General features: G+C 72.3%; 59 protein-coding genes, 3 tRNA genes and 1 pseudogene (2 of these 63 running past the window's edge). 39 read left to right on the top strand and 24 right to left on the bottom strand.

What is annotated here, in order from left to right:
• Both M8C13_RS26830 and kamB read left to right on the top strand, forming a co-directional pair.
• A protein-coding gene (locus tag M8C13_RS26830; RefSeq protein ID WP_252483471.1) for a DUF371 domain-containing protein crosses the window boundary here: on the top strand, positions 1-494 show its 3' end. 586 nt of this gene lie to the left of the window's left edge; only the last 494 of its 1,080 coding nucleotides appear in the window; the start codon falls outside the window, past its left edge; the stop codon is at positions 492-494.
• A 1-nt stretch (position 495) separates the two neighbouring features.
• A complete protein-coding gene (gene kamB / locus M8C13_RS26825; protein WP_252483470.1) occupies positions 496-1,143 on the top strand; it encodes a 16S rRNA (adenine(1408)-N(1))-methyltransferase KamB in 648 nt (215 codons plus the stop codon).
• Here the strand turns inward: kamB and M8C13_RS26820 are convergent.
• From M8C13_RS26820 to M8C13_RS26810, 3 genes are read right to left on the bottom strand one after another with little or no spacing between them, the layout of a single operon-like run.
• Positions 1,140-1,613, bottom strand: a complete 474-nt coding sequence (locus M8C13_RS26820) for a hypothetical protein (RefSeq protein WP_252483469.1) — start codon at positions 1,611-1,613, stop codon at positions 1,140-1,142. The genes kamB and M8C13_RS26820 overlap by 4 nt on opposite strands.
• Positions 1,610-3,067 (bottom strand): cell wall metabolism sensor histidine kinase WalK, encoded by a 1,458-nt coding sequence (locus tag M8C13_RS26815; RefSeq protein WP_252483468.1) that lies wholly within the window; start codon positions 3,065-3,067, stop codon positions 1,610-1,612. Before M8C13_RS26815 ends, M8C13_RS26820 begins: the two co-directional genes overlap by 4 nt.
• Positions 3,064-3,738, bottom strand: a complete 675-nt coding sequence (locus M8C13_RS26810; RefSeq protein ID WP_252483467.1) for a response regulator transcription factor — start codon at positions 3,736-3,738, stop codon at positions 3,064-3,066. Before M8C13_RS26810 ends, M8C13_RS26815 begins: the two co-directional genes overlap by 4 nt.
• 113 nt (positions 3,739-3,851) lie before the next feature.
• On the opposite strand from M8C13_RS26810, the gene M8C13_RS26805 reads away from it, so the two are divergent.
• On the top strand, positions 3,852-4,499 hold the full coding sequence (locus M8C13_RS26805) for a M15 family metallopeptidase (RefSeq protein WP_252483466.1): 648 nt from the start codon (positions 3,852-3,854) through the stop codon (positions 4,497-4,499).
• On the opposite strand, the gene M8C13_RS26800 is transcribed toward M8C13_RS26805, so the two are convergent.
• Complete coding sequence (locus M8C13_RS26800; protein WP_252483465.1) at positions 4,496-5,260, bottom strand: peptidoglycan recognition family protein; 765 nt, start codon at positions 5,258-5,260, stop codon at positions 4,496-4,498. The genes M8C13_RS26805 and M8C13_RS26800 overlap by 4 nt on opposite strands.
• 308 nt (positions 5,261-5,568) lie before the next feature.
• Here M8C13_RS26800 and M8C13_RS26795 point away from each other — a divergent pair, with 308 nt between their 5' ends.
• On the top strand, positions 5,569-6,282 hold the full coding sequence (locus M8C13_RS26795) for a response regulator transcription factor (RefSeq protein WP_252483464.1): 714 nt from the start codon (positions 5,569-5,571) through the stop codon (positions 6,280-6,282).
• 32 nt (positions 6,283-6,314) lie between these two features.
• On the opposite strand, the gene M8C13_RS26790 is transcribed toward M8C13_RS26795, so the two are convergent.
• The 4 genes from M8C13_RS26790 to M8C13_RS26775 form a co-directional block, all read right to left on the bottom strand.
• Positions 6,315-6,617 (bottom strand): hypothetical protein, encoded by a 303-nt coding sequence (locus tag M8C13_RS26790; protein ID WP_252483463.1) that lies wholly within the window; start codon positions 6,615-6,617, stop codon positions 6,315-6,317.
• Between the two features lie 305 nt (positions 6,618-6,922).
• Positions 6,923-9,121, bottom strand: a complete 2,199-nt coding sequence (locus tag M8C13_RS26785; protein ID WP_252483541.1) for a heavy metal translocating P-type ATPase — start codon at positions 9,119-9,121, stop codon at positions 6,923-6,925.
• Between the two features lie 80 nt (positions 9,122-9,201).
• A complete protein-coding gene (locus M8C13_RS26780) occupies positions 9,202-9,411 on the bottom strand; it encodes a heavy-metal-associated domain-containing protein (protein WP_252483462.1) in 210 nt (69 codons plus the stop codon).
• Positions 9,412-9,466: 55 nt separating this feature from the next.
• Positions 9,467-9,763, bottom strand: coding sequence for a metal-sensitive transcriptional regulator (locus M8C13_RS26775; protein WP_252483461.1), 297 nt, complete (start codon positions 9,761-9,763; stop codon positions 9,467-9,469).
• Between the two features lie 192 nt (positions 9,764-9,955).
• Here M8C13_RS26775 and M8C13_RS26770 point away from each other — a divergent pair, with 192 nt between their 5' ends.
• The 8 genes and pseudogenes from M8C13_RS26770 (at position 9,956) to M8C13_RS26740 (ending at position 14,335) form a co-directional block, all read left to right on the top strand.
• Positions 9,956-10,195 (top strand): hypothetical protein, encoded by a 240-nt coding sequence (locus M8C13_RS26770; RefSeq protein WP_246492451.1) that lies wholly within the window; start codon positions 9,956-9,958, stop codon positions 10,193-10,195.
• 261 nt (positions 10,196-10,456) lie between these two features.
• Positions 10,457-11,086 carry a ScbR family autoregulator-binding transcription factor gene (locus M8C13_RS26765; RefSeq protein ID WP_252483460.1) on the top strand — a complete coding sequence of 210 codons (630 nt, stop codon included), beginning with the start codon at positions 10,457-10,459 and terminating at the stop codon, positions 11,084-11,086.
• Between the two features lie 11 nt (positions 11,087-11,097).
• Positions 11,098-11,856, top strand: a complete 759-nt coding sequence (locus M8C13_RS26760; RefSeq protein ID WP_252483459.1) for a hypothetical protein — start codon at positions 11,098-11,100, stop codon at positions 11,854-11,856.
• Between the two features lie 271 nt (positions 11,857-12,127).
• A tRNA-Glu gene (locus M8C13_RS26755) sits at positions 12,128-12,200 on the top strand.
• 29 nt (positions 12,201-12,229) lie between these two features.
• Positions 12,230-12,303, top strand: a tRNA-Asp gene (locus M8C13_RS26750).
• A 36-nt stretch (positions 12,304-12,339) separates the two neighbouring features.
• A tRNA-Phe gene (locus tag M8C13_RS26745) sits at positions 12,340-12,413 on the top strand.
• Positions 12,414-12,682: 269 nt separating this feature from the next.
• Positions 12,683-12,994, top strand: a pseudogene (locus M8C13_RS45830) (alpha-lytic protease prodomain-containing protein); the annotation flags it as partial.
• Between the two features lie 357 nt (positions 12,995-13,351).
• On the top strand, positions 13,352-14,335 hold the full coding sequence (locus M8C13_RS26740; protein WP_252483458.1) for a proprotein convertase P-domain-containing protein: 984 nt from the start codon (positions 13,352-13,354) through the stop codon (positions 14,333-14,335).
• Between the two features lie 36 nt (positions 14,336-14,371).
• Here M8C13_RS26740 and M8C13_RS26735 read toward each other — a convergent pair whose 3' ends face one another.
• Genes M8C13_RS26735 through M8C13_RS26725 form a run of 3 tightly spaced genes read right to left on the bottom strand, consistent with a single transcriptional unit; the run spans position 14,372 to position 16,816 of the window.
• A complete protein-coding gene (locus M8C13_RS26735) occupies positions 14,372-15,265 on the bottom strand; it encodes a helix-turn-helix domain-containing protein (RefSeq protein ID WP_252483457.1) in 894 nt (297 codons plus the stop codon).
• An 18-nt stretch (positions 15,266-15,283) separates the two neighbouring features.
• Positions 15,284-16,132 (bottom strand): protein phosphatase 2C domain-containing protein, encoded by an 849-nt coding sequence (locus M8C13_RS26730; protein WP_252483456.1) that lies wholly within the window; start codon positions 16,130-16,132, stop codon positions 15,284-15,286.
• A gap of 36 nt (positions 16,133-16,168) precedes the next feature.
• On the bottom strand, positions 16,169-16,816 hold the full coding sequence (locus M8C13_RS26725; RefSeq protein WP_252483455.1) for a YitT family protein: 648 nt from the start codon (positions 16,814-16,816) through the stop codon (positions 16,169-16,171).
• 62 nt (positions 16,817-16,878) lie between these two features.
• On the opposite strand from M8C13_RS26725, the gene M8C13_RS26720 reads away from it, so the two are divergent.
• Positions 16,879-18,324 (top strand): PLP-dependent aminotransferase family protein, encoded by a 1,446-nt coding sequence (locus M8C13_RS26720; protein ID WP_252483454.1) that lies wholly within the window; start codon positions 16,879-16,881, stop codon positions 18,322-18,324.
• 303 nt (positions 18,325-18,627) lie between these two features.
• Here the strand turns inward: M8C13_RS26720 and M8C13_RS26715 are convergent, their stop codons facing one another.
• Positions 18,628-19,500, bottom strand: coding sequence for a hypothetical protein (locus tag M8C13_RS26715; protein ID WP_252483453.1), 873 nt, complete (start codon positions 19,498-19,500; stop codon positions 18,628-18,630).
• Positions 19,501-19,842: 342 nt separating this feature from the next.
• Here M8C13_RS26715 and M8C13_RS26710 point away from each other — a divergent pair, with 342 nt between their 5' ends.
• From M8C13_RS26710 to M8C13_RS45545, 3 genes are read left to right on the top strand one after another with little or no spacing between them, the layout of a single operon-like run.
• Positions 19,843-20,367 carry an RNA polymerase sigma factor gene (locus tag M8C13_RS26710; protein ID WP_252483452.1) on the top strand — a complete coding sequence of 175 codons (525 nt, stop codon included), beginning with the start codon at positions 19,843-19,845 and terminating at the stop codon, positions 20,365-20,367.
• Entirely contained in the window at positions 20,364-20,756 is a 393-nt protein-coding gene (locus M8C13_RS26705) for a hypothetical protein (protein WP_252483451.1), read from the top strand. The genes M8C13_RS26710 and M8C13_RS26705 overlap by 4 nt, the downstream gene beginning before the upstream one ends.
• A complete protein-coding gene (locus tag M8C13_RS45545; RefSeq protein WP_252483450.1) occupies positions 20,741-22,843 on the top strand; it encodes a CHAT domain-containing protein in 2,103 nt (700 codons plus the stop codon). Before M8C13_RS26705 ends, M8C13_RS45545 begins: the two co-directional genes overlap by 16 nt.
• Here the strand turns inward: M8C13_RS45545 and M8C13_RS26695 are convergent.
• On the bottom strand, positions 22,780-23,955 hold the full coding sequence (locus M8C13_RS26695; RefSeq protein ID WP_252483449.1) for a pyridoxal phosphate-dependent aminotransferase: 1,176 nt from the start codon (positions 23,953-23,955) through the stop codon (positions 22,780-22,782). The two genes, M8C13_RS45545 and M8C13_RS26695, sit on opposite strands and share 64 nt — an antisense overlap.
• A gap of 45 nt (positions 23,956-24,000) precedes the next feature.
• On the opposite strand from M8C13_RS26695, the gene M8C13_RS26690 reads away from it, so the two are divergent.
• Positions 24,001-25,260 carry a DUF445 domain-containing protein gene (locus tag M8C13_RS26690; RefSeq protein WP_374213154.1) on the top strand — a complete coding sequence of 420 codons (1,260 nt, stop codon included), beginning with the start codon at positions 24,001-24,003 and terminating at the stop codon, positions 25,258-25,260.
• 16 nt (positions 25,261-25,276) lie between these two features.
• Positions 25,277-25,648, top strand: coding sequence for a VOC family protein (locus M8C13_RS26685; protein WP_252483448.1), 372 nt, complete (start codon positions 25,277-25,279; stop codon positions 25,646-25,648).
• A gap of 81 nt (positions 25,649-25,729) precedes the next feature.
• Here the strand turns inward: M8C13_RS26685 and M8C13_RS26680 are convergent, their stop codons facing one another.
• A complete protein-coding gene (locus M8C13_RS26680; protein ID WP_252483447.1) occupies positions 25,730-26,392 on the bottom strand; it encodes a D-alanyl-D-alanine carboxypeptidase family protein in 663 nt (220 codons plus the stop codon).
• Positions 26,393-26,512: 120 nt separating this feature from the next.
• On the opposite strand from M8C13_RS26680, the gene M8C13_RS26675 reads away from it, so the two are divergent.
• From M8C13_RS26675 to M8C13_RS26650, 6 genes are all read left to right on the top strand, one after another.
• On the top strand, positions 26,513-27,037 hold the full coding sequence (locus M8C13_RS26675) for a PadR family transcriptional regulator (protein ID WP_252483446.1): 525 nt from the start codon (positions 26,513-26,515) through the stop codon (positions 27,035-27,037).
• The gene (locus M8C13_RS26670; protein WP_252483445.1) at positions 27,034-27,723 is read left to right on the top strand and encodes an ABC transporter ATP-binding protein; all 690 of its coding nucleotides are present in this window, start codon (positions 27,034-27,036) and stop codon (positions 27,721-27,723) included. The genes M8C13_RS26675 and M8C13_RS26670 overlap by 4 nt, the downstream gene beginning before the upstream one ends.
• A gap of 52 nt (positions 27,724-27,775) precedes the next feature.
• Positions 27,776-30,142, top strand: a complete 2,367-nt coding sequence (locus M8C13_RS26665; RefSeq protein WP_252483444.1) for an FtsX-like permease family protein — start codon at positions 27,776-27,778, stop codon at positions 30,140-30,142.
• Positions 30,143-30,150: 8 nt separating this feature from the next.
• Entirely contained in the window at positions 30,151-32,475 is a 2,325-nt protein-coding gene (locus M8C13_RS26660; protein WP_252483443.1) for an ABC transporter permease, read from the top strand.
• A complete protein-coding gene (locus M8C13_RS26655; RefSeq protein ID WP_252483442.1) occupies positions 32,472-32,954 on the top strand; it encodes a VTT domain-containing protein in 483 nt (160 codons plus the stop codon). The genes M8C13_RS26660 and M8C13_RS26655 overlap by 4 nt, the downstream gene beginning before the upstream one ends.
• Before the next feature lie 197 nt (positions 32,955-33,151).
• Entirely contained in the window at positions 33,152-34,009 is an 858-nt protein-coding gene (locus M8C13_RS26650) for a helix-turn-helix transcriptional regulator (protein ID WP_252483441.1), read from the top strand.
• 7 nt (positions 34,010-34,016) lie between these two features.
• Here the strand turns inward: M8C13_RS26650 and M8C13_RS26645 are convergent, their stop codons facing one another.
• Genes M8C13_RS26645 through M8C13_RS26635 form a run of 3 tightly spaced genes read right to left on the bottom strand, consistent with a single transcriptional unit; the run spans position 34,017 to position 35,121 of the window.
• The gene (locus M8C13_RS26645) at positions 34,017-34,439 is read right to left on the bottom strand and encodes a zf-TFIIB domain-containing protein (protein ID WP_252483440.1); all 423 of its coding nucleotides are present in this window, start codon (positions 34,437-34,439) and stop codon (positions 34,017-34,019) included.
• Positions 34,436-34,780 carry a CrcB family protein gene (locus M8C13_RS26640; protein ID WP_252483439.1) on the bottom strand — a complete coding sequence of 115 codons (345 nt, stop codon included), beginning with the start codon at positions 34,778-34,780 and terminating at the stop codon, positions 34,436-34,438. Before M8C13_RS26640 ends, M8C13_RS26645 begins: the two co-directional genes overlap by 4 nt.
• On the bottom strand, positions 34,777-35,121 hold the full coding sequence (locus tag M8C13_RS26635) for a CrcB family protein (RefSeq protein ID WP_252483438.1): 345 nt from the start codon (positions 35,119-35,121) through the stop codon (positions 34,777-34,779). Before M8C13_RS26635 ends, M8C13_RS26640 begins: the two co-directional genes overlap by 4 nt.
• 123 nt (positions 35,122-35,244) lie before the next feature.
• Here M8C13_RS26635 and M8C13_RS26630 point away from each other — a divergent pair, with 123 nt between their 5' ends.
• The 6 genes from M8C13_RS26630 (at position 35,245) to M8C13_RS26605 (ending at position 38,626) form a co-directional block, all read left to right on the top strand.
• Positions 35,245-35,652, top strand: coding sequence for a helix-turn-helix domain-containing protein (locus M8C13_RS26630; RefSeq protein WP_252483437.1), 408 nt, complete (start codon positions 35,245-35,247; stop codon positions 35,650-35,652).
• A 7-nt stretch (positions 35,653-35,659) separates the two neighbouring features.
• Positions 35,660-36,319, top strand: coding sequence for a hypothetical protein (locus M8C13_RS26625; protein ID WP_252483436.1), 660 nt, complete (start codon positions 35,660-35,662; stop codon positions 36,317-36,319).
• Between the two features lie 113 nt (positions 36,320-36,432).
• Entirely contained in the window at positions 36,433-36,726 is a 294-nt protein-coding gene (locus M8C13_RS26620; RefSeq protein ID WP_252483435.1) for a DUF2516 family protein, read from the top strand.
• A complete protein-coding gene (locus M8C13_RS26615) occupies positions 36,723-37,502 on the top strand; it encodes an alpha/beta fold hydrolase (protein WP_252483434.1) in 780 nt (259 codons plus the stop codon). The genes M8C13_RS26620 and M8C13_RS26615 overlap by 4 nt, the downstream gene beginning before the upstream one ends.
• 28 nt (positions 37,503-37,530) lie before the next feature.
• The gene (locus tag M8C13_RS26610; protein ID WP_252483433.1) at positions 37,531-38,073 is read left to right on the top strand and encodes a type 1 glutamine amidotransferase domain-containing protein; all 543 of its coding nucleotides are present in this window, start codon (positions 37,531-37,533) and stop codon (positions 38,071-38,073) included.
• Between the two features lie 10 nt (positions 38,074-38,083).
• On the top strand, positions 38,084-38,626 hold the full coding sequence (locus M8C13_RS26605) for a YbaK/EbsC family protein (RefSeq protein WP_252483432.1): 543 nt from the start codon (positions 38,084-38,086) through the stop codon (positions 38,624-38,626).
• Here M8C13_RS26605 and M8C13_RS26600 read toward each other — a convergent pair.
• From M8C13_RS26600 to M8C13_RS26575, 6 genes are all read right to left on the bottom strand, one after another.
• Positions 38,620-39,192 carry a hypothetical protein gene (locus M8C13_RS26600; protein ID WP_252483431.1) on the bottom strand — a complete coding sequence of 191 codons (573 nt, stop codon included), beginning with the start codon at positions 39,190-39,192 and terminating at the stop codon, positions 38,620-38,622. The two genes, M8C13_RS26605 and M8C13_RS26600, sit on opposite strands and share 7 nt — an antisense overlap.
• 92 nt (positions 39,193-39,284) lie before the next feature.
• Entirely contained in the window at positions 39,285-40,460 is a 1,176-nt protein-coding gene (locus M8C13_RS26595) for an LOG family protein (RefSeq protein ID WP_252483430.1), read from the bottom strand.
• Positions 40,461-40,490: 30 nt separating this feature from the next.
• Positions 40,491-41,375: a formyltetrahydrofolate deformylase gene (gene purU / locus M8C13_RS26590; RefSeq protein ID WP_252483429.1), complete on the bottom strand. Its 885-nt coding sequence runs from the start codon at positions 41,373-41,375 to the stop codon at positions 40,491-40,493.
• 38 nt (positions 41,376-41,413) lie between these two features.
• A complete protein-coding gene (locus M8C13_RS26585; protein WP_252483428.1) occupies positions 41,414-42,166 on the bottom strand; it encodes a maleylpyruvate isomerase family mycothiol-dependent enzyme in 753 nt (250 codons plus the stop codon).
• Positions 42,167-42,176: 10 nt separating this feature from the next.
• Positions 42,177-43,007 (bottom strand): class I SAM-dependent methyltransferase, encoded by an 831-nt coding sequence (locus M8C13_RS26580; RefSeq protein ID WP_252483427.1) that lies wholly within the window; start codon positions 43,005-43,007, stop codon positions 42,177-42,179.
• Positions 43,004-43,504 carry a DUF2505 domain-containing protein gene (locus M8C13_RS26575; RefSeq protein ID WP_252483426.1) on the bottom strand — a complete coding sequence of 167 codons (501 nt, stop codon included), beginning with the start codon at positions 43,502-43,504 and terminating at the stop codon, positions 43,004-43,006. Before M8C13_RS26575 ends, M8C13_RS26580 begins: the two co-directional genes overlap by 4 nt.
• 17 nt (positions 43,505-43,521) lie before the next feature.
• On the opposite strand from M8C13_RS26575, the gene M8C13_RS26570 reads away from it, so the two are divergent.
• The 8 genes from M8C13_RS26570 to M8C13_RS26535 all read left to right on the top strand — a co-directional run bounded on the left by M8C13_RS26570 (position 43,522) and on the right by M8C13_RS26535 (position 52,558).
• Entirely contained in the window at positions 43,522-44,595 is a 1,074-nt protein-coding gene (locus M8C13_RS26570; protein ID WP_252483425.1) for a UDP-N-acetylmuramate dehydrogenase, read from the top strand.
• Positions 44,596-44,687: 92 nt separating this feature from the next.
• Positions 44,688-45,680, top strand: coding sequence for a S1 family peptidase (locus tag M8C13_RS26565; RefSeq protein WP_252483424.1), 993 nt, complete (start codon positions 44,688-44,690; stop codon positions 45,678-45,680).
• Between the two features lie 193 nt (positions 45,681-45,873).
• The gene (locus M8C13_RS26560; protein ID WP_252483423.1) at positions 45,874-46,998 is read left to right on the top strand and encodes an Ig-like domain-containing protein; all 1,125 of its coding nucleotides are present in this window, start codon (positions 45,874-45,876) and stop codon (positions 46,996-46,998) included.
• Positions 46,995-47,837: an alpha/beta fold hydrolase gene (locus M8C13_RS26555; protein ID WP_252483422.1), complete on the top strand. Its 843-nt coding sequence runs from the start codon at positions 46,995-46,997 to the stop codon at positions 47,835-47,837. Before M8C13_RS26560 ends, M8C13_RS26555 begins: the two co-directional genes overlap by 4 nt.
• Complete coding sequence (mshA, locus tag M8C13_RS26550; RefSeq protein ID WP_252483421.1) at positions 47,834-49,120, top strand: D-inositol-3-phosphate glycosyltransferase; 1,287 nt, start codon at positions 47,834-47,836, stop codon at positions 49,118-49,120. The genes M8C13_RS26555 and mshA overlap by 4 nt, the downstream gene beginning before the upstream one ends.
• On the top strand, positions 49,117-49,626 hold the full coding sequence (locus tag M8C13_RS26545) for a YbjN domain-containing protein (protein WP_252483420.1): 510 nt from the start codon (positions 49,117-49,119) through the stop codon (positions 49,624-49,626). Before mshA ends, M8C13_RS26545 begins: the two co-directional genes overlap by 4 nt.
• A gap of 82 nt (positions 49,627-49,708) precedes the next feature.
• Complete coding sequence (locus M8C13_RS26540) at positions 49,709-50,602, top strand: DUF4349 domain-containing protein (RefSeq protein WP_252483419.1); 894 nt, start codon at positions 49,709-49,711, stop codon at positions 50,600-50,602.
• A 387-nt stretch (positions 50,603-50,989) separates the two neighbouring features.
• Positions 50,990-52,558, top strand: coding sequence for an AMP-binding protein (locus tag M8C13_RS26535; RefSeq protein WP_252483418.1), 1,569 nt, complete (start codon positions 50,990-50,992; stop codon positions 52,556-52,558).
• Between the two features lie 36 nt (positions 52,559-52,594).
• Here the strand turns inward: M8C13_RS26535 and M8C13_RS26530 are convergent, their stop codons facing one another.
• Positions 52,595-53,806, bottom strand: a complete 1,212-nt coding sequence (locus M8C13_RS26530; RefSeq protein WP_252483417.1) for a hypothetical protein — start codon at positions 53,804-53,806, stop codon at positions 52,595-52,597.
• 145 nt (positions 53,807-53,951) lie between these two features.
• On the opposite strand from M8C13_RS26530, the gene M8C13_RS26525 reads away from it, so the two are divergent.
• Positions 53,952-55,023, top strand: partial view of a DHA2 family efflux MFS transporter permease subunit gene (locus M8C13_RS26525; protein ID WP_252483416.1) — the 5' portion only. The gene runs 455 nt beyond the window's last position; only the first 1,072 of its 1,527 coding nucleotides appear in the window; its start codon is at positions 53,952-53,954; its stop codon lies off the right edge, out of view.

Genomic DNA, 55,023 nt, shown 5'->3' with positions numbered 1-55,023 from the left:
GCCACCTGCTTGGCGGCCCCACCGAGGCCATCGGCCTGCCCCCCGGCCTGGCCGCCGCGGCCGCCTCCCCATCCGCCGCCCCGCTCTTCCTGACCGAGCCGTCCCGCAAACCCGCCGACACCCTGCGCGCCGCCCCCCTGGACGCCAAGGTGGTCATCCGCGTCGCCGCCGACACCGCGGCCAAGGTGCTCGCCGCCGCCCGCGACCGCGGCACCCGCACCCTCGCCGTGGCCACCGAGCCCTACGCGGAGAGCGAGCGCCCGCGCTGGGGCGAGCTGGACACCCTCCCGCTGCCCGCCCGCGGCGAGTTCTGGCTCTGCCTCGACCCGGCCCCCAGCCAGGGCCTGGACCCGTTGCTGCACAAGATGGTCACCGGCCTGCTCGGCCAGGGCGTGCCGGCCAAGAGCCTGGCCCAGACCCTGGCCGAGCTGCCCGGCTTCACCCGCCGCACCGCCTACGACGCGGTGCAACAGCTCAAGGATCTAGGCTCCTGAGGTGCGTCGCGTAACCGGCAAGCAGGTCGTCGACCTGACCGCGGAGCAGTTCGCCGAGCTCCGCGCCCAGTACACCTCGGTCCTGCTCGACGTGGGCACCGGCGACGGCAAGCACCCGCTGCACCTGGCCCGCAAGCATCCCGACCAGCTGGTCATCGGCCTGGACGCGGCCCCGGACAACCTGCGCAAGACCGCGGGCAAGGCCGCGGCCAAACCGGCCAAGGGCGGCCTGCCCAACCTGGTCTACCTCTGGCACGCCGCCGAGTCGCTGCCGCCGGAGCTGCGCGAGATCGACGAGCTGCACGTGCTGATGCCCTGGGGCAGCCTGCTGCGCGGCGTGCTGGACACCGAGGGCGCGCTGCTGCGCGGGCTGGCCGCCTGCTGCCGCCCCGGCGCGGACTTCCTGGTCACGCTGAACCTGCACGCCTGGCGCCCGCCGGTGCCCGAGGTCGGCGACACCGCCGAGCCCACCCCGGAGTCGGCCACCGAGGTGCTGGCCAAGGCCTACGCCACCGCGGGCTGGCAGCTCACCGAGGCCGCCTACCTGAGCCCGGAGGAGATCGCCGAGCTGGCCACCTCCTGGACCCGCAGGCTCAACTCCTCCCGCGACCAGCTGGACGTGCTCGCCCTGCGCGGCACGATCGCCTAGACCCCGATGGGACAGCGCCGCGGCACCTCGTTCACGATCACCGACTCCACGCTGTACACCCGGTCCGCGGCCAGGTGCCGGGCGGAGACGGTGCACGCGATCTGGTCGAGGGCCGGCCCGGACAGCGTCAGCGGCCGCCCGTCGCCCCTGAGCACCCGCACCTCGACGGTGTTGCGCTGGGTCACCCCCGCGGTCAGCTCGCCGAACCCGGCCGTGGGCAGCGCGCTGGTCAAGCCGGGCGGATCGTCCTCGGCGATCCCGTAGAACAGCTCGCGCAGCGCGGTCGGGTAGTCGCCCAGCTTGCCGAGCTTGCGCACCACCGGCACCAGGCTGCCGCCGCGCAGGAAGTACAGCGTCGGCCCCTCGGCCACCCCGCGCGGCGCGTCCCCGCCGCCCACCGGCGGGGTGGGCCGCACCCCGCACCCGGCCAGCAGGGCCACCCCCAGCAGCACCGTCACCAGCCGCCTCACCGCGGACCACCCTCCTCCACGCCCCTGGCCAGCCGGGGCAGCCGCAGGGTGAACCTGGCCCCGCCGTGCGGCGCGTTGGCCGCCTCGATGGTGCCGTAGTGCAGTTGCGCGTTCTCCCAGGCGATGGCCAGCCCGAGCCCACTGCCCTCGGACCGGGACCGGGCCGAGTCGGCCTTGTAGAAGCGGGCGAACACCTGTGGCAGCACCGCCTCCGGCAGCCCGGACCCGTGGTCGGTGACGGTCAGCTCGATCCACTGCGGGCTCGCGGTCAGCGTGGCCACCACCGGCGGCTCCCCGTGCCGCAGCGCGTTGCCGACCAGGTTGGCCACGATCACGTCCAGCCGCCTGGCGTCCAGCTTGACCCGCACGCCCTCGGGCAGCTCGGTGGTCACCTGGTCCGTCCAGCCCCTGGCGCGCAGCGTGTTGCGCACCGCCTCGGCCACGTCCACCTCGGTCAGCACCAGCCTGGCCGCGCCCGCGTCGAACCGGGAGATCTCGATCAGGTCCTCCACCATCCTGGCCAGCTTGCGGGTCTCCTGGCCGACCAGCCTGGCCGCGATCTGCGCGTCCTCGGGCAGGTTCTCCGCTTCCTCGTCCAGCACGTCGGTCACCGCGGTCATCGCGGCCAGCGGGGTGCGCAGCTCGTGCGAGACGTCGGCCACGAACCGCCGCGCGTCCGCCTCCATCCGCTGCAGCCCGGTCACCGTCCGGTCCAACGCGGCCGCGGTGTCGTTGAAGGTGTGCGCCAGGTCGGCCAGCTCGTCCGAGCCCTTGACCTCCAGCCGCGCGCCCAGCTCGCCGCTGGCCAGCCGCCGGGTCGCCCCGCGCAGCTCGCGCACCGGCCGCAGCACCCCGCGCGCGGCCAGCAACGCCAGCAACGCGGCCAGCGGCAGCGCCAGCAGGCTGGTCTGCCACGCGCTCTGGGCCAGGTCGCTGATCTGGCCGGCGGGTCCGCCCAGGTTCCGCGCCAGGTAGACCTCCATACCGGAGGGCTCCAGCTCGCCACCCGCGCGCTTGGTCAGCACCGGCATGCCGACGTAGAACATCGGCGAGCTGCCACCCGGCGACAGGCCCCGCTGGAACACCAGGGTGCCCCTGGTCCGCACCGCGGTCCTCAGCTCGGCCGGGAAGTCCTCCAGCCGGTAGCCCATCGGGCGCGACCGCAGGTCCTGGTAGGTCACCACCGCCGCGCTGTCCGGGAGCTTGCTGACCAGCTGGTCCAGGGTGGCCTGGGTCGGCGGGAAGCTGAGCTCAGGGGCGAACCGGCTCACCGTTTCCTTGGTGGTGACCATGACCTGGTCCTGGGCGTACTTGAGCACCGTGGTGCGCGCCGAGACGTAGCTGGCCCCCGCCGCGGCCGCCGCGCCGAGCGCGGCCACCGCCAGGAAGGCGAACACCAGCCGCGCGCGCAGGCCACGGGCCCAGGTGGGCAGCGAGTCGAGCAGGCGGCTCATACCGGGCCGAACCGGTAGCCGAAACCGCGCACGGTCTGCACGTACACCGGGCTGCCCGGCCGGTCCTCGATCTTGGCCCGCAGCCGCTGCACGCACGCGTCCACCAGCCGGGAGTCACCGAGGTAGTCGTGCTCCCACACCGCCTGCAACAGCTGCTGGCGGCTGAACACCTGGCCGGGCGAGGCGGAGAGCTCCAGCAGCAGCCGCAGCTCGGTCGGGGTCAGCCCGACCTGCCGGTCGTTCTTGGCCACCACCAGCGCCTGCCGGTCGATCTCCAGCGACCCGTGCCGCTCCTTGCTGGTCTGCTCGCTGGCCCCGCGCCGCAGCACCGCCCTGATCCGGGCGTCCAGCACCCTGGGCTGCACCGGCTTGACCACGTAGTCGTCCGCGCCGGCCTCCAGCCCGCCGACGATGTCCATGTCGTCGCTGCGCGCGGTCAGCATGATGATCGGCACCTCGCCGCCTGCCCTGATCCGGCGGCACACCTCGAAGCCGTCGATGCCCGGCAGCATCAGGTCCAGCACCACGATGTCCGGCGCCTGCGCGCGCAGCGCGTCCAGGCCGAGCTCGCCGGTGGCCGCCGCGTCCACGGTGTAGCCCTGCCTGCGCAGGGCCAGTTGCAGGCCCTCGCGCACGGCATGGTCGTCCTCGATCAACAGCACCCTCGGCATGGCACCGATTATTGGCCCCCGGGGACACCACCGCCGACCTGGTCCGACTGCTGTAGCAGAACCATGACAAGGCGCGGACCAGCCAGGGACATCCAGCGCCGACCGTCAGTGGCATGCGCAACCAGACCAACTCCCTGGACGCGCCGACCGCACCCATCCCGGTGCCCGGAACCCAGCCCCGCCGCCGGTTCCGCACCTGGACCGGAGTGGCCGGCCTGAGCGTCGCACTGCTGCTGGCAACCGGTTTTGTGGTCTACGGGCTGCCCTCGCCCGCTCACCCCGGCGGTCAGCTGCTCGGCCTGACCACGGGCAGCAGCACCGGCAAGACCACCGAGAACAACCCGAACTGCGTCTTCGAGCCGCAGCAGGCCGAGCGCCTGGAAGTGCCCAGCGAGCTGGAGCCGGACCGGCTGGCGCCCGCGATGCGGGAGGCCTTCCAGGCCGCCCGCTGCGCGGCCCGGGCCGACGGCGTGGACATCTTCGTGAAGTCGGCCCGGCGCACCGCGGCCGAGCAGCGCAGGCTGTACCGCGCGGAGATCAAGAAGCGCGGCTCGGAGGCCGAGGCGCGCAAGTGGGTGCTGCCGCCGGAGGAGTCCGCGCACGTCAAGGGCACCGCGGTGGACGTGAAGCCGCAGTCCGGCGCGAAGTGGCTGGAGCGCTACGGCAGCCAGTGGGGCCTGTGCCGCACCATCGCCCGCGAGTGGTGGCACTTCGAGCACAGCGCGGACTGGGTCGGCAAGGGCTGCCCGGATCCCCGCTAGCGCCGCCGTGCGCCGCGCAGCCTGGCCACCTCGAGCCGCACCGGCTCGAAGGTCTCCGCGAAGAGGTTGCCGGGGCACTGGGTGGACACCCAGTCCCGGTGCCTGGCCAGCACCGGCCCCTCGTAGCGCTGCCCGTCCTCGGTGTTGACGTAGGTCAGCCTGGCCAGCGGGTCCAGCCCGCAGAGCAGGGTCAGCGCGGCCAGCGTCCTGGTCAGCGTGCTCCACGCCCCCGGTGCGGGCAGGCCGCCGGTGAAGTCGCCGAGCAGGCAGATGCCGATGTTGCCGGGATTGCGCCCGCGCACGTGCCCCGCGGTCACCGTCCCCGTCGCCCGGCCGTTGGCCTGCATCGTGCCGAAGACCGCCGCGCCGCCGGTGTGCCTGCCCTGGTAGAGCACGCCCTCCGGATCGATCAGCAGGTGGTAGCCGATGTCGCCCCAGGCGTTGCCCACGGTGTGCCCGTGGTAGATCGAGCGCACCGCCGCGTCCCGGTCGCCGTCCACCGCGATCGCCGAGTGGTGCACGGTCAGGCACTGCACCGGGCTGAACGTCGGCGGCCACAGCTCGCCCTTGGGCCCGAAGCGCAGCCTCTCGTCCGCGCCCCACTCCGCCCTGGTCCGGATCCGCACCTTCAGGTCGTCCCGGCCCGGCGGGGCCAGTTCGGCCGGGGGCTGCCGGGGCGCGGCCGAGGCCGTGCTCGCGCCGGTGAACGCCGCCCCGGCCAGTCCGGCCAGCCCGGTCAACAGTGCACGCCGCGTAGTCATGGCCACCTCCAGGATCACAGCGTAATTAGTTGAGCACGCAGCGAAACCGGACACAAACTAGGCCGAAGGGTGCAGCGACACTGCGCCGAACGTTCGCGTGTCCGAAGACAGACCAAAAGGTCGGTTTTGTCCTCCAATCGAGTGACAACGAGTGGCTGGAAGTGCTGGTTCCAACGTCAGAACCCCGCGTCGAACCCGACTACCTCCATAGGTGGCGTCACGATCGGGTGTGAGGCGACTCCAAGAAGGCAAGACGTCGAAAGGGGACCGCCGTGGATCCAGTGACACTGCGTGCACGCGCCGCCGGCTTGAGGACTCGGGCCGGCGCGTACCGGGTCGCCCAGATCGACTCCGTGCCGCTGTTCCAGCACGGCGTCGCCGCGGTCCTCGGTCGAGACCCCAGGGTGCAGTGGGTGGGCGCGGCCAGCTCCCCCGGCAGCGCCGTGCAGCTCTGCCGGGCGGCCCAGCCCAACGTGCTGCTCATCGACTCCGAGCTGGACCCCGGCGCGCACCTGTGCCGGATGCTGGCCGGCATGCAGCCGAACCTGACGGTGGTGACCCTGTTCCGTCCCGGCGCGCGGCTGGCCGGTGAGGTGGAGGTGGCCCGGCGCAGCGGCGCCAAGGGCTTCCTGCCGCGCGAGATGGACCCGGCCCGGCTCCCGGAGGCGATCTGCCAGGCGGTGGAGCTGGGGCTGTACGTGGCGCCCTCGCTGGCCCCGCTGCTCGCGCCCGGCCGGGTGGTCGGCGCCCAGCGGGGCAACGGGCCCGCGCTGTCCAAGCGGGAGTTCGAGGTGCTGCGACTGATCGCGGACGGGCTCACCGCGAAGAACATCGCGCACCGGCTCGAGGTCTCCGAGGAGACGGTGAAGACCCACGTCCGGCGGATGCTGCGCAAGCTCGACGCGCGCGACCGGGCGCACGCGGTGGCCCTGGCCTACCAGGCCGGACTGCTCGGGGAGGCAGCCGCTGGCGAGGACGTGGTGCGGTTGGTGCCTGCGACCAGGGCGGTCGCGGCGCGCTGAGGCTCGGGATGCTCAGCGCGCCAAAACAGGTTTCAGTGCCCCTGCTGGCGGAACTCCCAGTCGAGGCGCTGCATGACCCACTCCTGGGCCAGGGCCATCGGGGAGGTCTGGCGCTGCGCGGCGAGCTCACGGAGCTGCTCGTTCGCGATCAGGCTCAGGCGGAGCTGGTGAACCTCGGCGTTGCCGAAGCGGCGGCCGGTGGCCGTGGTCTCCACGTCGGCCTCGGGAGCGAGGGCGGCGAGGTAGTTGTCCAACTCCGCGTCGGGGGCGAGAAGTTCGGTCTCGGCTGCCGGAGCCGGGCGATGACGGCCGTTCTTCGATCGACTGAGAAGCACGGCGAACACGGTAACGAACTGATGAAGGAAGTTCGAGGCTTGTGAGTTACCCGTCAGTGTGTAACGCCGCGAACGGCCTATTGACATGGAGAGGCCCCCGCGCCAGGGGGAGGAGCACGGGGGCCGGAGGGGATCTCCACAGGCGCTGACCGGGGGTGTGTCAGCAAAGTGATTGTTGCATGCTCACTCGTCGGTGCCCAGTGATGTCGTCGAATTTTTTTGTTTATCGCGCGTACTTATTCACCAAAACGGCGTTATGAACACTTGGTGTCCAGGTTTGGACACAGTGTGGAGTAAATCCGATCTCACTCCGCCCAAGACCGGAACTTCCGCAAGCGCAAGCTGTTTGTGACCACGAACACACTGGAGAACGCCATCGCCGCGCCGGCCAGCATGGGGTTGAGTACCCCGGCCGCGGCCAGTGGCAAACCCGCCACGTTGTAGGCGAACGCCCAGAACAGGTTTCCCTTGATGGTGCCCAGGGTGCGCCGGGACAGCCGGATCGCGTCCGCGGCCACCCGCAGGTCCCCTCGGACCAGGGTCAGGTCACCGGCCTCGATGGCCACATCAGTGCCCGTGCCCAGGGACAGACCCAGGTCAGCGGCTGCCAGCGCCGGGGCGTCGTTCACCCCGTCGCCGACCATGGCCACCACCCGGCCCTGCGCCTGCAACCTACGCACCGCGGCCACCTTGTCCGCGGGCAGTACCTCGGCGATCACGTCCTCGGCCGGGATGCCCACCTCGGCCGCCACCGCGGCGGCCACCGTGGCGTTGTCCCCGGTCAGCAGCACCGGCCGCAGGCCGAGCTCGCGCAGCCTGCGCACCGCCTCGGCGCTGGTCGGCTTCACCGTGTCGGAGACCATCAGCAGCCCGGCCGCCGCGCCGTCCACCGCCGCGGCCACCACGGTGCGCCCGGCGGCCTCGGCCTCCCGCACCGCCCCGGCCAGCTCGGCGGGCAGCTCGACCCCGCGCTCGGCGAGCAGCCGCGGCCTGCCGACCAGCACGGCCCGGCCGGCCACCTGTCCCTGCACGCCAAGGCCTTCGTTGTTGCCGAACTCGGTCACCGCGGGCAGCTCGCCGGCCTCGGCGCGCGCGCCCTCGGCGATGGCCCGCGCGATCGGGTGCTCCGAGGCCGCCTCCACCGCCCCGGCCAGCCGCAGCAGCTCGGCCCGGTCGAAGCCCTCGGCCGGCACCGCCCCGGCCAGCGTCATCACGCCGGTGGTCACCGTGCCGGTCTTGTCCAGCACGATGGTGTCGACCCGGCGGGTGGACTCCAGCACCTCCGGCCCCTTCACCAGGATGCCCAGCTGCGCGCCCCGGCCGGTGCCCACCAGCAGCGCGGTCGGCGTGGCCAGCCCGAGCGCGCACGGGCAGGCGATCACCAGCACGGCCACGGAGGCGGTCAGCGCGAAGGACGCGCCCGCGCCCCACAGCAACCAGAAGGCCAGCGTGCCTGCCGCGATCAGCAGCACCACCGGCACGAACACCGCCGAGACCCGGTCGGCCAGCCGCTGCACCTGCGCCTTGCCCGCCTGCGCCTGCTCGACCAACCGGGCCATCTGGGCCAGCTGGGTGTCCGCGCCGACCCTGGTGGCGCGCACCACCAGCCGCCCGCCCGCGTTCACCGTGCCGCCGGCCACCTGGGCGCCCGGCCCGACCTCCGCCGGCACCGACTCCCCGGTCAGCATCGACCGGTCCAGCGCCGAGGTGCCCTCCTCGACCACCCCGTCGGTGGCCACCTTCTCGCCCGGCCGCACCACGAACCGCGTGCCGACCGCCAGCGACTCCACCGGAACCCGGCGCTCGCGCCCGTCCTCCAGCACCGCGACGTCCTTGGCCCCCAAGGCAAGCAGCGCGCGCAGCGCCGCTCCGCTGTGCCGCTTGGACCTGGCCTCCAGCCAGCGCCCCAGCAACAGGAACACGGTCACCCCGGCGGCGACCTCCAGGTAGATGTCCGCGGTGGTCGACTCGCGCGGCAGCAGGCTGAACTCGTGCACCATGCCCGGCATCCCGGCGCCGCCCCAGACCAGCGCGTAGACCGACCACAGGTAGGCCACCGCGACGCCCATGGAGACCAGGGTGTCCATCGTGGTCGCGCCGTGCCGCAGGTTCACCGCGGCGGTGCGGTGGAACGGCCAGCCGCAGACCAGCACCACCGGCGAGGTCAGCGCCAGCGCGGCCCACTGCCAGAACGGGAACTGCAGCGCCGGGACCATCGAGAGCAGCACCACGGGCAGGCCGAGCAGCGCGGCGATCACGAAGCGCGCCTTCAGCTCCTCGACCCGCTCGCCGGGGTCTTCATCGTCCACAGTGGACGGTTTAGCCGGTTGCGGCGGGGTCGCGGTGTACCCGGCGGTCTGCACCGTGGCCACCAGCGTGTCCACGTCCAGGTCGTCCGGATAGGCCACGGTGGCCTTCTCGGTGGCGAAGTTGACCGTGGCGGTCACGCCGTCGAGCTTGTTCAGCTTGCGTTCGATCCGCCCGGCGCAGGCCGCGCAGGTCATCCCGCCGATGGCCAGCTCGATCCGCTGACCGGCCTCCGTGGTCGTCACAACCGCTCCCCTCCGCTGTCCCGCCCTGAAAATCAGCTCGCGAGCTGGTAACCGGCCTCGGTCACCGCGGCCTTGACCTCCGCCTCGGCCAGCTCGCGCTCACTGGTGACGGTCACCGCGCCGGTGGGCAGGTCCACGGTGACCCCGGTGACCCCGGCGACCTCGGACAGCTCCTCGGTCACCGAGCTGACGCAGTGCTGGCAGGTCATGCCGGTGACGGTGTAGGTGGTGCTGACGGACATGCGTGCTCCTTGGGTTCTCTATGTCCTTGTACGGATGGCGGCGGCGGGACGTTCGCTACGACTTGACCAGGCGGGCGATCGCGTCCGCGGCCTCGCGGACCTTGGCCTGGGCGGCCTCGTCGCTGGTGCGCGCGGCCTCGACCACGCAGCCGGCCATGTGCTCCTCGAGCAGCTCGAGGGCGAATGCCTGGAGCGCCCTGGTCGCCGCGGACACCTGGGTCAGCACGTCGATGCAGTAGGTGTCGTCGTCGACCATCCGCTGAAGTCCGCGGACCTGCCCCTCGACTCGACGGAGTCGGCGCAGGTGGGCGTCCTTGCGCTTGCTGTACGGGTGGCTGTGCTCCTCGGCCATGACCGAAGCATACCCCTAGGGGGTAGGGGTAAATGTCGGCGGGGTGGTCCGGCTCACAGAACGCCTGTCCTGTCAAGGGACAGATTGCCAACCGTTGATTACACAGGGTTCTGGATGAATCACTCTGCGGGGGGCTGTGAGGGCGAGAACCAGTAGCTAGCCTGCCTGCGAAGCCAACGTCGGGGAGGCGCCATGCACGGGTCGCTCGAGGTGCGGAAGTACCTGTGGGAGCAGGACGACACGGTTGCCAAGGGCAGCGGGGTGCCGCTGCCGCGGAACGGAGAACCATCCCGGATCTCCGCGGAACAGGTGCACAGGGCGCGCATGGCCGTGGCCCGTGGCGCTTTAGACGCCGAGGACTGCCGCATGCTGCTTGACATGCTGGGACTCGTGCCCAGTGAGGAGGACGGCATCCCGCCGGTGCGCCGGTAGGGCGCTTCGCGACAAACGATTGGGCTGGGCCGGGACGTGGCCGAGAAGCCACGTCCCGGACCCCCGAGACGCACACCCCCCGGCGCCCGCCTCGGGCTGCCTGGCCGGAACATACCGAGCGGTCGGGTTATCCGGCAATGGATCAGTTTCACGGTGTCGCGGACAGCACAGCGTGACCTCGTCTCACCCGGTGGTGTAAGGCTGTGCGCGGGCCGCCTGAGGCGGTAGCTTGCGGTACCGCAAGTGATCACCGGAGCCGTCATGCCCCAGCAGTCCAGGGCCCAGGTCACCCGAGAATCGATCATGGTCGCCGCCGCGTCCGAGTTCGACCGGCTCGGCTATGCCGCCGTCCCGCTCAGCCTCATCCTGGAGCGCAGCGGCGTGTCCAAAGGGGCCTTCTACTTCCACTTCCCGTCCAAGATCGGCCTGGCCGCGGCCATCATGGAGGCCGAGCAGGCGATCTGGCCGGAGCTCACCCGCCGCTGGGACGAACGCGGCCTGGACGCCCTGCGCACGCTGATCGGCTCCACCACCCAGGCCGTCGAGCTGATCTCCAGCGACCCCATTGTCCGCGCGGGTGTGCGTCTGTCCACCGACCCCGAGGTGCACGCCTCCGGCCTGCGCCCGCAGTACCTGAACTGGGAGTCCCTGCTGACCGCGCTGCTGGAGCGGTCGCGGGACGAAGGCCTGCTGCGAGCAGGCGCCGACCCGGTGGAGGTGGCGCGACTGCTCAACGCCGTGTTCGCTGGTAACCGGGAGATCGCCGCGGCCCTCACCGGGTACGCGGACTACGTCACCCGGATGGAGCAGGCGTGGCGAGTGCTGCTGCCTGCCATCGCCACCGAGGAGTGGCTGACCGACTGGCGAACCGCCCCCGGGCTCGGGGGTTGAGGAGGCATCACGTGACCAGTCCGGCCGAGGTCGCAGCGGCGACCCGGAAACCGCTGGTGAAGCTCGGCGGGGTCTTCATGACCTCGCCCCAGATGAACGCGCACACCAAGGCGCTCGAACTACCCAGGGCCGGCCTGTACTTCCGCGGCCGCGCCGCGGTGCTCGGCGACCCCTCGTCCACCGTGGTCGCCGAGCTGTACGGGATCTTCCCGAAGTGGCTGATGCACGCGGTGATCCCGCAGGTCACCCAGTTGCTGCCGGCCAAGGCCGCGGTCGCCGCCTACTCCGCGGCCTGCTGGGAGTGGGGCCGGGAAGCCCTGGCCGAGGTGCCTGCCGCCGAACGCACCGCCGAACTGCTGTTCCAGGTCAGTGACGCCGCCGACGCCGGCAACCTGCCGCTGTTCGCCGGCTGGCGCGAGGCCGCCCGGCCCGAGGACGCCCCGGCCCGGCTCGCGCACGCGCTCAACCTGCTGCGCGAGTACCGCGGCGGCCTGCACTTCTGCGCTCTGCGGGCCTGCGGCGTCGGCATCGACGAGGCGCTCGCGATCAACCCGGAGAGTGGCAAGCAGATCATGACCAGGCTGGCCTGGCAGGAAGAGGAGGCCGACGCGCTGATCGCCGCCACCCAGGCCAAGCCCGACCTGCCGCGCCGCTGGCGCCAGGCCGAGGACCTGACCGACGAGGTGATGGGCCAGACCCTGGCCGCCACGCTGTCCGAGGCCGAGCTGGCCGAGTTCCAGGAACTGATGCTGGCGCTGCCGACCCCGTGACCTGGCGGATGGAGCAGTGGCAGAACTCACAAGGGTTCGGTGGCCGCTGCTCCATCCGGGGCCGACGGCTCGGATGGGTGACTTCGGCTTGTCAGCGGGCTGGACTTGATCGCCGGTTGCCGTTGGCTGGGAGCTGTTGGGGCTGGTAGGAGCGTTTCAGGACCCCCGATTTGGAACTTCCGCCCCCAGCCCCCTAAGCTATCCATGCTCCCAACGGAAAGCCGTTGGAGGTGCGGGAGAAGTTCTGATTCACTGAGTCAGAAGCATCCTGGCCCCCATCGTCTAGTGGCCTAGGACGCCGCCCTTTCAAGGCGGTAGCGCGGGTTCGAATCCCGTTGGGGGTACGCAACACAGCACGACGGCAGTGCAGCAAGGCCCAGTGGCGCAGTTGGTTAGCGCGCCGCCCTGTCACGGCGGAGGTCGCGGGTTCGAGTCCCGTCTGGGTCGCGCGAAGGGGTTCGCTCCGTGGAGCGGACCCCTTTCGGCCAGGTAGCTCAGTTGGTACGAGCGACCGCCTGAAAAGCGGTAGGTCGGCGGTTCGACCCCGCCCCTGGCCACCGAAATGGGAACCCCCTGCTCACCCGCAGGGGGTTCGCTTTTTTCGGTGGTCTTCGACCCGGGGGGCCGAGCCCCCCGGACCCCCACGGTGCGAGCGGTGCCGAACCAGCGTGGTTGCGTTGAGGCGCGCTTGGGTGGGTTATCCACAGGTTGTCCACAGGTGTTAACGGTTAATCCTTGTTGGTTAACTGTTAACGCGGTTTTGGTCTGCCGGTTGTTTGTGGTGGCGTTCTAGCTTTGGGCTCCCTGCTTTGAGAGGAGCCCTGTGATGAGGGCGGTTATCCCTGCGGTTTTGCTTTTGTTGGCACTTCCTGTGCCTGCTTCGGCTGCGTCTGAGGGGGGTGGTGTTATTGGGAAGTGGATTGATCCGGTCAGTGGTGAGGTTGTTGTTTCTGTTGGTGATGAATCCACTGCTTCTCGGGTTCGGCAGGCCGGGGTTCGTGCTCAGGTGATGCCGCGTGGGCGGGCTGAGCTTGATGGGGTGGTTCGGCGGGTTGGTGAGGTTGCCGCTGGGCCTACTGGCGTCACCTCCTGGGGTATCGATCCCGTGAGTGCGCAGGTGGTGGTGCGCGCCGTCGCGTCCGCGGATGCCTCCGTCGTCGAACGCGTGCGGGCGTTTGGTGATGCTGTGCGGGTTGTGGTGGATGCTTCGGCGCCGGTGCAGCAGGGTGGGGAGGTGCGGACGGGGAATCCGTGGTGGCCCGGTAGTGAGACCTACTGTTCTGTTGGGTTTGGGGCTACGGATTCTGCTGGGGGGAAGCATTTTCTTACCGCTGGGCATTGCACTAATGATGTCAGTCAGGCTGCTTATGGGGAGGCTGGGCAGCAGAATCGGGTCGGGACTTCCAACTCCGGCGGGTCGCGCAGTGTCAATGCCCGTGAGGGGGATATGGGGGTTGTTGCGGTTACCGAGTCGGGCTGGGGTTTGTCGCCGGCGGTGAACACCTGGGGTGGGACCGGTGTCACTGTGGCGGGGGTTGTGGAGCCGGTGGTCAACCAGACCGTGTGTCACTCGGGGAACACGTCGAAGTGGCAGTGCGGGCGGGTGACGGCGGTCAATCAGACGATCAACTACGGGAGCGTGGTCATCGAGGGGTTGGCCACGACCACTGCTTGTTCCAAGGGTGGGGACTCTGGTGGGGGGTGGCTGGTTGGGGACAAGGCTGTGGGGCTGCACTCGGGTGGGCAGTCCTCGTGTGAGCCGGGTGGGGCGGACAACCAGTCGATCTTTCAGCCGGTGGGGGAAGCCCTGAAGAAGTGGGGGCTGACGTTGGTGACCGGTGGGAGTAGCGGGGACACCGAGGCGCCTTCGGTGCCGGGGAACCTGCGGGCTACCGGGAGCACGGCTTCTTCTGTTGCGCTGGCTTGGGATGCGGCTACTGACAACGTTGGGGTGAGTGGGTACGACGTGTACCGGGGGGAGACGGTGGTCGCCAGTGCGGAGGGGACTTCGGCGACGGTTGCGGGGCTGGAGGCCGATACCGAGTACTCGTTTGTGGTGCGGGCTCGGGATGCGGCGGGGAACCGGTCCGGTGCGAGCGCACCGGTGACCGCCCGGACGGCCAAGGGGGATGCGGGGGCTCGGACCTTCAGCAATGCCAACGCTTATCCGATTCGGGACTTCGCGGTGGCGGTCAGTCCGGTGCGGTCTACTGCCGGTGGGGCGGCCGCGGTGCCGGTGACCGTGGTGGTGAATGCCTCGCACACTTGTCAGGAGGACCTGAACATCAACCTGGTGGGGCCTTCTGGGCGGTACTACTCGTTGCACCGGGCCGGCGGGTTTGAGTGCCATGCGTTTCCGGGGTCTCGGACCTTTACCGTGCGGACCTCGGAGCAGGCTGGGGGGAACTGGGTGTTGCGGATCGGCGACAACGGGCCTGGGGATACCGGGACCTTGAGCAGTTGGTCCATCTCGGTGTGATGGGACGGGGCGCTCCTGGTGGGGCGCCCCGTTTTTTTACGGCCAGGTCCAGTGGAAGCCGTAGGTTCCTGGGCCGAAATCCGTTGCCACGCCGTGGACTGAGGTGAGTTCGTCCAGGTGGACTTGCTCTTGGTGGGTGGTGGTTTGGGTTGTGGTTCTGCGGGTGATGGTTGCCGGCGGGCAGGTGGGGTCGAAGCGGACTTCGAGGACGTACTCGCGGACGGGGAGGCGGAACTTGCGTTCGTAGTTGGTGGCGGTGGGGTGCGGGGCGTGGTTGCGGAGCTCGTGTTCGGTGATGATGGTTTCGTTGCGGCGCAAGGGTTTGGGGAAGAGGAGCTCGGCGGTCAGCAGGCCGGTCCGGGGGTGCGCGGAGGTGCGGCCCAGGGTGCAGTGGCGCAGGGGGCGGACCTCGGGGAGGGGGTGGTCGTGCTCGTCCAGGTGCAGGATGACCACCCAGCGGTCGGGGCCGTCGGCGTTGGCCCTGAGGACCTGGCGGGAGACCGAGGTCAGTTCCTCGCGGTGCGGGCCGATGTGGATGGTGTCGTGCTGGCTGAGGCGGGTCAGGCGGGTGTCCCAGCTGGTATTGATCTCGGAAAGGGCTTCGGCCACCTCGGTGGGGACCGGCCAGAAGGCGTCGATGTCCGGCGGGTCGGTGATCCGGTGCGGGCCGCGGGGGCGGGGTGGGCCCAGCAGGGTGGTCAGGGCGCCCTGGGGGACTTCCAGGACCTCTTCCAGGTGGTGCAGGGCGGTCAGCGACTCGTGGCGTTCCGGGCGGCTGCGGCCGGACTGCCAGTAGCTCAGGGTGGCCGCGGAGATGGTGACGCCCCTGGTGCGCAGGCGTTCGCGGATGCGGTGCAGGCCGAGGCCGCGGCTGGCGATCGCCGCGCGCAGGGCGGTGGCGAACGGGTCCGGCTGGTGCTCCGGCGGCATGCTCGCCAGCGTAGGTGCTCAGAAGCGGGGGAACCAGTCGTCGTCGAAGTGCACCACGACCAGGCTCTGGTCGTCGTGCCGCTTCGGGCGCGGCCACTTGCGGCCGTCCGGGTCGGACTCCTCGGCCTTGCGCACCGCGTCCAGCACCGTGTGCAGGCCGTCCTGCACCGCCTGGTCGTAGAGCGCGGTCCAGTCGGCGAACACGCCGTAGTCGTCCACGCCGCAGGAGACGCCGTCGCTGGCCATCACGATCGCCTGCACCTGGTCCCGCATCCAGCTCGCCCGCATGGCCTGCTTGGCCGCGTCCGGGTCGGCCTCGGCCACCCAGAAACCGCCCTGACGGTTGCGCCACTGGCCCACCTCGGCCGCCGAGGCGCGCAGCGCGTCCGCGTGGCCGGTGGAGAAACCAACGCCCTCGCGGAGCTGGTCGCGGTAGCCGGTGCGGCGCGGGACGGCCAGGCTCGCCAGCCGGGTGTCGGAGAGCACGTGCACGTCGCCGACGGTGAAGGCCACCACCGGGCTGTCCGCCAGCACCAGGGCGTCCACCCGCTCGTCGTCCCAGCGCAGCAGCGCCACCGTGCTGGACGGGGCCTTGCCCGGCTCCAGGCCGTGGTCGGCGGCCACCTGGCTGATGCAGGCGGCCAGCAGCTCGGCCAGGTCGATGTCGGGCTGCGCGGTCAGCTCCCGGCGCAGCTGGTCGCCGAGGCGCTCGGCGTACCAGCCGCCGGTGTGGCGCCCAGGTTCCAGCTGGGTCGCGCCGTCCAGCAGCACCACCGCGTTCGGCAGGACCACGATGCGGTCCTCGCTCTCGGCGGACCCGCCGGTCAGCTGGACCCCTGCTCGTTCAGCCATTTCGATCGCCGGCACGTCCGGGACCCTAATGCGAAAACCCGGAAAAGCCTGCTACCGCTCGGTTTTCCACTCAGCCGGAGTACGCAGCGCCACGAACGGCACAAAGAACTGGGCAAGTGGACCAATGGTGATCGCGTACAGCAGGGTGCCGATGCCGATCGTGCCGCCGAGCAGGAAACCCACCGCCAGCACGGTGATCTCGATCCCGGTGCGCACCAGGCGGATCGACCAACCGGTGCGCGCGCACAGCCCGGTCATCAGCCCGTCCCTCGGCCCCGGCCCGAGCCGGGCGCCGATGTAGGCGGCGGTGGCCAGGCCGTTCAGCACGATCGCCGAGACCAGGAACACCGCGCGCAGCCACCAGGCCGACGGCGCGGGCAGCAGGTACAGCGAGGCGTCCACCGCGACCGCGATCAGCACCACGTTGGCCACCGTGCCGATGCCCGGCCGCTGCCGCAGCGGGATCCAGCCCAGCAGCACGATCACCCCGGTGATCGCCGTGACGGTGCCGAAGCTGACCGGGATGTGCCTGGTCAGGCCCTCGTGCAGGACGTCCCACGGGTCGAGGCCGAGCCCGGCCCTGATCATCAGCGCCATGCTCGCGCCGTAGAGCAGCAGCCCGGCCAGCAGCTGGCTGAGCCTGCGCAGCGGCCGGTCCGCCACGGGCAGCGGGTGCAGGGGGATCGTCGGGGAGGCCATGCGGCCATCCTCTGCCGGGATTGGCCTTTACTTCGAGGGCCAAAGTGGAAAAATTGGCCCACATGAGCCAGGCACTGCCCACCGGTGGCCGGATCTCCGCGCCGCACCTCGCCGACCTGCTCGGCTGCTGGCGCGACGGGCCGAACCGGGCCCAGTCCGCCGACCTGGCCGCCGCGCTGCGGCTGCTGGTGCTGGAGGGCCGGTTGCCCGCGGGCACCCGGCTGCCCGCGGAACGGGAGCTGGCCCAAGCGCTCAACCTCAGCCGCACCACGGTCACCGCGATGCTGGACCGGCTGCGCGAACAGGACCTGATCGCCAGCCGCCGCGGCGCGGGTTCCTGGATCACCCTGCCCGGCAAGGAGTTCGGCCCGCAGGGGTTCACCTCGCTGCCGGAGGACGAGACGATCAACCTGGCCCAGGCCACCCCGGCCGCGCCTGCCGAGCTGGCCGCCGCGGTGGACGCGGCCCGGCTGCGCCTGCCCGGGTACCTGAGCGGCCCCGGCTACGCCCCGATGGGGTTGCCGGTGCTGCGGGAACGCATCGCCGAGCGCTACACCAGGCGCGGCCTGCCCACCGGCCCGGACCAGGTCATGATCACCTCGGGCGCGCAGCACGCGCTGGCGCTGGCGCTGCGGCTGCTGGTCATGCCCGGCCAGCGGGTGCTGCTGGAGAACCCGACCTACCCGAACGCGGTGGACGGCATCCGGGCCGCGCACGCCCAGCCGGTGCCGGTGGCGATGGCCCCGGACGGCTGGGACCTGCCCGGCATCGAGGCCACCCTGCGCCAGGTCGCGCCCCGGCTGGCCTACCTGATCCCGGACTTCCAGAACCCGACCGGCCTGCGGCTGTCCACGCAGGGCCGGGAGCAGCTGGCCGCCGCGCTGCGCCGGACCAGGACGCTGGCGCTGGTGGACGAGACCCTGGCCGAGCTGGACCTGGACGGCGACCCGGTGGACGGTCCGCCGCCGCTGGCCGCCTTCGCCGAAGGGCTGGTGCTCACCGCGGGCTCGGCGTCCAAGATGCTCTGGGGCGGGCTGCGCCTGGGCTGGCTGCGCGGACCGGTGGAGCTGATCCGGCAGCTGGCCGGGGTGCGCGCCTCCATCGACCTGGGCTCCTCGGTGCTGGACCAGCTGGTGCTCACCGAACTGCTCACCGACCCCGAGCCGCTGCTGGCCCGCAGACGGGCCCACTTCGCCACCGCGCGGGACGTCCTGGTGGACGCGCTGCGTGCCCGGCTGCCCGCCTGGACGGTGCGCCGCCCGGCCGGTGGACTGAGCCTGTGGTGCGAGCTGGACGGGCCGATCAGCACCCGGCTGGCCGCCGCCGCGATCAACCACGGCCTGCACCTGGTGCCGGGTCCCCGCTTCGGGGTCAACGGCGGGCTGGAGCGGTGGCTGCGGCTGTCCTTCGCCCAGGAACCCGCGGTGCTCACCGAGGCGGCGAACCGCCTGGCCCGCGCCGCCGCGACCCTCACCGGCGCGACGGACGACCTACTCGCAGTGACCTGACCTGGGCAAATAAGGAGCCCCGGTACCGCGGGGGCAACGCGGTACCGGGGCTGCGCACCCAACACGGCCGGGCGCGGTCGGCCGGTTGGGAGATCGGGGGCGTGTCCACAGGACGCTGGCTTCCTTCGTCGGCGTTGCTCGGAAAGTCCGGCAACCGCGGCGACGAAACGCCGATCACTGCTTCACGCGGGTGGTTGTCCCTGCTCAACGCAGGTGCGGCGAAACGGCCGCGCCAGGAATGCCGCTCGGATGGCGCAAGCCGTCACTGGCTGTGCGCACACCGGTGGCGTGTTACCGACTCAGTCAGTCGGGCGAGGTGGGCGGCAGGCCCGGGGTGTTGCTCGGCGAGCCCGCGTTGCGCGGGTGCTCGACGGTCACCAGGCTCGGCTTCGGCAGCTGCGGAAGCGGGACGGTGACCATCGCGGTGGCGCCACGGGCACCACCGTTGTCCGAAGCCGTGCCGCCCAGCGAGGCCGAGGACGGCGCGCTGGGGGCCGGCTTGCGGGGATCAGGCATGGGCAGGTCGGGCACGTCGTCGTGCTTGGTCCTGGTGCCTGCGGGCGGCTCGGCGGCCTTGGGCTCGACCGTGCGCACCGTGACCATCGGGCGGGAGCTCAGCACGGGCGCGGCCGGCGGCGTCTCCACCACCGGCTCGACGACTGGCTCGACCGGCGCGGGCTGCTGGACCGGCGGCGGGGGCGGCGGGGCCTGCCGCGGCGGGCGGACCGCGCTGACCGACCCCTCGGCGGACTTCGCGGTGCGGGTCGTCCTGACCGGAGCCGGCGCCGGACCGTCCTCTTCGGGCAGCGGCCGCACCTCGTCAGAGCCCACGGTGACCATGCCGCCACCAGCGGCGTCAGCCTCGTCCTCGCTGGTCATCGGGGTAGCGGTGCCGCGGAGCGTGGTGTCGGTGCGGCCCAGCCGGGCGGTGACCCGCTCGGTGATGCGTGCGCCGAGGCCACCGGCCCGCGCGACGGCATCCGTCTTGGCCGGCTCCTGGACTTCCGAAACGGTCGACGGGCTCAGAACGTCTGCGCGGGCCGGTGACTCGTCGGCATGGGCGGCGACGGCTCCGGCCAGCCAAGCGGCCGCAGCCAGGCCGCCGGCAATGGCCAGCCGGACGGCAACGACGCGCAGCCTCTCTCCCCGGCTGCGCACCGCCCCGGCGCTGGTCACCGTCACCACCACCTACCGATCACCGGACGACTGAAGGAAAGACAGATCTCTTCCCAGGTGCGTCAACCATGGTTGGCCCGTTTGCCGGTATGCGCGAGCGTACTGACCGGTTTCCACCCGGAGGTGGGTCGTGTTGCTCCAGACGTGCGCGAAACGATCACCCTGCGTCGATAACACCAGGTAGGGAAGCGGTTTCCCGAGCTGGCGGGCCGGGGCCCAGTCACCGAGGGCAAGTGTCATTCGGGCGAGTGACCGCGGTAACGCCTTCGGGCGGCTGACGGATCCCGGACCGCCCCCGCGGCTTCCAAGTGCCTGCCGAGTCGCCGACGCAGGGGAGAGCCGATGGACCCGGAGTGGCAGGACCTCATCAACCGCTACGCCAGGCTGGTGTGGGCGGTGGCCCGCTCGCACCGCCTGGACGACCAGGAAGCCGCCGACGTCAGCCAGACCACCTGGCTGAAACTGGCCGAACACCGCCACGAGCTGACCGCCCCGGACCGCGTCCAGGCCTGGCTGGTCACCACCGCCCGCCGCGAGTCGCTGCGCACCCTGGCCGCCCGCCACCGCGAACACCCCCTGGACCTGGACACCCTGGGCCGCGTGGCACACCTGGACCGCTTCCGCGCCCCGGACCCGGCGGACCTGGTCGTGCAAGGCGACCGCGCGGGCCGACTCTGGCGAGCTTTCGCCCGAATGCCGTTGCGCTGCAGGCAGTTGCTCTGGATCGCCGCCTACGCCCCGGACCTGCCGTACACCCGGATCGCCGAGCTGCTGGCCATGCCACTGGGCAGCATCGGCCCCACCAGAGGCCGGTGCCTGGCCGCCTTGCGCCGCCGCCTGGTCGGCGAGCTGGGAGCAGCGGGATGACCGACGACGACCTCTTCGCCGAACTCACCGACACGGTCTCCGCCACCGACCCACTGCCGCCCGCGGTGCTCGCCGCGGCCAGGGCCGCCGGGGACCTGCCGCCGGTCCACGGCCTCCGGCTGCGCGAGGTGGAACAGGGCATGCGCGCCGGTGCGGACCTGATCGTGTTGTCCGCCTACGGGGTCACGGTCCGGGTGGAGCTCGGCGACCCGCTCACCGGCGTGGTCACCGGCACCGCGGGCATGATCGAGGCCCGCACCCCGGACGGCTCCTGGTTCGCCGAGATCGACCCGGCCGGCCGGTTCACCATCGAGGGCGTGCCGCACGGTCCGCTGAGCCTGCGCGTGCACGGCGAGGCCCTCCTGGTCGGGGAGTGGCTGACGTGGTGAGCCTGGTCGACCGGGCCGCGACCGAGCCCGATCTGGTGCTGCGCCAGGCCGCCGCCGGTCTGCCGGCGGCCAGAGGCGCCGAGCTGGTGAACCTGCGGCTGGCGGCCTGCCTCGCGCACGTGGAGCTGGGCGAACCCACCCCGGCCGCCCGGCACGCCCGGCTGGCCCTGGCCGCGGCGGAACGGGCCGGGCTGACCGGGCTGACCGCGTCGGTGCGGCTGGCCAGGGCCTGGCTGGCGGTCGACCGGGGACGTCCGAGGGCCGCACTGGCCGAGCTGGACCGGGCTGCCGGACTGCGCGGGATCGAGCTGGCCAAGGCCCGGTGCCTGCGCGGGGCAGCGCTGTTCGCGTTGCGGGAACCGGCGGAGACGGAGCTGACCGCGGCCGTGGCGGGCCTGGGCGAAGCGCCCCGGTGGCTGGCCAACGCACTCATCGTGCGCGGCGCGGACGCCTGCTACCGGGGGCAGGCGGCCCGTGGCCGGGCGGATTTCGCTGCGGCGGAACGGGTTCTGACCGGACTCGGGCTGACCGAGCGGGCCGCGGTGTGCGTGCACAACCAGGGGTTCGCGGCCTTGCGGGAGGGGGATCCCCTTGCGGCACTTCGGTTGTTCGACGCCGCCGAACGGGCGGGCGCGGATCCATTGCGGCATCCGGAGATGTTGCTCGACCGGGCCGAGGCGCTCGAACCGGCGGAGGCGTTGCCGGTGCTGAGCAAGGCGGTGACGCTGCTCGCGGCGGCGGGCAAGGGGCGGAAGCTGGCTGAGGCGAAGGTGGCGCTGGCGCGGTGTGCGTTGCGGGACAAGGACTTCCGGGCTGCCGAGGTCGAGGCGGTTGCCGCGGCGGAGCTGTTCCGGCGGCAGCGGCGGCCCGGGTGGGCGGCGCTGGCCAGGGCGCTGGCGTTGCGGGCGGCGCTGGCGGCGGGGAACACGCCTGCGCGGTGGTCGGCGGTGGGCCGGGCAGCCGCGTTGTGCGCGCGGGCCGGGTGGGCCGAGGATGCCGAGGAACTGCGGCTGGTCGCGGGGCGGGCCGCCCGGTGGGACGGGCGGGAAGCCTTGGGGCGCAAGCTGCTTGGCCAGGTGCGCGGCGCGGGGCGGTGGCGGGCGCGGGCGGAGCTGGCCGGTGGCGGTGAGGTGTTGGCCGTGTGCCGGAGGGGGCTGCGGGCCGGGTGGGATCCGGAGCTGGCCGAGATCGGGCTGGGAGCCGCGTTGGCCAGTGGCGATGCCAGGGCGGCGCTGCGCTGGGCGCGGCGGTGCCGGGGCGATGGGGCGTCGGGGACGGTGGAGTACTTCGTGCACCGGGGCGAGGTCTGGGTCGGCAGCGCGGGCCGGGTGCGGCGGATGGCCGCGCTGGGCGAGGTCGAATGGGAGCTGGCCGGGGTGCGCCTGGGCAGCGGGTCCCTGGCCCGGCTGGAGCGGTTGTTGTTGCCGGAGCTGGGTTCCGGACCGGTGGTGGTGCTGGTGCCGGGCGAACTGCTCGGGGTGCCGTGGAACGGGTTGCCCTCGCTGGCCGGGCGGGAGGTCGGGGTGCTGCCGCCGGGATGGGGACGGGAGCCGTCACCGGGGGCGGCCGGGCCGGAGCGCTTGGGCGCGCCGTTGTGGGTGGCGGGGCCGGGGTTGCCGGGGGCCGAGGCGGAGGTGCGGGAGCTGCACGGAGAGTTCGGGGGCCAGCTGCTCACCGGGTCCCGGGCGACTGTGGCACGGACCTTGCGGGCCGTGGCGGAGGCCGGGCTGGTGCACGTGGCCGCGCACGGGCGGCACGGGAGTGTGGAGCTGGCGGACGGGCGGCTGCGGGTGGCGGAGCTGCTCGCGGTCGCCGGAGGGACGGTGGTGCTGTCCGCCTGCGGTGTGGGGCGGGCGTTGGGGCGGGGGCGCGGGGTGGTGGTGGCGAGTGTGCTGGACGTGGCTGACGCCGGGACCGGGGCGCTGATGCTGGAGCTGCATCGGCGGCTGCGCGTGGAGCCCCCGGCAGCCGCGTTGGCCGCGGTGCAGCGGGTGCACGGGCACCGGGGGTTCGTCTGCGTGGGTCAGGACGTCAGTTTGGCCAGGCGGAGCAGGGCTTCGTCGAGGACCTCGTCGCGTTTGCAGTAGGCGAAGCGGACCAGGTGGCGGGCGGTGGCCGGGTCGTCGCAGAAGACCTGGACCGGGATGGCGGCCACGCCGATGCGTTCGGGGAGCTCGCGGCAGAGGGTGGCGCCGTCGTCGAAGCCGAGTGGGCGGACGTCGGTGCAGATGAAGTAGGTGCCTTCGCTGGGCAGGACCGTGAAGCCCGCGTCGGACAGGCCCGCGGCCAGGCGGTCGCGTTTGCGTTGCAGGTCCTGGCGGAGGTTCTCCACCCACGGCAGCTCGGTGCGCAGGGCATGTGCGACGGCGGGCTGGAAGGGGGCGCCCGCGACGAAGGTGATGAACTGCTTGGCGGCGCGGACCGCGGCGATCAGGTCCGGCCTGCCGCAGACCCAGCCGATCTTCCAGCCGGTGGCGTTGAAGGTCTTGCCGCAGCTGGAGATGGTCAGGGTGCGCTCGGCCATGCCGGGCAGGGTGCCGATGGGGCGGTGCGCGCGGCCGTCGTAGAGCAGGTGTTCGTAGACCTCGTCGGAGATCACCAGGAAGTCGTGCCGCTGGGCCAGCTCGGCGATCTCGGCCAGCTCGGCGTCGGTCAGCACGGTGCCGGTGGGGTTGTGCGGGGTGTTGAGCAGCAGCGCCTTGGTCTTGGGGCCCGCGGCGGCGCGCAGGGCCTCGATGTCCAGGGTGAAGCGGCCGGTTTCCGGGTCGGGGCGCAGGGCCACCGCGCGGCGCACGCCACCTGCCATCGCGACCGAGGCGGCGTAGGAGTCGTAGTAGGGCTCGATCAGGATGACCTCGTCGCCCGGTTCGACCAGGGCGATCAGGCTGGCCGCGATGGCCTCCGTGGCGCCGACGGTGACCAGGACCTGGGTGTCCGGGTCGAACTCCTGGCCGTACTGGCCCGCGCGGTGCTCGGCGATCGCGGCGCGCAGCTCGGGGCGGCCGGGACCGGGCGGGTACTGGTTGACCCCGTCCGCGATCGCCTGCTGGGCGGCGGCGAGCATCGAGGCGGGGCCGTCGGTGTCGGGGAAGCCCTGACCCAGGTTGACCGCGCCGGTGCGCTGCGCCAACGCCGTCATCTCGGCGAAGATCGTCGAGGTGAACGGCTGGAGCCGGGAGACGAGAGCGGGAATGGTCACGGGAGTGATCCTGCAACTTCACCGGGCTGAGCCACAATCGGAGGTGTGCAAGAGCTGACACCAGCCGAACGCGTCAAGCGGGCCGAGCTGCGCAAGATGAAGGCCGTGGCCACCTCGTTCCTGCTCGGAGCGGTGGTCATCTACCTGTTCGCGCGCTGGCAGGAGTCGGCTGGCGCGCCGGCCTGGGTGGGTTTTGTGCGGGCCGCGGCCGAGGCGGGCATGGTCGGCGCGCTCGCGGACTGGTTCGCGGTCACCGCGCTGTTCCGGCGCCCGCTCGGGCTGCCCATCCCGCACACCGCGATCATCCCGACCCGCAAGAACGAGCTGGGCAGCAGCCTTGGCGACTTCGTCGGGGCCAACTTCCTCTCCACCGAGGTGGTGCGGGACAAGCTGAGCCGGGTCGGCATCGCCGGGCGGCTCGGTCAGTGGCTCAGCGCGCCCGGCCACGCCGAGCGGGTCACCGAGGAGCTGGCCACCGCGGTGCGCGGCGCGGTCACCGTGCTGCGCGATGAGGACGTGCAGGCGGTGCTGGAACAAGCCGTGCTGCGCAAGGTGGTGGACCGGCCGTGGGGGCCGCCGCTGGGCAAGCTGCTCGGCCAGACCTTCACCGACGGCGCCCACCACAAGCTGGTCGACCTGCTCTTCGACCGCGCCTACGACTACGTGCTGACCAACGAGCAGACCCTCAAGTCCCTGGTCTCCGACCGGGCCCCGTCCTGGTCGCCCAAGTTCGTCGAGGGCCTGGTCGCGGACAAGGTCTACAACGAGCTGCTGGCCTTCGCCTGGGCGGTCAAGACCGAGCCCGGCCACCCGGTCCGGCTGTCCCTGGACAAGTTCCTCGGCGAGTTCGCCCACGACCTGCAGCACGACCCGGACACCATGGCCCGCGCCGAGGCGGTCAAACAGCAGGTGGTGGAGCACCCGGACGTGCAGAACCTGGTCGGCTCGGCCTGGGGCACCGCGAAGAAGATGATCCTCAACGCGGCCGAGGACCCCTCCAGCGAGTTCCGGGTCCGGGTCCGCGACGGCCTGCGCACGCTGGGCCGCAAGCTCGGCGAGGACGCGTCGCTGCGGGCCAAGGTGGACGGCTGGCTGGAGGGCGCGGCGGTCTACCTGGTGACCAACTACCAGGCCGAGATCGTCACCCTGATCACCGACACGGTGGAGCGCTGGGACGGCGAGCAGACCGCGCGCAAGGTCGAGCTCCAGGTGGGCAGGGACCTGCAGTTCATCCGGATCAACGGCACGGTGGTTGGCGCGCTGGCCGGACTGGGCATCCACACCCTGTCCCAGCTGTTGTTCTAGGGAGGGGAGATCAGGAATGGCCGCTGGCATCAGCGTGGAGTCGACCGTGTTCGACTGCCCGAACCCCAGGGAGCTGGCCGAGTTCTACGGCAGGCTGCTCGGCTGGGACAAGATCACCGGGCGGGAGGACTTCCTGAAGCTGCACGGCCCGGACGGGGTGCGGCTGGCCTTCCAGCGGGCCCCCGACTTCCAGCCGCCGACCTGGCCGAGCGGCCCCCGGCCGCAGATGCTGCACCTGGACCTGCGGGTGGCCGACCTGGACGCCGAGCACGAGCGCACGCTGGCCTGCGGGGCGGTGGCCCTCGGCGAGGTGCAGGGCACGTCCAAGGACGGCTTCCGGGTCTACGCCGACCCGGCCGGGCACCCGTTCTGCCTGGTCACCGACTAAAGGACCGGACCGCCCGGCACGAAGTCCGGGCGGTCCAGCCATGCCGCTGGCATGTCGGGGGGCGACCACGCCGACGGCAGCTCACGGGTGCGGCAGCAGCTCAGGACAACCGCCGCTCTGGTAGCCGGCGGAGTACTCGAAGTGCCAGGGCTCGTTGGCGTAGCGCCTGCACCAGCCGAACTCGCCCTTGGTCCGCTCCAACCATGCTGCCGAGGCCCGGGGCTGCACGTCCACCGCGAGTCCCTTCACATGCAGAGATTTCTCCGGTGGCAGCACGTACTGCCGGGCCTTGGCCGCGCTGCCGTGCAGGGCCAGCGCGGCGTCGAACTCGGCCTGCTGGGACGCGGTGCTGCGCTTGCCGTCGTGCACGCACAGGGTCAGCCCGGCCTCCCAGGCCGCCTGCCTGGCCCGCTTCCAGGCCTGCTCGGCCGCGTCCTTGAGCCCGTCGACCTTCTTGTCGAAGTAGCTCGGGTCCGCCGCGCAGATCGGCTTGCCGTTCTTGTCCAGCTTGGGTTCCGGCTGCGGGCCCGGGGTGTTCGGCGGCCGGGCCGGGTTGTCCGGCACGGTCACCACCTCCACCGAGGTCTGCGCGGGCGGCGGGCTGGTCCGGCCGGTCGTGGTGGCCGCCGCGTCCAGGCCTGCCCACTCGGCCGCGTCCTGCCAGACCCCGGTGGTGCCCAGCACGCCGAGCAGGGCGCCGGTCAGCCCGATCGCCAGGGTCAAGCCGATGATCTTCCGTCGCACCCGCGACCTCCTCTCGCCGCTGATACGCGCGCGACCGGGCGGCGGGTTGCACGCTCGCCCGAATGTCCTATTCGGGCCATGTATAGACCGGGTGTATACCCGCCATGTAGAGTCGCCGCCATGTCAATCGGACACACCCTGCTCGGGCTGCTGGAAGGCGGTCCTCGGCACGGCTACGACCTCAAACGCGCCTATGACGAGCGCTTTGGGCAGGACCGCCCGCTGCACTACGGGCAGGTCTACTCGACGCTGTCCCGCCTGCTCCGCAACGGCCTGGTCCAGGTCGAGGGCGTCGAGCAGGGCGAGGGTCCCGAACGCAAGCGGTATGCGATCACCGGCGCGGGCATCACCGATGTCGGCACCTGGCTGGCCACGCCGGAGAAGCCGGAGCCGTACCTGCAGAACACGCTCTACACCAAGGTCGTGCTTGCCCTGCTCTCCGGCCGCAGCGCCACCGACCTGCTGGACACCCAGCGCGCCGAGCACCTGCGGCTGATGCGCGAGCTGACCCAGCGCAAGAGCGCCGGTGACCTCGCCGACCAGCTGATCTGCGACCACGCGCTGTTCCACCTGGAGGCCGACCTGCGGTGGCTGGAGCTCACCGCGGCCCGCCTGCACCAGCTCGCGAAGGAAGTCGGGGCATGACCAACGTGAACGGGCCGCTGCTGGCCGGATTCGACCTGCACAAGACCTTCGGCCCGACCCCGGCCCTGGACGGGGCCGGCATGCAGGTCAGCCCCGGCGAGGTGGTCGCGGTGATGGGGCCCTCCGGTTCCGGCAAGTCCACCCTGCTGCACTGCCTGGCCGGGATCCTGGTGCCGGACTCCGGCCGGGTGACCTACCGCGGCCGGGAGATGTCGGCCATGGGCGAGTCCGAGCGCAGCGCGTTGCGGCGCACCGAGTTCGGCTTCGTCTTCCAGTTCGGTCAGCTGGTGCCGGAGCTGACCGCGGTGGAGAACGTGGCGCTGCCGCTGCGGCTGGGCGGGATCAGGCGCAAGGAGGCCGAGGCCAAGGCGACCGACTGGCTGGAGCGGCTGGAGGTCGCCGACGTGCGGAACAAGCGGCCCGGCGAGACCTCCGGCGGCCAGGGCCAGCGGGTGGCGGTGGCCCGCGCGCTGGTCACCGGTCCCCGGGTGATCTTCGCCGACGAGCCGACCGGCGCGCTGGACTCGCTCAACGGTGAGCGGGTGATGCGGCTGCTGGTCACCGCGGCCAAGGACACCGGGGCCGCGGTGGTGCTGGTGACGCACGAGGCCAGGGTGGCCGCCTACTCCGACCGCGAGGTCGTGGTGCGCGACGGCCGGACCCGCGACGTCGAGCTGGTGGGCTGATCCCGTTGCGCCGGAACAGGTTTGGACGTGCCGCGTGAGGGGTACAGGCGAAATGGACAAGCGGACCGTGGTCCGCCGCTGGGTTGACGACCTCGCCCTGGGCATCCGGCTGGCCGTCGGGGGCAGCCGGAACTCCTGGGCGAGGCTCACCCTCACCGCCGTCGGCATCGGCATCGGCGTGGCCGTGCTGCTGCTCGCGGCCTCCTTCTTCAACATCAAGGAAGATCACGACGCGCGCCGGTACGACCGCGCGGTCAGCCAGCAACAGCAGCAGAAACCGGTGCCCGGCAAGGATCCGCTGCTGGCCACCAGGACCAGCACCGAGTTCCGCGGGCAGACCGTCCAGGGCGTCCTGGTCCAGCCGCTGGGCGCCACCCCGCCGCTGCCGCCGGGGGTCAGCTCGCTGCCCGGGCCGGGCGAGTTCGTGGTCTCGCCGGCCCTGGACCGGTTGCTGAGCTCGGCCGAGGGGGAGCTGCTGCGCCCCCGGTTCGACGGGCCCCGGCGGCTGATCGCGGACGAGGGCCTGGTCGGGCCGCACGAGCTGTTCTTCTACGTCGGCGCCAGCGACCTCACCTGGGCCAGTGACGTGCGGACCCTGTACGCCTTCGGCGAGACGCCGGAACCGCGGTCGCTGGAGCCGCTGCTGGCGCTGCTGGTGCTGGTCGGGGCCACCACCATGCTGATCCCGGTGGTGGTGTTCATCGGTGCCAGCACCCGGCTGGCCGCCGCCGCCCGCGACCGCAGGCTGGCCGCGCTGCGGCTGGTCGGCGCGGACGCGGTGCAGACCAGGCGGGTGGCCGCGGGCGAGACGCTGGTGGGCGCGGTGCTCGGCGTGCTGCTCGGCTGGCTGGTGTTCCTGCTCGGCAGGCAGCTGGTGGAACTGGTGCAGCTGTTCGGCGTCAGCGTGTTCGCGGTGGACGTGCGGCCCTCGCCGTGGCTGGCCGCGCTGATCGCGCTCGGCGTGCCGGTGCTCGCGGTCGCGGTGTCCATGGCCACCCTGCGCAACACCCTGGTCGACCCGCTGGGCTCGGTCCGGCAGGCCAAGCCGATCCGGCGCAGGCTGATCTGGCGGCTGGTGCCGCTGGTGCTCGGCTTCGGGCTGCTGGTCACCCAGGCCGGGAAGCTGTCCTCCGGCAGCGATTCCGGCGGCCGGTCCACCTTGCTGATCGCGACCGGCGTGGTGCTGCTGTTGCTGAGCATTCCGATGCTGCTGCCGTGGGCGGTGGAGAAGCTGGTCGCGCGCGCACGCGGCGGTCACCCGGCCTGGCAGCTCGCGGTGCGCCGGATGCAGCTGGACAGCGGCACCTCGGCCAGGGTGATCGGCGGGCTCGCGGTGGTGCTGGCCGGCGGCATCGCGTTGCAGACCGTGCTGATGACCACCGAACGGGAGTACCCGCCGGAGCAGCGCCCCGCTGACGCGACCAAGCTGACGGTGCACGCGCGCTCCGGGCTGGACGACCCGCTGGCCCTGCTCACCGAGCTGCGCCGCGCCCCCGGCCTGCTCTCGGTCAACGGCACCGCGAGCGTGACCGCGCGCGGTCCGGGCCAGGACGAGTACTTCTCGGTGACCATGGCCGACTGCGCCGAGCTGGCCAGGCACGCCGAGATCAGCGACTGCCGGCCCGGCCGGGCCTGGCTGGTCCAGTCCCGGCGGCAGCAGAGCTCCGGGTCCGGTTCCGCCACGCCCGCCCCGCAGCCCAAGCCCGGTCAGCAGCTGATGCTGCGCACCGATCCGTCGGCCGCTCGCCCCGCCTGGCAGCCGGACTGGACGGTGCCTGCCAACCTCACCCCGGTCGCCGCCCGCGACGTGGCCGACTACGGCATCGGCGACGGGATCCTGGTGGCCGTGGGCACCCTGCCGCCCAAGGTGGCCAAGCAGATGTACCTGCAGGCCCAGCTGAAGGTCGACCCGGCCCAGCCGGACGCCGCCGAGCACGTGCGCAACCTGCTCGGGCCGATGGGCTGGCGGGCCTCGGTGTACCCGGCCTACCGGGACGACTCCTACAACCGGGAGCGCGCGCAGAGCTACGCCACCGTGCGCCGCGGCGTGCTGGCCGGTGTGCTGGTCGCGCTGCTGCTGGCCGCGGCCAGCCTGCTGGTGATCGGCTTCGAGCAGGTGCGGGAACGGCGGCGGCCGCTGGCCGTGCTCTCCGCCAACGGGGTGCCCAGGCGCACCCTGGCCGGGTCGGTGCTGTGGCAGAACGCGGTGCCGGTGCTGCTGGCCGTCCTCGTCTCCAGCGGGGCCGGGATCGGGCTCGGCGCGCTGCTGCTGCGCACCGTGCGGCGGCCGCTGCTGCTGGACTGGACCTCGGTCGGGGTGTCCGCCGGCGCGGCGCTGCTGGCGGCGCTGGCGGTGAGCCTGCTGACGCTACCGTCGGTGCTGCGGGCCATGCGGCCGGAGGGCCTACGAGCGGAATGAGCACGAGCATGACGCAGCGGTCGCCGGCGGACGAGGTCCGGATCGGGCAGTGGCTGAGCGAGCTGCTGCTCGGCACCAGGCTCGCGCTCACCGGCGGCCGCGCCGCCTGGGCCAGGCTGATGCTCTCCGCGGTCGGCATCGGCCTCGGCGTCATGGTGCTGCTGCTGGCCGCCTCGGTCGGCCCCGCGCAGGAGGCCAAGGCCGACCGGATGGCCGCTCGTCAGCTGGAGACCGGCGATCCGGCCCGCGCGGGCGAGGCGGAGCCGACCCACCTGCTGGCCAGGCAGGCCGCTCAGGCCTGGCGGAGCACCTACATCCAGGGCGTCGAGCTGAGCCCGGTCAGCGGTGGCGTGCCCAAGCTGCCACCGGGGCTGGACCGGCTGCCGGGGCCGGGCGAGATCATCGTCTCGCCCGCGCTGGACCGGCTGCTCGCCGAGCCGGGCAACGAGCTGTTGCGCGCGCGGCTGCCCGCCACGATCGCCGGTCACATCGGCGAGGCCGGCCTGGCCAGGCCGGGCGAGCTGTACTTCTACGCCGGGCTGCCCGAGGACCAGCGGGGCCGGGCGCTGCCGGTGCTGCGGATCGGCAGCGCCCCCCAGTCGACCTCGCTGCCGGAGCTGTTCCAGCTGCTGCTCACCGCGGCCGCGGCCGCGCTGCTGGTGCCGATCGGGGTGTTCGTGCTGGTCGCCACCCAGATCGGCGCCGGGGCCAGGGAGCAGCGGCTGGCCTCGATCCGGCTGGTCGGCGCCGATCCCGGGCAGGCCAGGCGGATCGCGGCCGGTGAGTCGCTGGCCGCCGCGCTGCTCGGCCTCGGCGTGGGCGCGGGGCTGTTCCTGCTGGTGCGCTCGCTGGCCGCGGTGGTGCAGATCGAGCAGGTCGGTTTCTACCCCGCTGACCTGGTGCCCAGCGCGCCGATCACCGTGCTGCTGCTGTTCGGGGTGCCTGCCACCGCGGTGGCCGCGGCGCTGATCGCGTTGCGGCGACTGGAGATCGGGCCGCTGGGCGTGGTCCGCAAGGCCGATCCGCCGCCGCGCAGGCTGCGCTGGCGGCTGGCCCTGGCCGGGCTCGGCGTGCTGGTGCTCGCGGCCAACATCCCGCTGCGGCGCTACGCCCGCGAGGACGACTGGCGCGGCACGCTGCTCTCGGCGGGCATCGCGCTGGTGCTGGCCGGCGCCGCCGCGGTGCTGCCCTGGCTGGTGGAGCGGCTGGCCGACCGCTGGCGGCCGCGGTGGGTGCCCGCGCTGCTCGCGGTGCGGCGGCTGCGCTTCGAGTACGCCACCACCCGGGTGGTGGCCGGCGTGGTCACCGTGCTGATCGGCGCGATCGCGTTGCAGGTGCTGCTGAGCACCATCGCGCACACCGAGGTCAGCGCGGAGGGCTACCGCGGCAGCGGCTCCGGCGAGGTCTTGCTGGTCACCGGCGGCGGGCCGGACAACCGGCCGGACGAGGCGCGGGTGCTGGAGGCGGCGGGCCGGGCTCCGGGCGTGGTGCACGCCGGGGCGCTGCGCTCGTTCTACGCCGAGGACAGCCGCGTCCTCCAGGTCGCGGACTGCGCGACCATCCGGCAGCTGTTCGGGGTGGCCGACTGCCGGCCGGGCACGCTCTACCAGGCGAGCAGCTGGCGGCCGGTGTTCCGGCCGGGACAGGTGGTGCGGCTGCGCGCCTCCGGCGCCGACCGGCCCTTCGCCTGGACCGTGCCGTCGGTGCGGCAGGTCAGCACCAGCAGCCCCTGGCTGGGCCAGAACCTGGGCTCCGTGCTGGTGGCCACCGGCACCGACCCCCGGCTGGACGCGGCGCAGGCCAACTACATCTGGGTGAAGGGCCCGCCAGGGTCCGACCTGCAGGACCGGGTGCTGGCCGCCACCGGCCGGGTGGACCTGTCCGTGCGCGCCTCCGACATGCCCACGCGGGAGGTGGCCGCCTTCGCCAGCGTGCGCGGCGGGGTGCTGGCAGGCACCGCGGTGGTGGTGCTGCTGGCGCTGCTGAGCCTGGTGGTGGCCGCGGTGGACCAGCTGCAGGAGCGCAGGCGGCAGTACTCGGTGCTGGCCGCCAGCGGCGTGCCCCGCCGTACCCTGGGCTGGGCGACGCTGTGGCAGAACGCGGTGCCCACCGCGATCGGCCTGGCACTGGCGCCCCCGATCGGCATCGGCCTGGCCGTGCTGGTGCTGGGCGTCATGACCAGCAGCGGTTCGATCCTGCGCGAGATTGTGGTGAACTGGGGAGACGTGGCGATGATTCTGGGCGCGGGCGCCGCGCTGATCGTGCTGGTGACCCTGTCCACCCTGCCGGCCCTGCGTTCCGCGGTCCGCCCGAGCGGCCTGCGCTTCGAGTGAGCTGGCCGCTGCTGAGCCTGTTCGGCGCGGCGGTCGGCAGTGGCATCCTGCCGGTCTTCAGCGTCGAGCTGTACCTGGTCGGGCTGTCCGCGGCCCGGCCGGACCTGCACTGGCTCGCCGCCGGTGTGGTGACCGGCGTGGGGCACGTGCTGGGCAAGATGGTGCACTACTACGCCGCGCGCGGCGTGATCAACATGCCCTGGGTGACCCGCAGGCTGGGCACCTCCAAGGGCCGGTTCGCCACCTGGTTCCGGCACTTCCAGGACACCTGCGCGCACCGGCCGTGGTGGAGCTTCTTCGTGGTGCTGCTCAGCGCCTCGGTGGGCATCCCGCCGTACACGATCCTGGTCGTGGTGGCCGGGGCCGGACGGCTGCCGCTGCGGGTGCTGCTGCCTGCCGCGCTGCTCGGCCGGATCATCCGGTTCTGCGTGCTGGCCAGCGGCGGCAGCTTGCTCGGCAGTGTGGACTGGCGCTTCTGAGCGACACATATTCCAGGCGGCCGGGCGGTGCGGGCGCGCGCACCGCCCGGCCGTTCTTGACGCTAGATGAGAATATTCGCTGCGGCGATGGGCCGAATGCGGGTCGTTTTCGTGACCTACGGTGAGCCCTGTTGAGGGTTGGTCCCCGATCGCGCGACACTGCCGCGAGCAGTAGAGCCGAACAGGGGAGCGAACGCGTGGCCCAGGTGCAAAGCCCGACCGTGGGGCGCCGCCGACTCGGCACCGAACTACGACAGCTCCGCGAGGCAGCGGGGCTCACCCACGTCCAGGTCGCCGAGGCGCTGGACTGCTCCCAGGGCAAGATTTCCAAGATCGAGACGGGCCGGGTGCCGGTGCGGACCCTGGAGGTCCGGGCCATGGCCGAGCTCTACGGCGCGGCCGACGACAAGATCGAGATCCTGCTGGGCCTGGCCAAGGACTCCAAGCAGAAGGGCTGGTGGCAGTCCTACGGAACCGGCGCGGTGCCGCCCGGCTTCGACACCTTCCTCGGCCTGGAGGCCGCGGCCAGCTCGCTGCGCACCTTCAGCAGTGGCCTGGTGCCCGGCCTGCTGCAGACCAAGGAGTACGCCTACGAGCTGCTCAACGCCTGGTCCCCGGTGGAGCGCACCGACGTGGAGAGCAGCCTGGCGCTGCGGCTGGCCAGGCAGGAGCGGCTGACCGGGGTCAACCCGCTCACCCTGTGGGCGGTGGTGGAGGAGTCCGCGCTGCGCAGGCTGGTGGTGCCCGCCGATGCCATGCGCCAGCAGCTGCGGCACCTGCTGCACCTGGCCTACCGGGCCAACGTGACCGTGCAGGTGCTGCCCAACGCGGCCGGCGCGCACCCGCTGATCGGGGACAACGTGGCGCTGCTGGAGTTCCCGGACCCGGTGGACCCGCCGGTGGTGTTCCTGGAGAACTCGGCGGGCTGGCAGGGCATGAAGAAGGCGGCCGAGGTGCGCCGGTACAAGCTGGCCATGGACCACCTGACCATGGCCGCGATGAGCCAGAAGGACTCGGTCGCGCTGATCGCCAGGATCGCCGACGAGCTGGTCTGAGCAGGCGTTACAGGTCGAACAGCTCGGAGAGGATGTCCTTCTTCTTGCGCCGCCGGTGGTACGGGTCGTGCGCGTACGGGTCGTGGCCGTAGGGCGCGGGCTGGCCGTAGCCCGGCGGCAACGGCGGCGCGGCGTAGCCCGGCGGCGGGTAGGCCGGTGGCGGCGGCGCGTAACCCGGTTCCGGCTGGTAGGGCGGCGGCTGGGCGGGCACCGGCTGCTCGCTGGTGACCGGGTTGGCCCCGGTGCTCGCGGTGGCGGCCGCCTCGCGCTCGCGGGCCTCGGCGGCCTGGCGGTAGATCAGTGCCGCGTCGACCAGGCGCTCCAGCTCACCGCGGTCCAGGAAGATGCCCTTGCAGTCCTGGCAGACGTCGATGTGCACACCGGTGCGGTCCACGGTCTGCATGATGTCCTGGCACTTCGGGCAGATCACCAGCCCAGGGTACCGAGCAGGAAGCCGGTGGCGGCGGCCAGAACTCCGGCGACAACGCTGCCGATCGCGTTGAGCGCGGCCTTGCCCTTGGGCAGTTGGCTGGTCTCCAGCGCGAAGGTGGAGTAGGTGGTCAGCGCGCCGCAGAAGCCGGTGCCCAGCAGCGCCATCGCCGGGCTGGCCACCGCGGCCCCGGCGAGCAGGCCGAGCAGCAGCGAGCCCGCGGTGTTCACCGCGAAGGTGCCCCAGGGCAGGCCGGGGAAGCGCCGCCGCGCCCACTCGGTGACCAGGTAGCGCAGCGGCGCGCCAACGGCCGCGCCCAGCGCCACCAGCAGCGCGTTCACCGGGCCGCGCCGAGCGCTCGGCCGGCCCAGACCGCGGCCAGCGCGCCGAGCAGGGTGACCGCGAGGTAGGCGGCGGCCTCGGCGGCGCGGCCCTCGTGAGTCAGCCGGACCACGTCCACGGCGTAGGCGGAGAAGGTGGTGAACCCGCCCAGCACCCCGGTGCCCAGGAACGGGCGCAGCGCCGATTCCGGGCCGGTGCGGCTGATCAGCAAGCCGATCAGCAAGCAGCCCAGCACGTTCACGCCGACCGTCGGCCAGGGCCAGGGAAAGGCCGTGCCGACGGCGTGCCTGGCCAGCGCGCCGAGCACGCCACCGGCGGAGATGAGCAACAGAACCCGCACCGGACCACGGTAGGCGCTGGCCCGATCGGGTGTGTGCGAGCCCACCGCGGATCTGTTAGCAGAGCGCTTGCAGGAGCTAGCACTCTTGCGTACGGTCGGAGACAGGCGAGAGGAGGTGACCCCATGACGGAAGACCAGGGCAAGTCGGTCAACCAGGTGGTCGCTGATCTCGGCCGTGATATCGGTGACTACATCCGCACCCAGCGGGCGACCGCGCAGATCTCGTTGCGCCAGCTGGCCAAGCTCGCCGGTGTGTCCAACCCGTACCTCAGCCAGATCGAGCGCGGATTGCGCAAGCCGAGCGCCGAGATCCTGCAGCAGATCGCCAAGGGGCTGCGGATCTCCGCCGAGGCGCTCTACGTGCAGGCCGGAATCCTGCAGGAGCGCCCTGGCGGGCCCGTCATCGACGCCGTGCTCGCCGACCCAGACCTGAACGAGCGGCAGAAGCAGGTGCTGCTCGACGTCTACGAGTCGTTCCGGCGGGAGAACGCCGCCACGACCCCGCCAGCCGATTCACCCACCGAGGAGTGATCCAGTAATGCCCGCACTGCCCACCGCTGAAGACGTCCGCAAGGCCACCGAACAGGCCGCCACCGTGTTCAACGCCGCCATCGAGCAGGCCCGCACCCCGCTGCTGGCCGCCCTCGGCGCCGGTGACCTGGCCGCCAAGGCCGTGGTGGACGCGCTGACCAAGGCCCGCGAGACCGTCGGCGAGCGCGCCGAGAAGGCCACCACCGCCGTGAACGACCTGCCCACCGACCTGGGCGAGCTGCGCAGCAAGCTGGACCCGGCCGAGTTCCGCAAGATCGTGGACGCCTACACCCAGGCCGCCCAGCAGCTCTACGGCTACCTGGCCGAGCGCGGCGAGGCCACCCTGGACAAGCTGCGCGCCAACCCGCAGGTGCAGACCGCCCAGCACCGGGTCGAGGAGGCCGCGGCCGAGGTTCGCGAGCTGGCCGACGACGTGCTCGGCAAGGTCACCCGCCGGACCCGCGCCGCCGGTGAGAAGACCGCCGAGGCCGCCGAGAAGGTCGCGGAGAAGATCGAGGACGTCGCGGTCAAGGTCGAGGAGGCAGGCGCGGACGTGGCCGCCGCCACCAAGACCGCCACCGCCCGCAAGCCGGCCGCCAAGACCAGCACCGGCGCCCGCAAGACCACCGGTGGCAGCACCACCGGTGCGCGCAAGACCACCAGCTGACCTGGCTGGAGCCCGCCGAAAGCTGCCGCCGCCGACCAGCCCCGAACTGGCCGGCGGTGGCTTTCGTCTCCGCTGGGCTCCGGCGCGGCCGGGCTTCGTCGTACCCTGGTGGTGTGCTCGAACCTGCTGCCCTGATCTTGAAAATCATCTACTTCGCCGCGATTCCGGTCGGCCTGTTCGCGTTCGTGCACGCTCTCATCCAGCGCGCGGACGCCTTCACCGCGGCGGACAAGCTCAGCAAGCCGGCCTGGCTCGGCATCACCGGCGGGGGCACCGCCGCGCTGGCGCTGTTCGTCTTCGGCGGGCCAGGCTCGCTGTTCTGGATGGCCGGGCTGGTCGCGGTCCTGGTCTACCTGGTGGACGTGCGACCGAAGGTGATCGAGGCCCAGCGCGGCCCCCGGTGGTGAGCTCGCCACTGGCCACGGCCACGGCCAACGGCGTGCGCTGGAGCGTGCACGGCACCGGCGGCCCGGTCACCCTGCTGGTCCCCGGACTGGGCGCCACCCCGGGTGAGGCGCGGCTGCCCGCGACCGGCCTGCCCGGCACCAGGGTGGTGCTCACCCTGCCCAGCCACGGCGAGTCCCCGGACGCCCCGCCCGGCTACTTCCGCTACGACACCATCGCCGCCGACGTGCTCGCGGTGGCCGACGAGGTCGGCGCCACCGCCGCGATCGGCACCTCGCTCGGCGCCAGTGCCCTGCTGCACATCGCCGCCGGGCACCCGGCCCGGTTCGAGCGGCTGGCCCTGCTGCTGCCCGCGGTGCTGGACGAGCCGCGCACGGCAGCGGGCGCGGACCCGCTCGGCCGGATGTCCGAGGCCACCGAGCACGCGCTGGCCACCGGCGACAGCAGCCGGTTGCAGGCCGTGGTGGCCGGTGAGCTCCCGCCGGGCCAGGACTTCGCCGACTACGTGGACAAGCGGGTGGCCGCCCTGCTGCGCCTGCGCGAGGCACTGCGCGAGCTACCGGCCCAGGTCCCGGTGCCGGATGCGGCCGCGCTGGCCGAGGTGACCGCCAAGGTGCTGGTGGTCTCGGCCACCGGTGACCCGCTGCACCCCGAGCACGTGGCCAAGTCGGTGGCCGCCGCCTTCCCCGCCGCCCGGCTCGCGGTGCTGCCCGCGCTCATCCCGCTGGTCACCCACCGCCGTGAACTGCGCGCCCTGCTGGCCGACTGGGCGGTGTAACCCCGGCGGCACCGGGTAGGCCCTGGGCATGGACAAGCGCATCGCGTTCCTCGTCGCGAGCGAGGGCATCGAACAGGCCGAACTGACCGACCCCTGGGCCGCCGTCGAGGAGGCGGGCGGCGTGCCGCGGCTGCTGTCCACCAAGCTGGGCACGGTCCGGGCGTACCACCACCTGGACCCGGCCGAGGAGTTCACCGTGGACGTCGCGCTCAGCGACGCCAACCCGGCCGACTACGCGGGCGTGGTGCTGCCCGGCGGGGTGGCCAACGCCGACGAGCTGCGGATGGACGAGGACGCCGCCCGGTTCGTCCAGGCCATCGCCGCCGCGGGCAAGCCCATCGCGGCGATCTGCCACGCCCCCTGGCTGCTGGTCGAGGCGGACCTGGTCAACGGCCGCGTGCTGACCTCCTTCCCGAGCCTGGCCACCGACATCCGCAACGCGGGCGGCGAGTGGGTCGACCGGGAGGTCCAGGTCTGCGACCACCGCGAGTGGCGGCTGATCACCAGCCGCACCCCGAAGGACCTGCCCGCCTTCAACCAGGCCGCGCTCAAGGAGTTCGGCCTCGGCTAGCCTGCCGGACATGACCGGCTGGACCATCGCGGGCACCCTCACCGTCCACCCCGCCCAAGACCGCCTGGACCTGTTGGCCGCCCCGGTGGCCACCATGCTCCGCACCCTGGCGGCCGAGCGCTGCGGCGTGGCCGAGATCAACCCCGACCTGGCCGACACGGCGGCCTTCTGCGCCGAGTACGGCTCCCCACTGTCCGCCTCGGCCAACTGCGTGGTCGTGGCCGGCCGCCGCGGCGAGGTCACCCGCTACGCCGCCTGCCTGGTCCTGGCCACCACCCGGGCCGACGTCAACGGCGTGGTCCGCAAACGCCTGGACGCCCGCAAGGCCAGCTTCGCCCCGATGGACGAGGCGGTCACCCGCACCGGCATGGCCTATGGCGGGATCACCCCGATCGGCCTGCCCGCGGACTGGCCGATCCTGCTCGCGCCGGAGGTGGCGGAGGCGCCGGAACTGGTGATCGGCAGCGGGGTGCGGCACAGCAAGCTGCTGGTGCCGGGGTCGCTGTTGGCCAAGCTGCCGAACGCGGAGGTGTTGCCGGGGCTGGCTCAGTAGGTCCATTCCCAGCCGACGTCGCTGGCCATCCGGTAGACGAGCGTGCCGTGCGCGTGCTTGCTGAACAGCACCAGTTTCCCGGTGAACTTCGAGGCCGGCGCGTAGGGCCGGGTAGGCAGCAAGTCCTTGGGGCAGTTGCCATAGCCGTCGGGAACGAGTGCGGACTCGGTGAACCCGTCCGGGCCGATGACCTCGAAATCGTGCGCCATGATCCACCAGGCTTGGTCGGCAGGCAGCTTCGCGGTGGTCTCCACGGTGAAGCTCAACACGAGCATGTGCTTGCCGCCGGTGTTCTCCCACTGCGCCTTGCAGCGCGGATCGACCTCGATGGCGGTCAGGGTGAAGTCGGCGGCCAGTTCCTGATCGCGGGTGGTCCAGCCTGCTCGCTCGCCGACGTTCTTCACCAGGTTGCCGCGTGCGGACTGCTTTCGGGCGGCCGTGGTGGTGCTTGGCGCGGGCGGTGTGGTGGTTGTGATCGTGGGGCTGGGCGGTGGGGCGGCAGGTGGGGCGGCGTCGGCGCAGGCGGACAGGAGCAGGACGGACAGGCAGGCGGCGGCGAGCTTCACGGGGCCCTCGATTCGGCTGGGGTGTCCCGTTCGTCGTGTGGGAGCGCGCGGTGTTAGTCCGTTTGGCCGTATCGTGACTTGACCGGAACGACTCAGCCGGTGCCCGCGTAGTCCTCCAGCAGTGCGACCGCCTCGCCCGGGTCGTCGGTGACCAGGATCCAGCGTTCCGCCGGTCTGCCGCTGGTCAGCCGGTGCACCAGGTCGGCCACCGGCAGCTCCTCGGTCCAGAACCGCTTGCCCAGGAACACCATGGGTGCCGCGGGGCCGACGCTCTCGTAGTAGTTCTGGGTGAGGTCCTGGAAGATCTCCTGGACGGTGCCCGCGCGGCCAGGGGTGTAGAGCACGCCGCCGGTGGCGACGGTGAGCAGGCCGTCCTCGCGGACGGAGTTGGCGAAGTACTTGGCGTGCAGCTCGCACAGCGGGTTGGGCGGTTCGTGGCCGTAGAACCAGGTCGGGATGCCGATGGTGCGGGGCAGCGGCTGCGGTTCCGGCAGGTCGAGGGACAGGCCCGCTTGCACCCAGCGGCCGATCGTCGCATCGTCCACTGTGGACGATTTCGCGGCGTGGAAGGTCGGGGCGGCGGCCAGTTCCGACAAGGCTTTGGTGAGCTGGTCATCGTCCACTGTGGACAGTCGGACGCCGAGGGGGACGGCTTCCATGGCGCCGGGGCCGCCGCCGGTGAGGACGGTGAAACCGGTGGGGCTGCGGCCGATGGCGCGGCCCAGCTCGGCGGCCTGGCGGTACTCGGGGCTGTCCCGGCGGAAGGCGTGGCCGCCCATCACCGCGACCGGGTTGGCCCTGCCCTGCGCCGCGCAGGCGGCCAGCAGGTCTTCCAGCGCCTCGGTGATGGCGTGGTCGTGCAGGCGTTCGGCCAGCGCGTGCAGCGGGTCCGGGTGGTTGCCGGTGCTGCCGCCGATGGCACGGCTGTGCCGGTAGACCCTGGCGTCCGGGGTGTCCCGGTAGGTCTCCGGGCGGCGCGGGTCCAGGCCCTCGAACAGCTCGGCCACCGTGTACAGCGAGGACCGGTAGGCGCGGTAGGGCAGCTCCGGGATGTCCGGGAACACCAGCGCGCCACTGGCCTCGGCGCGGTCCCTGGCCGTTGGCGTCAGGCGGCAGCCCAGCAGCAGCGCGCCGTCCAGGCTGGTGCGCAGCAGCTCGTGCTCCGCCTGGCCGGTCAGGTCCAGCCCGACCAGCACCGTGTGCCGCAGGTCCCGCCCGGCTGCCCGGTGCTCCCGCAGCGCGTCCAGCTCACCGATCTCGATCCGCACGCCGCCCAGGGTAGGGCCGGGGGCGCTCCGCTAGTGGAAAACGACAGTTCTGTTGCCGTGCACCAGCACCCGGTCCTCCACGTGCCAGCGCAGGCCCCTGGCCAGCACCACCTTCTCGATGTCGGTGCCCTTGCGCACCATGTCGGCCACCGAGTCGGTGTGGTCCACCCGGCCCACCTCCTGCTCGATGATCGGCCCGGCGTCCAGCTCCGCGGTGACGTAGTGGCAGGTCGCCCCGACCAGCTTCACGCCGCGGGCGTAGGCCTGGTGGTACGGGCGGGCGCCCATGAACGAGGGCAGGAAGCTGTGGTGGATGTTGAGCGCCTTGCCGGACCAGGCCGCGCACAGCTCGTGCGGCAGCACCTGCATGAACCGGGCCAGCACCACCGCGTCCGGGCGCTGGGAGTCCACCAGCTGCCGGATCTGCGCGAACGCCGCGGTCTTGCCCTCGGGGTCCTTGCCGGCCACCGGGAACGGCACGTGGTGGAACGGGATGCCGTGCGCCCTGGTGATGCCGGCCAGGTCCGCGTGGTTGCCGATCACCGCGCGCACGTCCACGTCCAGCTCGCCGGAGGCCACCCGGCCCAGGATGTCGTAGAGGCAGTGCCCCGCCTTGGACACCAGGATCACCACCCGCCGCTTCTCCCCGGTGTCGCTGACCCGCCAGTCGCTGCGCACGCCGAGCTCCCTGGCCACCGAGCTGAACCGGCGGCGCAGCTCGGTCACGTCGTAGGGCAGCGAGTCCGCGCGCACCTCCTGGCGGGTGAAGAACCAGTTGGTGTCGGTGTCGGTGTGGTAGGCCGCCTCCACGATCCAGCCGCCCTGCTCGGCGAGGAAGGTGGAGATCCGGGCCACGATGCCGGTGCGGTCCGGGCAGCCGAGGGTGATCACGTAGCGTCGTTCACGTGCGGACATGGCTGGTCAGTCTGCCCCGTGCGAACGGCTTCACCTGGTCAGGGGGTGCCGATCCGGTCCAGCAACTCAGACTTCCCGGTCACCACGGCGTTGTTCGGCCGGTTCCACAGGTACCGGTAGATCGCGTCCGCGGTGCCCGCGACCACCGCGTCGGTGTCCGTGCCGGTGCCGCGCACCGGGCCCAGCTCGGCGGGCTGCCCCGCGGTCAGCGTCAGCACCAGGGCCACGCCCGCGTCGGCGGCGTGGAACAGGACCGTGCCCTCTTCGGTGCGCTCGGCGTGCTTGCGGAAGACCAGGGCCATCCACAGGGCTTCCTCGATGCCGTCACCGGCGAAGGCCGGGTCGAACAGCAGCTCCTTGCCGGGGTCGGTGCCGCCGGAGACCTCGAACAGCGCGTGCTCGGCGTCCAGCCGGTGGATGGCCACCTCGTGCGCCTGCCGCCGGGCCCAGAACGCGCCGGGCTCGGCCACCTCGTACCCGAAGGTCCACGCCGGGGTGTCCACGCCCTTCTCCGCGAGCAGGCCGGTCAGCCGCTCCTGCTTGGCCAGCCACCAGGCGTGCAGCTCGGCCCAGTCCTCGGGCGCGGGCGGGAACTCCGGCCGCGCCTCGCGGATGCCCGCGGCCAGGTTGTCCCCAGCCCAGCACTGCACCCTGGCCATGTGCGCGACCAGCTGCCGCACGTCCCACTCCGGACAGGTGGGGACCCGCGCCTCGGGACCGGCTTTCAGCGCGGCCGCCCGCATCGCCTCGGAATGAACCCTGATCTGCTCGATGAAGTCGTTGTGCTGCACGTCACCGAGCCTACGGACGCGGGCCGTAGACCGCGTCCGCATTAAGCGTGACCTCGCCCAGCCGCCACCGGTTCCGGCGGTCCAGCACCGGCCAGTCCCGCGCGGCGAGCAGCCGCACCGCCTCGACCCAGCGGGCCCTGGGTCCGTACGGCGCGAAGGGGGCCGCGGTGGCCCAGCAGGCGTCCAGTTCGGCCAGCAGGGCGTGCACCCGCTCACCGGGCACGTTGTGGTGGATCAGCGACTTGGGCAGCCGTTCGGCCAGGTCGGAGGGCTGCTCCAGGTCCGAGGGCAGGCAGGCCAGGGTGAAGGTCAGCGGGCCGCCGGCGTCCAGGGTGACCCAGCAGCAGCGGCGGCCGATCTCGTCGCAGGTGCCCTCCACCAGCAGCCCGCCGGGAGCCAGCCGGGCCTGCATGGTGGCCCAGGCCTCCTCGGCCGCGTCCTCCTCGTACTGGCGCAGCACGTTGAACGCGCGCACCAGCGCGGGCCGCCGCCCGGCCAGCTCGAACCCGCCGCGGCGGAACTCCAGGCCGGGCCGCTCGGCCGGTTTGGCCGCGTCCACCCGCTCCTGGTCGATCTCCAGGCCCAGCACCCGCAGGTCCGGCCGCAGCCCGGCCAGCCGGTCGGCCAGCTCCACCGTGGTGATCGGCGAGGAGCCGTAGCCCAGGTCGACCACCAGCGGGTCCGGCGCGGCGCGCAGCGCGTCGGCGGTGAGCGGGGTGGCGGCGATCCAGCGGTCCACCTTGCGCAGCCGGTTCGGGTTGGTGGTGCCCCTGGTGGGCAGGCCGAGCGCCCTGGCCCGGCCCGCGGCGTAGCGGGGCGCGCGCTTGCGGACCTGGTTCACGGGTGTTCGCGCAGCCAGCGCTCGGTGAACTCGTGCTCGGTGGTCAGCAGCCGCTGGACCTGCTCGATGATCGCCTTCTCCACCTTGCCGCCGACGAAGGGCAGCGAGACCGACACGGTGAGCTTCGCCCGCACCCGGCAGCCCGCGCGATCCGGGCTGATCGAGATCGAGCAGCCGATGGTGGCCGGCGCGCCGGGCACGGTGGCGTTCACCACCGCGGTCGCGCCCTCGCCGGTGGCCAGCCAGGTCTCCGCCCGCTCGATCACCAGGTCGCCGGAGATCAGCGTGCGCACGAGCGCGGGCAGCTTGTCCGACGGAATGCCTTGGCGCAGCTTGAGCACGGTCTCCGCGCCGCTGACATCGAGGGAGAGCAGCTCGGCCTTGGTGCCGCCCACCGCGGCCAGCCGGTCCCGCAGGTAGGTCTCGTCGACCATGGTCGCGGCCACCCGTGCGGCGGGGAAGGAGTAGCCGTGCGAGGTCTCGGTGCTGGTTGCCACGGGGTGTCACGCTACCGTTGAACGTCGTGACCACACCCGTGCCGTTGGCTGGCTACACCACCCTGCGCCTTGGCGGCCCGGCCTCGGTGTTCCTGGAAGCAGCGAAGTCCACCGAGGTCATCGAAGCCGTCCGCGCCGCGGACCAGGCAGGTGAACCCCTGCTCGTGCTGGGCGGCGGGTCCAACCTGGTCATCGGCGACGAGGGCTTCGACGGCACCGTGGTGCGCATCGCCACCAGGGGCCGCGGCCACGACCCGCTCGGCGACGGCCTGGTCCGGCTGACCGTGGAGGCCGGCGAGAACTGGGACGACGTGGTCGCCGACGCGGTGGCCAACGACCTCGGCGGCCTGGAGGCCCTCTCCGGCATCCCCGGCCTGGTCGGCGCGACCCCGGTGCAGAACGTGGGTGCCTACGGCGTCGAGGTGGCCGACCTGCTGCTCTCGGTGGACCTGCTGGACCGGCGCAGCGGCCAGGTGCGCCAGGTCAGCGCCGCCGAGCTGGGCCTGGGTTACCGGACCAGCGTGCTCAAGGGCACCGACGACGCGGTGGTGCTGCGGGTCTCCTTCGCGCTGCGCACCGGCGGCCAGTCCGCCCCGGTCCGCTACGCCGAGCTGGCCAACACCCTGGGCGTGGAGCTGGGCGCCAGGGTGCCGGCCGCGCTGGTGCGGGAGGCGGTGCTCGCGCTGCGCACCGGCAAGGGCATGGTGCTCGACCCGGAGGACCACGACACCTGGAGCGCCGGGTCCTTCTTCACCAACCCGATCGTGGCCGAGGCCGACCTGCCCAGGGTGCTCTCGCTGATCCACGCCCGGCTCGGCCCCGAGGTCAAGGTGCCGCAGTACCCGGGCGGCGCGGGCAAGGTGAAGCTGTCCGCGGCCTGGCTGATCGAGCGGGCCGGGTTCCTGCGCGGGCACGAGGCCGCCGACGGCCGGGTCTCGCTCTCGCACAAGCACACCCTGGCCCTGACCAACCGCGGCAAGGCCGACACCGAGGACCTGCTCACCCTGGCCCGCGAGGTGCGCGACGGCGTGCGCGCGGCCTTCGAGGTCGAGCTGCACCCGGAACCGGTGTTCGTGGGCTGCTCGCTCTGAAGCGGGGCAACCGGCCAAACGAGTGACGCCAAGTGACGGGTCCCTCACCCCGGGGTTACATAGACGGTGTAGTGCCGGATCTAGGAGTGCGCATGACCAGCGCGGAGGACAGGCGCAGGGCAGCGATCCGGCCGGTGAAGCGACGGCACGAGGACACCCTGCTCGACCTGCCCGGCGTCGTCGCGGTGGACATCGGTGCGCAGACCACCAACGGCGTGCGCACCGGCCGGCCGGCCATCGTGGTGTCGGTGCGGGCCAAGCGGCCCGCCATCGCGGTGGCGCACGGACAGCTGCTGCCCGAGCGGATCGACGGGGTGCCGGTGGACGTCATCGAGGAGGACGTCCTGCTGCACCCCGCGCTGCTGCGCGCCGACGCCGCCCCGGAGCGCACCGGGGAGTCCTACGCGCCGCTGGTCGGCGGGATCAGCGTCGGCCCCTGCCGGTCCATCCAGATGGTGCCGCCGCAGGCGCCGGAGGCCGGTGAGTACGTCACCGTGGGCACCCTCGGCCTGCTGGTGGCGGCCAGGGACGACCGGCGGCGGGTGTTCGGGCTGACCAACTTCCACATCGCCTGCGTGGACGACGCCTGGGCGGTGGGCGACCGGATGACCCACCCGTCCAGGGTGGACGGCGGCCGCTGCCCCGCGGACGTGGTGGGCAGCCTGGCCAGCTCGGCGCTGTCCGGCTCGGTGGACGCGGCGCTGATCGCGCTGGCCGCCGACCGGCCGTGGCGTCGGGAGATCGCCCAGCTGGGCAGGCCGGGCGGCTGCGGGCAGGCGCTGCTGGGCAGCCAGGTGCGCAAGCGCGGCCGGACCACCGGGCTCACCCAGGGCGTGGTGGTCTCCACCGACGTCACGCTGTGCCTGGACTACGGCGACAGCCTCGGCCACCGCCGCCTGCGCGACCAGATCCGGGTGACCGCGGCCGAGGGCGTCTTCGGCGACCGGGGCGACTCCGGGGCTGTGCTGGTGGACGCGGACAACCAGGTCGTGGGCCTGCACTGCGCGGGCACCCTGGGCGGCGGCAGCGGCTTCGCGAACCCGATCAACCGGGTGCTGGACGAGCTGGACGTGGTGCTGGCCTAGAACGGCCCGTCCGGATAATTTCGTTCACTCGCAACCCCATTGTGAGAAGTGACACATCCATCCAGGGCACCCCGGCATGGGCGTAGGGCGTCCTGGAGATGGGGGCACCCTTGACGGGGTGCCGGAGTGTTGGAGGTCGACTGTGGTTGGTGAACGACGGGGACGGGGACGGTCCCTGCTCGGTTTCGCGGGGTTGCTCACTGCCGGTGCGCTGCTGCTTTCCGCCTGTACCGGCGGCGCGGGCGGCACCGGAGGGGACCCGGCCAAGCCGGATGCGCCACCGGTCGCCAAGGTGAGTGTGGAGCCCGGTGAGGGCGCCAAGGACGTCAGCCCGCGGGCGCCGGTGAAAGTGTCGGTGGCCGAGGGCACGCTTGACGAGGTGAAGCTGAGCGCGGACGGCAAGACGGTCCCCGGCAAGCTCAGCGAGGACAAGAAGAGCTGGGCCCCGGACAAGGTGCTGGAGTTCGGCAAGAGCTACACCGTCGGCGGCTCGGCCACCGGGACCGACGGCAAGAAGGTCGAGATCAAGGGCAGCTTCGCCACCCAGGCGGCGGGCAAGCTGCTGCGGGCCACGATCAACCCGGTGGACAACGCCACGGTGGGCATCGCGATGCCGATCAAGGTCGAGTTCGACGAGGCCCCGCAGGACCGGGCCGCGGTGGAGAAGGCGCTGAAGGTGGAGACCTCGGTGCCGGTCGAGGGCGCGTGGGCCTGGCTCAACCCCAAGGAAGTGCACTACCGGCCCAAGGAGTTCTGGCCGGCCAACACCAAGGTCAAGGTGACCGCGGACCTGTTCGCGGTGCCCTACGGCAAGAACGTCTTCGGCCGGGCCAACCTGAGCACCAAGTTCACCATCGGCCGCGCGCAGGTGGTCGAGGCGGACGTGCGCACCCACCGCATGATCGTCAAGCAGGACGGCAAGGAGATCATGAACCTGCCGGCCAGCCTGGGTGATGAGAGCAAGCCGGACCTGCGCACCGCGAACGGGATCTACATGGTCTCCGAGCGCAACGCCACCGAGCGCATGGTCAACGAGAAGTACAAGTACGACGTGGTCAAGAAGTGGGCGGTGCGCATCGCCAACAGCGGTGAGTTCATCCACGAGAACAACGACAACGCGGCCAACATCGGCAAGCGGAACAACTCGCACGGCTGCATCAACCTGCTCGAGGCGGACGCCAAGAAGTACTTCGACCAGGCGATGATCGGCGACCCGGTGATCATCTCCGGTTCGGCGGCCACCAAGGGCGCGGTGTCGGACACCTACGACTGGCGGATCGACTGGCCGACCTGGCTGTCGAAGTCGGCACTCAAGTGAGCACCACGGTCACCGGCCACGGCGGTGCGCGCCTCGCGGTGCGCACCGCAGGTCCGCTGGGCGCGCCCGCGCTGGTGCTGCTGCACGGCTGGGCGCAGAGCGCCGCGGTCTGGCGGCGGCTGCTCGCCGACCCCGGCCTGACCGAGCGGTACCGGCTGCTCGCGCCGGACCTGCGCGGGCACGGCGACTCCGAGGTCACCGAGAGCGGCTACGACGACCCGGAGGTCTGGGCCGGTGACCTGGCCGCGGTGCTGGCCGAGGCCAGCGGCCCCGCGGTGGTGCTCGGCTGGTCCTACGGCGGGCTGGTGATCGCGGACTACCTGCGCGTGCACGGGGACGCCGCGCTGGCCGGGATCGTGCTGCTGGGCGCGATCACCGAGATCGGGCCGGACCGGCAGGGCGGGCTGACCGGGCCGGTGATGAACGCCGGGCTGCGCGAGATGCTCTCCCCGGACGAGGGGATCGCCCGTCCCGCGCTGCGCACCTTCATCGAGCGCGGCACCGCGATCCCGCTGAGCCAGGACGAGCAGGACCGGCAGCTGGGAGTGGCGCTGAGCACCCCGGCCGCGGTGCGCAAGGCGCTGTTCAAGCGGGACATCGGCAGCGCGGAGGCGCTGGCCGGGGTGACCGTGCCCACCCTGGTGCTGCACGGCGACTCCGACGAGGTGGTGCTGCCGATGGCGGGCCGCTACGCCGCGGACACCGTGCCTGGAGCCGCCGCCAGCTGGTACCCCGGCTGCGGACACGCCCCGTTCCTGGAGCGACCGGCTGACTTCGACGTTGACCTGGCCCACTTCCTGACGCGCAGCCACGCCGAACACGGCAAAATGGGGTTGTGAGACGCCGCAGAGACCCTGCCCGGGCGCGCCGGGTGGCCGTGTTGTCCCTGCACACCTCCCCCCTTGAGCTGCCGGGCACCGGTGACGCCGGCGGCATGAACGTCTACATCGCGCAGACCGCGACCCGGATGGCCGAGCGCGGCACCGAGGTCGAGGTGTTCACCAGGGCCACCTCCTCGGACCTGCCGCCCACCGCCGAGCTGGCCCCCGGCGTCACCGTGCGGCACATCGCCGCCGGTCCCTACCAGGGCCTGGCCAAGAACGACCTGCCCGGCCACCTGTGCGCCTTCCACGCCGGCGTGCTGCGCACCGAGGCCAGCCACTCGCCCGGCTACTACGACGTGGTCGCCTCGCACTACTGGCTCTCCGGCCAGGTCGGCTGGCTGGCCAGGGACCGCTGGGGCGTGCCGCTGGTGCACACCGCGCACACCCTGGCCAAGGTCAAGCACCGCACGCTGGCCCAGGGCGAGTCGCCGGAGCCGCCGGTGCGGGTGGCCGGTGAGGAGCGGGTGGTCGCCGAGGCGGACAAGCTGGTGGTCAACACCGAGGCCGAGGCCGCCGACCTGGCCGAGCTCTACGGCGCCCGGCCCGAGCAGCTGACCGTGGTGCCCCCGGGCGTGGACCTCGAACGCTTCACCCCCGACGGCCGGGCGCAGGCCAGGGCCGAGCTGGGGCTCGCGCCGACGGCCGTGGTGCTGGCCTTCGTCGGCCGGATCCAGCCGCTCAAGGCCCCGGACGTGCTGCTGCACGCCGCCGCGGAGCTGGTCCGCCGCGACCCTGGGCTGCGCTCCCGGCTGGTGGTGCTGGTCGTTGGAGGACCGTCCGGCACCGGGCTGGAGCGGCCTGCCGAGCTGCACGAGCTGGCCGCGCGGCTGGGCATCGCCGAGCTGGTGCGCTTCCTGCCGCCGCGGCCGGGCGCGGCGCTGGCCACGGTGTACCGGGCCGCGGACGTGGTCGCGGTGCCCAGCCACTCCGAGTCCTTCGGCCTGGTCGCGCTGGAGGCGCAGGCCTGCGGCACCCCGGTGGCCGCGGCCGCGGTCGGCGGGCTGCCGGTCGCGGTGGCCGACGGGGTCTCCGGAATCCTGGTCCCGGACCGCCGCGCGGGTTCCTGGGCGGACGCGTTGGGGTACCTGGCACTGGAGCCCGCGCGGTGGCGGGAGTTCGCCACCGCCGCGTCCGAGCACGCCTCGGCGTTCTCCTGGGACCGCACCACCGAGCGGCTGCTCGCGGTGTACGACCAGGCGGCCACCGAGCTGCGCACCACCCTGGAGATCGCGGTATGAGCCTGGACCAGCTGATCGAGTCCACTTTGGACGGTCAAGAACTGAAGTACGCCAAGCGCGGCGAGGGCCGGTGGTTCGTCACCCTGCCGGGGGTGAAGAAGCTGCAGACCAACCTGTGGCTGATCCTGGGCCGCCAGTCGCTGCTGGTGGAGGCCTTCGTCTGCCGCCGCCCGGACGAGGGGCACGAGCAGGTCTACCGGTTCCTGTTGCGCCGCAACGCCAAGCTCTACGGCGTGCACTACACCATCGACCCGGCCGGCGACATCTACCTGGTGGGCAGGGTCGGCCTGCACGCGGTCACCGCCGATGAGCTGGACCGGGTGCTCGGCCAGGTGCTGGAGGCCGCCGACGGCGACTTCAACCCGTTGCTGGAGCTGGGTTTCGCCGGGGCCATCCAGCGGGAGTGGGACTGGCGGGTGTCCAGGGGCGAGTCGCTGGCCAACCTGCAGGCGTTCAAGCACCTGGTCACCTCGCCGCATGAGGGGCCGGTGCACGCCGAGTCCTGATCGTGACCGGGGCCGCGCAACGGCCGTCACCCCGGCCACCGTCCGATCGTTGTACCGCTTACGACGATGGGGGTCGGACGACATGGCAGGACGATCATTGCTCGCCCTCGGCGCGCTCAGCCTGGTGCTGGTGGCCGGGTGCTCGGGCGCCGGTGAGCGGACCAACGCGGCGGTCGCGCCCGAGGTCGCGCAGGGCCAGGCGCAGCCGGGCTTCAGCGGCGGCAGCGGGCCCGGCGACGCCAAGCGGCAGCCGGAGAAGGGCCAGTCCGCGGCCGCGCCGGAGCAGGCCGCGCTGGAGGCCAGGCAGCTGATCAGGACCGCGCGGATCGAGCTGAGCGTGGCCGAGGTGGCCGAGGCCGTGCGCAAGGCCCAGGAAGAGGCCAAGGCGGCGGGCGGGTTCGCCAGCGAGGAGAACGCCCGCGAGCAGCGGGCCACGCTCACCGTGCGGGTGCCGGCGGACAAGCTGGACGAGGTGCTCAACCGCCTGGACGACCTCGGCAAGGTCATCGTGCGCGAGCAGCGCTCCCAGGACGTCACCGACCAGCTGGTGGACACCAAGAGCAGGCTGGAGTCGCAGCGGGCCAGCGTGGACCGGGTGCGCGCGCTGCTGGAGCGGGCCGGGTCGGTCAGCGAGATCGTGCAGGTCGAGGGCGAGCTGACCAAGCGGCAGGCCGAGCTGGAGTCCTTGCAGCGCAGGCTGGAGTCGATGTCCAAGCAGGTCGCGATGGCCACCGTCACGGTGACCCTGGTGCGCGAGGGCCAGGCGGTCGCGCCCAGCTCGGATGACTTCCTCAGCGGGCTGGCCGCGGGCTGGCGGGCCTTCCTCAGCACGGTCAACGCCTTGCTGGTGGCCTTCGGCGCGCTGCTGCCGTTCCTGGTGGCGCTGGGCCTGCTCGGCGCGCTGCTGCTGGTGGTGCTGCGCCGCCGCAGGCGCAAGCCGGTCGAGCCGGTGACCGCCGAGACACCGGCGGGCTGAGAGTTGTCGCGCGGGGCGGCCCGGGAGAGAGGGGGAGTCGCGAGCTCGAGCCGCCCCGCGTCCACAAGCTCCCGCTACGTCGGACCACTGCGGGCGGGGGGAGCCCCGGGTCCGGGCGGGCCGCGGTTCGACGGGGGATACGAACCGCGATGGACGCTCTCTCGAGATCGGGGAGTGCGTGGGAGCCGATCTGAAAGAGTGATGTCAACTTGGCAGATTCGATGTGGCAATCACAAGCCTGGCCCACTGCTCCATTCGAGTGTAATTAGCTCGGTGGGATAACGGGATGATGTCTGGTCGGCCCGTGTTGACAACAACTTGACTGGGAGCTGTGAGCGTAGTCACGATTGATCGCCCGATTGGCGTCCGCCGTTGGAGGGAACACCCATGGCTTTTCGCAGTCCGTACCCCGATGTCGCGATTCCGGACGTCTCGCTGCCCGAGTTGCTCTTCGGCGCGCTGAGTCCGGAACAGGCTGCGGCGCCTGCGCTGATCGATGGTCCGAGTGGCCGAGTGCTGCGCTACGGGGAGCTGGCCGCGCTGGTCGACAAGGCGGCCGCCGGGCTTGTTGCCCGCGGTATCAACAAGGGTGATGTGGTCGGCATCTTCAGCCCGAACACCCCCTACTACGCGGTGATCTTCCACGGGGTGCTGCGGGCCGGCGCGGTGGCCACCACGGTGAACGCGCTCTACACCGCCGAGGAGCTGGCCCACCAGCTCACCGACGCGGGGGCGAAGCTGTTGGTCACCGTCTCCGCCTTCGCCGATCGCGCGCTGGCCGCGGCGGAGGCCGCCGGGATTGCCGAGGTGGTCTTCCTGGACGGCCTGGACGGCCACCCCTCGCTGGCCGACCTGCTGGCCACCGAGGCGGCCCCGCCGCAGGTGCGGATCGACCCGGCCGAGGACCTGGCCGTGCTGCCCTACTCCTCCGGCACCACCGGCCGGGCCAAGGGCGTGATGCTGACCCACCGCAACCTGGTGGCCAACATCGAGCAGTTCAAGCAGGTCGTGCACATCACCGCCGAGGACCGGGTGCTCGCGGTGCTGCCGTTCTTCCACATCTACGGCATGCAGGTGACCATGAACCACGCGCTCGCGGTGGGCGCGACCGTGGTGACCATGCCCAAGTTCGACCTGGCCGAGTTCCTCCGGGTCATCGCCGAGCACCGCACCAGCTACGTCTACATCGCCCCGCCGGTGGCGGTCGCGCTGGCCAAGCACCCGATGGTGGAGCAGTACGACCTGTCCGCGATGAAGATGCTGTTCTCCGGGGCCGCGCCGCTGGACGCGGAGCTGGCGGGCGCGGTGGCCAAGCGGCTGGGCGTGGAGGTGCGGCAGGGCTACGGGATGACCGAGATGAGCCCGGTCAGCCACGCCATCCCGAGCGACCGGCCGGACATCAACGTGGGCACGGTCGGGCTGATCCTGCCGAACATGGTGTGCAAGCTCGTCGACCCGGCCACCGAGGCCGAGGCCGCGCCCGGCCAGCCCGGCGAGCTGTGGTGCCAGGGGCCCAACGTGATGAAGGGCTACCTGAACAACGAAGCGGCCACCAGGGCCACGTTGGACGAGGACGGCTTCCTGCACACCGGCGACGTCGCGGTGATCGACGAGCACGGGGTTGTGTCCATTGTGGACAGGGTCAAGGAGCTGATCAAGTACAAGGGCTACCAGGTGCCGCCCGCCGAGCTGGAGGCGTTGCTGCTGACCCATCCCCAGATCGCGGACGCCGCGGTGATCGGGGTGCGCGACGCCGAGGGCGAGGAGGTGCCCAAGGCGTTCGTGGTGCGCCAGCAGGGCGCGGAGGAGCTGGACGAGGCCGCGGTGATGGCGTTCGTGGCCGGGCAGGTGGCCCCGCACAAGAAGGTCCGCGTGGTGGAGTTCCTGGACGTCATCCCCAAGTCCGCCAGCGGCAAGATCCTGCGCAAGGACCTGCGCGCCCGCGAGGCGGGCTGACCCCGTCCCCGGCGGGCCGGGATCAGCCCCGGCCCGTCAGGGGTGCACGTCCGCGCCGAGCAGCACCGGCTGCCAGCCCCGCACGCTGCCGCCGTCGTTCGGCCACAGCGTGCGGACCTTGCCGTCGGCCAGGTTCAGCGACTGCACGGTGAGCATCCGCGGCTGGTGCGGGGACAGCCACCGGTTGTGCCGCATCAGGTAGACCGAGTCGTCCCGCCAGGACCAGGCCGCCGAGCCCATCACCCACGGGATGAACGGGAAGGTCATCGAGTTGGGCGGCAGCACGTACCTGGTGTGCGTGCCGGTGCGCAGGTCCAGCACCACCAAGGCCTCGAAGTCCGGCGTGCTGGGCGGCGGCACCGCGTAGGCGATCTTGTCGCCGCGCACCGACAGCGCGGAGCGGTGCTCGTTGTCGTGGAAGTTCTCGCCGAAGACCCGCTCACCGCGGTCCGCGCCGAAGTGCTCCGCGGCCAGCGGCTCGACCCGGCCCGCGCTGATCCGCCAGAAGCCCGTGGGCGTGCGCACCACGGCGATCCCGCTGGCGCTCAACAGGATCCGGTCCGCGGTCGCACCGTCCGGGGTGGTGATCGGACCGAACGTGCCGCCGTAGCGCGCCCACAGCGGGCCTTGCTCGCCCCTGGCGTAGAGCCGGTCCTGGCCGTAGCCGAGGCTGACGTTGACGTGCTTGTGCGTGGTCCGGTCGTAGTTGCCGCTGTACTGGAACTCCGCCCGGTCGGGGAACCGCTTGACCTCGGGCAGCCGGGCCAGCACCACTTCCTTGCCCGCCCGGCCTGCCGGATAGCGGCGGAGCACGGTCTCGGTGTCGCCGACCGTCTCGGTGGTGACCACGCCGTGGCCGTCCGGGGTGAGGTCGAACGGCGTCTCGGCGGCGGCGAAGCGCTGGGTCCAGGACCGCAGCTCGGCGGCCCCTGGCGCGCCGACGCCCAGGGTGAGCGTGCCGTCCGGGTTCGCGGCCACGGCCTGGAACAGCGCCTGGCGGCCGCCGAGCGAGGCGCCGATCAGGCGGGACTCGGTGCTGACCCCGTTGAACGAGCGCGGCTTGGGATAGGCGCTCTCCGCGACCGTGCTCGCGCCGTTGTCGTAGCGGTGCAGCTCGTGGCCGCCGAGCTGGTCGGAGGCCTGGAACGAGGCGATGGACTCCGGCGCGGGCGCGGCGTTCGCCGGTGTGGCGACCAGTAACAGTGACAGCGCCAGCACCGGCGTGCAGGCGCGCGTGAACGCGGACATGATCGTGGAACCCCCTGTGGCGGAAGAACTTCCCCTGGCCCTCGACGGTAGGCCCCCGTACGGCATTTCCGCGTCCACCGAACGGCACATCAGAAACCCTGCGACTGCCTTGTGCGGTCCAGGGCGCGCTGGCCCACTGGCAGCCATGGACGAGCTGACGCACCGGCGGCGCTGGGGCATCCTCGCCGTGCTGAGCAGCTGCCTGCTCATCCCGGTGCTGGACACCATGATCCTCCAGGTCGCGCTGCAGCGGATCCAGGCCGAGCTGGGCGCCACCCAGTCGGAGCTGCAGTGGGCGGTGGACGCCTACACGCTGGTCTTCGCCGCGCTGCTGCTCACCACCGGCGCGCTGGCCGACGCGGTGGGGCGCAAGCGGATCCTGCTGCTCGGGCTGCTCGCCTTCGGCATCGCCTCCGCGCTGTGCGCCTTCGCCGCCTCACCGGGTGAGCTGGTGTTGTTCCGGGCGGTCAAGGGAATCGGCGCGGCCGCGGTGCCCGCGACCAGCCTGGCCATCCTGACCACGGTGTTCCCGGCGGAAGAGCGGGCGCGGGCGATCGGGATCTTCTCCGGCGTCTCCGGGCTGGGCGTGGCGCTCGGGCCGGTGGTCGGCGGGGTGCTGCTGGAGCACTTCTGGTGGGGCTCGGTGTTCCTGGTGAACGTGCCGGTGGTGCTGGCCGGGCTGGTGCTGGTCGGCTGGCTGGTGCCGGAGTCGCGCTCGGCGCGGCGGCGGCCGCTGGACCCGCTCGGCGCGCTGCTGTCCATCGGCGGCATCGGCCTGCTGGTGTACGCGATCATCCACGGCGGCGAGGCAGGCGACTGGCTGGGCGCGGGGGTGCTGCTGCCGCTGGGCGGGGCGGTGGCGCTGCTGGCGCTGTTCGTGCTGGCCGAGCGGCGGACCAGCGAGCCGGCCGTGGACCTCGGCCTGTTCCGCAGCCCGGTGTTCACCGCGGGCTCCGGCGCGGTGGCGATCGGGTTCTTCGTGCAGTCCGGCGGGTTCTTCGCGCTGGTGTTCTACCTCCAGCTGCTGCGCGGCAACTCGCCGCTGGAGACCGGGCTGCTGTTCCTGCCGGTGGCCCTGGGCACGGTGCTCGGCTCCACCCGGAGTGCCGCGCTGAGCAGGCGGTTCGGCGCGAACGCGGTGGTCGGCGGCGGGTTGGCGGTCTCCGGGCTGTTCTTCGCGGGCAGCGCGTTGTGGGCGGCGAGCACGCCGGTGTGGT

This window comes from Crossiella sp. SN42 (assembly GCF_023897065.1).
Taxonomy (GTDB): domain Bacteria; phylum Actinomycetota; class Actinomycetes; order Mycobacteriales; family Pseudonocardiaceae; genus Crossiella.
Note: the sequence above shows the minus strand (reverse complement) of the source record. Positions and strands in the feature narration are given on the sequence as shown.

Excerpts from the sequence above, each read along its gene's own strand:
- M8C13_RS26815 (WP_252483468.1), bottom strand. The coding sequence starts at position 3,067 with ATGAGCCGCCTGCTCGACTCGCTGCCCACCTGGGCCCGTGGCCTGCGC.
- M8C13_RS26810 (WP_252483467.1), bottom strand. The coding sequence starts at position 3,738 with ATGCCGAGGGTGCTGTTGATCGAGGACGACCATGCCGTGCGCGAGGGC.
- M8C13_RS26805 (WP_252483466.1), top strand. The coding sequence starts at position 3,852 with ATGCGCAACCAGACCAACTCCCTGGACGCGCCGACCGCACCCATCCCG.
- M8C13_RS26800 (WP_252483465.1), bottom strand. The coding sequence starts at position 5,260 with ATGACTACGCGGCGTGCACTGTTGACCGGGCTGGCCGGACTGGCCGGG.
- M8C13_RS26785 (WP_252483541.1), bottom strand. The coding sequence starts at position 9,121 with ATGACCTGCGCGGCCTGCGCCGGGCGGATCGAACGCAAGCTGAACAAG.
- M8C13_RS26780 (WP_252483462.1), bottom strand. The coding sequence starts at position 9,411 with ATGTCCGTCAGCACCACCTACACCGTCACCGGCATGACCTGCCAGCAC.
- M8C13_RS26775 (WP_252483461.1), bottom strand. The coding sequence starts at position 9,763 with ATGGCCGAGGAGCACAGCCACCCGTACAGCAAGCGCAAGGACGCCCAC.
- M8C13_RS26770 (WP_246492451.1), top strand. The coding sequence starts at position 9,956 with ATGCACGGGTCGCTCGAGGTGCGGAAGTACCTGTGGGAGCAGGACGAC.
- M8C13_RS26765 (WP_252483460.1), top strand. The coding sequence starts at position 10,457 with ATGCCCCAGCAGTCCAGGGCCCAGGTCACCCGAGAATCGATCATGGTC.
- M8C13_RS26735 (WP_252483457.1), bottom strand. The coding sequence starts at position 15,265 with ATGCCGCCGGAGCACCAGCCGGACCCGTTCGCCACCGCCCTGCGCGCG.
- M8C13_RS26725 (WP_252483455.1), bottom strand. The coding sequence starts at position 16,816 with ATGGCCTCCCCGACGATCCCCCTGCACCCGCTGCCCGTGGCGGACCGG.
- M8C13_RS26720 (WP_252483454.1), top strand. The coding sequence starts at position 16,879 with ATGAGCCAGGCACTGCCCACCGGTGGCCGGATCTCCGCGCCGCACCTC.
- M8C13_RS26710 (WP_252483452.1), top strand. The coding sequence starts at position 19,843 with ATGGACCCGGAGTGGCAGGACCTCATCAACCGCTACGCCAGGCTGGTG.
- M8C13_RS26705 (WP_252483451.1), top strand. The coding sequence starts at position 20,364 with ATGACCGACGACGACCTCTTCGCCGAACTCACCGACACGGTCTCCGCC.
- M8C13_RS26685 (WP_252483448.1), top strand. The coding sequence starts at position 25,277 with ATGGCCGCTGGCATCAGCGTGGAGTCGACCGTGTTCGACTGCCCGAAC.
- M8C13_RS26675 (WP_252483446.1), top strand. The coding sequence starts at position 26,513 with ATGTCAATCGGACACACCCTGCTCGGGCTGCTGGAAGGCGGTCCTCGG.
- M8C13_RS26670 (WP_252483445.1), top strand. The coding sequence starts at position 27,034 with ATGACCAACGTGAACGGGCCGCTGCTGGCCGGATTCGACCTGCACAAG.
- M8C13_RS26665 (WP_252483444.1), top strand. The coding sequence starts at position 27,776 with ATGGACAAGCGGACCGTGGTCCGCCGCTGGGTTGACGACCTCGCCCTG.
- M8C13_RS26660 (WP_252483443.1), top strand. The coding sequence starts at position 30,151 with ATGACGCAGCGGTCGCCGGCGGACGAGGTCCGGATCGGGCAGTGGCTG.
- M8C13_RS26630 (WP_252483437.1), top strand. The coding sequence starts at position 35,245 with ATGACGGAAGACCAGGGCAAGTCGGTCAACCAGGTGGTCGCTGATCTC.
- M8C13_RS26625 (WP_252483436.1), top strand. The coding sequence starts at position 35,660 with ATGCCCGCACTGCCCACCGCTGAAGACGTCCGCAAGGCCACCGAACAG.
- M8C13_RS26610 (WP_252483433.1), top strand. The coding sequence starts at position 37,531 with ATGGACAAGCGCATCGCGTTCCTCGTCGCGAGCGAGGGCATCGAACAG.
- M8C13_RS26605 (WP_252483432.1), top strand. The coding sequence starts at position 38,084 with ATGACCGGCTGGACCATCGCGGGCACCCTCACCGTCCACCCCGCCCAA.
- purU (WP_252483429.1), bottom strand. The coding sequence starts at position 41,375 with ATGTCCGCACGTGAACGACGCTACGTGATCACCCTCGGCTGCCCGGAC.
- M8C13_RS26565 (WP_252483424.1), top strand. The coding sequence starts at position 44,688 with ATGACCAGCGCGGAGGACAGGCGCAGGGCAGCGATCCGGCCGGTGAAG.
- M8C13_RS26545 (WP_252483420.1), top strand. The coding sequence starts at position 49,117 with ATGAGCCTGGACCAGCTGATCGAGTCCACTTTGGACGGTCAAGAACTG.
- M8C13_RS26540 (WP_252483419.1), top strand. The coding sequence starts at position 49,709 with ATGGCAGGACGATCATTGCTCGCCCTCGGCGCGCTCAGCCTGGTGCTG.
- M8C13_RS26535 (WP_252483418.1), top strand. The coding sequence starts at position 50,990 with ATGGCTTTTCGCAGTCCGTACCCCGATGTCGCGATTCCGGACGTCTCG.
- M8C13_RS26530 (WP_252483417.1), bottom strand. The coding sequence starts at position 53,806 with ATGTCCGCGTTCACGCGCGCCTGCACGCCGGTGCTGGCGCTGTCACTG.